Source organism: Cerasicoccus maritimus, assembly GCA_031296935.1.
In the GTDB taxonomy this organism is placed as follows: Bacteria; Verrucomicrobiota; Verrucomicrobiia; order Opitutales; family Cerasicoccaceae; genus Cerasicoccus; species Cerasicoccus maritimus.
In genome coordinates this window covers 1-57671 of the sequence record JAVDPD010000013.1, presented here as the reverse complement: position 1 = coordinate 57671, position 57671 = coordinate 1, and the positions used below count along the sequence as shown (strand labels likewise).

Annotated in this window: 54 protein-coding genes and 1 tRNA gene (1 of these 55 running past the window's edge); 29 read left to right on the top strand and 26 right to left on the bottom strand. The window is 52.2% G+C overall.

All coding sequences use genetic code 11. The features are described from left to right. The 4 genes from RBB62_RS09895 to RBB62_RS09880 form a co-directional block, all read right to left on the bottom strand. Positions 1-523: the 5' portion of an SAM-dependent methyltransferase gene (locus RBB62_RS09895; protein WP_309398625.1), read on the bottom strand. 74 nt of this gene lie to the left of the window's left edge; 523 of the gene's 597 nt are visible here — the first part of the coding sequence; its start codon is at positions 521-523; its stop codon lies off the left edge, out of view. Positions 524-596: 73 nt separating this feature from the next. Continuing rightward, complete coding sequence (gene argA / locus RBB62_RS09890) at positions 597-1916, bottom strand: amino-acid N-acetyltransferase (RefSeq protein WP_309398622.1); 1320 nt, start codon at positions 1914-1916, stop codon at positions 597-599. 100 nt (positions 1917-2016) lie between these two features. Beyond that, complete coding sequence (locus tag RBB62_RS09885) at positions 2017-2934, bottom strand: dihydrodipicolinate synthase family protein (protein WP_309398621.1); 918 nt, start codon at positions 2932-2934, stop codon at positions 2017-2019. Between the two features lie 92 nt (positions 2935-3026). Beyond that, entirely contained in the window at positions 3027-4688 is a 1662-nt protein-coding gene (locus tag RBB62_RS09880) for an FGGY-family carbohydrate kinase (protein ID WP_309398619.1), read from the bottom strand. Between the two features lie 53 nt (positions 4689-4741). Here RBB62_RS09880 and RBB62_RS09875 point away from each other — a divergent pair, with 53 nt between their 5' ends. Beyond that, positions 4742-5899, top strand: a complete 1158-nt coding sequence (locus RBB62_RS09875; protein ID WP_309398617.1) for a XylR family transcriptional regulator — start codon at positions 4742-4744, stop codon at positions 5897-5899. Between the two features lie 16 nt (positions 5900-5915). Here the strand turns inward: RBB62_RS09875 and RBB62_RS09870 are convergent, their stop codons facing one another. From RBB62_RS09870 to RBB62_RS09835, 8 genes are all read right to left on the bottom strand, one after another. After that, positions 5916-9212 carry a hypothetical protein gene (locus RBB62_RS09870; protein ID WP_309398615.1) on the bottom strand — a complete coding sequence of 1099 codons (3297 nt, stop codon included), beginning with the start codon at positions 9210-9212 and terminating at the stop codon, positions 5916-5918. 500 nt (positions 9213-9712) lie between these two features. Then, positions 9713-10255, bottom strand: a complete 543-nt coding sequence (locus RBB62_RS09865; protein ID WP_309398613.1) for a protoglobin domain-containing protein — start codon at positions 10253-10255, stop codon at positions 9713-9715. 31 nt (positions 10256-10286) lie between these two features. Continuing rightward, positions 10287-10652 carry a roadblock/LC7 domain-containing protein gene (locus RBB62_RS09860; protein ID WP_309398612.1) on the bottom strand — a complete coding sequence of 122 codons (366 nt, stop codon included), beginning with the start codon at positions 10650-10652 and terminating at the stop codon, positions 10287-10289. 534 nt (positions 10653-11186) lie between these two features. Further along, positions 11187-11678 carry a hypothetical protein gene (locus RBB62_RS09855; RefSeq protein ID WP_309398610.1) on the bottom strand — a complete coding sequence of 164 codons (492 nt, stop codon included), beginning with the start codon at positions 11676-11678 and terminating at the stop codon, positions 11187-11189. A gap of 5 nt (positions 11679-11683) precedes the next feature. After that, a complete protein-coding gene (locus RBB62_RS09850; RefSeq protein WP_309398608.1) occupies positions 11684-12289 on the bottom strand; it encodes a flavodoxin family protein in 606 nt (201 codons plus the stop codon). Between the two features lie 11 nt (positions 12290-12300). Continuing rightward, a complete protein-coding gene (locus RBB62_RS09845) occupies positions 12301-12843 on the bottom strand; it encodes an ArsA family ATPase (protein WP_309398607.1) in 543 nt (180 codons plus the stop codon). Between the two features lie 627 nt (positions 12844-13470). Next, on the bottom strand, positions 13471-15327 hold the full coding sequence (gene htpG / locus RBB62_RS09840) for a molecular chaperone HtpG (protein WP_309398604.1): 1857 nt from the start codon (positions 15325-15327) through the stop codon (positions 13471-13473). Positions 15328-15625: 298 nt separating this feature from the next. Then, on the bottom strand, positions 15626-16411 hold the full coding sequence (locus tag RBB62_RS09835; RefSeq protein WP_309398603.1) for a polysaccharide lyase: 786 nt from the start codon (positions 16409-16411) through the stop codon (positions 15626-15628). Between the two features lie 276 nt (positions 16412-16687). Between RBB62_RS09835 and RBB62_RS09830 the strand changes: the two genes are divergently transcribed. Next, the gene (locus RBB62_RS09830; protein WP_309398602.1) at positions 16688-17476 is read left to right on the top strand and encodes a ParB/RepB/Spo0J family partition protein; all 789 of its coding nucleotides are present in this window, start codon (positions 16688-16690) and stop codon (positions 17474-17476) included. Between the two features lie 12 nt (positions 17477-17488). Here RBB62_RS09830 and RBB62_RS09825 read toward each other — a convergent pair whose 3' ends face one another. Beyond that, the gene (locus tag RBB62_RS09825) at positions 17489-17944 is read right to left on the bottom strand and encodes a DUF4405 domain-containing protein (protein ID WP_309398601.1); all 456 of its coding nucleotides are present in this window, start codon (positions 17942-17944) and stop codon (positions 17489-17491) included. Positions 17945-18056: 112 nt separating this feature from the next. Further along, complete coding sequence (locus RBB62_RS09820) at positions 18057-18347, bottom strand: hypothetical protein (protein ID WP_309398600.1); 291 nt, start codon at positions 18345-18347, stop codon at positions 18057-18059. Positions 18348-18491: 144 nt separating this feature from the next. Between RBB62_RS09820 and RBB62_RS09815 the strand changes: the two genes are divergently transcribed. From RBB62_RS09815 to RBB62_RS09805, 3 genes are all read left to right on the top strand, one after another. Beyond that, positions 18492-20165, top strand: coding sequence for a tetratricopeptide repeat protein (locus RBB62_RS09815; RefSeq protein WP_309398599.1), 1674 nt, complete (start codon positions 18492-18494; stop codon positions 20163-20165). 770 nt (positions 20166-20935) lie between these two features. After that, a complete protein-coding gene (locus RBB62_RS09810; protein ID WP_309398598.1) occupies positions 20936-23092 on the top strand; it encodes a protein kinase domain-containing protein in 2157 nt (718 codons plus the stop codon). A gap of 12 nt (positions 23093-23104) precedes the next feature. Then, a complete protein-coding gene (locus RBB62_RS09805; protein ID WP_309398597.1) occupies positions 23105-23434 on the top strand; it encodes an FHA domain-containing protein in 330 nt (109 codons plus the stop codon). Here the strand turns inward: RBB62_RS09805 and RBB62_RS09800 are convergent, their stop codons facing one another. The 3 genes from RBB62_RS09800 to RBB62_RS09790 form a co-directional block, all read right to left on the bottom strand. Next, the gene (locus RBB62_RS09800; protein WP_309398596.1) at positions 23435-24529 is read right to left on the bottom strand and encodes a Gfo/Idh/MocA family protein; all 1095 of its coding nucleotides are present in this window, start codon (positions 24527-24529) and stop codon (positions 23435-23437) included. A 1-nt stretch (position 24530) separates the two neighbouring features. After that, entirely contained in the window at positions 24531-27035 is a 2505-nt protein-coding gene (locus tag RBB62_RS09795; RefSeq protein WP_309398595.1) for a beta-mannosidase, read from the bottom strand. A 272-nt stretch (positions 27036-27307) separates the two neighbouring features. Continuing rightward, the gene (locus RBB62_RS09790; protein WP_309398594.1) at positions 27308-28345 is read right to left on the bottom strand and encodes an aldo/keto reductase; all 1038 of its coding nucleotides are present in this window, start codon (positions 28343-28345) and stop codon (positions 27308-27310) included. A gap of 159 nt (positions 28346-28504) precedes the next feature. On the opposite strand from RBB62_RS09790, the gene RBB62_RS09785 reads away from it, so the two are divergent. From RBB62_RS09785 to RBB62_RS09690, 20 genes are all read left to right on the top strand, one after another. Continuing rightward, positions 28505-28744 (top strand): ABC transporter permease family protein, encoded by a 240-nt coding sequence (locus tag RBB62_RS09785; protein ID WP_309398593.1) that lies wholly within the window; start codon positions 28505-28507, stop codon positions 28742-28744. A gap of 5 nt (positions 28745-28749) precedes the next feature. Further along, positions 28750-29880 carry an ABC transporter ATP-binding protein gene (locus tag RBB62_RS09780; protein ID WP_309398592.1) on the top strand — a complete coding sequence of 377 codons (1131 nt, stop codon included), beginning with the start codon at positions 28750-28752 and terminating at the stop codon, positions 29878-29880. Positions 29881-30012: 132 nt separating this feature from the next. Beyond that, positions 30013-30088: transfer RNA gene (locus RBB62_RS09775), tRNA-Thr, on the top strand. A 192-nt stretch (positions 30089-30280) separates the two neighbouring features. After that, positions 30281-30766 (top strand): hypothetical protein, encoded by a 486-nt coding sequence (locus tag RBB62_RS09770; protein WP_309398591.1) that lies wholly within the window; start codon positions 30281-30283, stop codon positions 30764-30766. Positions 30767-31154: 388 nt separating this feature from the next. Continuing rightward, a complete protein-coding gene (locus RBB62_RS09765; protein ID WP_309398590.1) occupies positions 31155-31616 on the top strand; it encodes a hypothetical protein in 462 nt (153 codons plus the stop codon). Continuing rightward, positions 31613-32434 carry a RecB family exonuclease gene (locus RBB62_RS09760; protein ID WP_309398589.1) on the top strand — a complete coding sequence of 274 codons (822 nt, stop codon included), beginning with the start codon at positions 31613-31615 and terminating at the stop codon, positions 32432-32434. Before RBB62_RS09765 ends, RBB62_RS09760 begins: the two co-directional genes overlap by 4 nt. Before the next feature lie 216 nt (positions 32435-32650). After that, positions 32651-32878 (top strand): hypothetical protein, encoded by a 228-nt coding sequence (locus RBB62_RS09755; protein WP_309398587.1) that lies wholly within the window; start codon positions 32651-32653, stop codon positions 32876-32878. 282 nt (positions 32879-33160) lie between these two features. Then, the gene (locus RBB62_RS09750; RefSeq protein WP_309398585.1) at positions 33161-33874 is read left to right on the top strand and encodes a DUF932 domain-containing protein; all 714 of its coding nucleotides are present in this window, start codon (positions 33161-33163) and stop codon (positions 33872-33874) included. 455 nt (positions 33875-34329) lie between these two features. Next, positions 34330-35982: an ATP-binding cassette domain-containing protein gene (locus RBB62_RS09745; RefSeq protein ID WP_309398583.1), complete on the top strand. Its 1653-nt coding sequence runs from the start codon at positions 34330-34332 to the stop codon at positions 35980-35982. A 303-nt stretch (positions 35983-36285) separates the two neighbouring features. Continuing rightward, entirely contained in the window at positions 36286-36990 is a 705-nt protein-coding gene (locus tag RBB62_RS09740) for a DUF1573 domain-containing protein (protein WP_309398582.1), read from the top strand. A 9-nt stretch (positions 36991-36999) separates the two neighbouring features. Then, entirely contained in the window at positions 37000-37833 is an 834-nt protein-coding gene (locus RBB62_RS09735; protein ID WP_309398581.1) for a hypothetical protein, read from the top strand. A gap of 266 nt (positions 37834-38099) precedes the next feature. Further along, entirely contained in the window at positions 38100-39641 is a 1542-nt protein-coding gene (locus RBB62_RS09730) for a hypothetical protein (protein WP_309398580.1), read from the top strand. Continuing rightward, the gene (locus RBB62_RS09725) at positions 39622-40689 is read left to right on the top strand and encodes a hypothetical protein (RefSeq protein ID WP_309398579.1); all 1068 of its coding nucleotides are present in this window, start codon (positions 39622-39624) and stop codon (positions 40687-40689) included. Before RBB62_RS09730 ends, RBB62_RS09725 begins: the two co-directional genes overlap by 20 nt. Before the next feature lie 7 nt (positions 40690-40696). Then, positions 40697-41293: a hypothetical protein gene (locus tag RBB62_RS09720; protein ID WP_309398578.1), complete on the top strand. Its 597-nt coding sequence runs from the start codon at positions 40697-40699 to the stop codon at positions 41291-41293. Positions 41294-41799: 506 nt separating this feature from the next. Further along, the gene (locus RBB62_RS09715; RefSeq protein ID WP_309398577.1) at positions 41800-42591 is read left to right on the top strand and encodes an alpha/beta hydrolase family protein; all 792 of its coding nucleotides are present in this window, start codon (positions 41800-41802) and stop codon (positions 42589-42591) included. After that, positions 42588-44042, top strand: coding sequence for an O-antigen ligase family protein (locus RBB62_RS09710; RefSeq protein WP_309398576.1), 1455 nt, complete (start codon positions 42588-42590; stop codon positions 44040-44042). The genes RBB62_RS09715 and RBB62_RS09710 overlap by 4 nt, the downstream gene beginning before the upstream one ends. 1 nt (position 44043) lies before the next feature. Beyond that, a complete protein-coding gene (locus tag RBB62_RS09705; protein ID WP_309398575.1) occupies positions 44044-44466 on the top strand; it encodes a rhodanese-like domain-containing protein in 423 nt (140 codons plus the stop codon). Then, positions 44448-44933 carry a MauE/DoxX family redox-associated membrane protein gene (locus RBB62_RS09700; RefSeq protein ID WP_309398574.1) on the top strand — a complete coding sequence of 162 codons (486 nt, stop codon included), beginning with the start codon at positions 44448-44450 and terminating at the stop codon, positions 44931-44933. The genes RBB62_RS09705 and RBB62_RS09700 overlap by 19 nt, the downstream gene beginning before the upstream one ends. A 1-nt stretch (position 44934) precedes the next feature. After that, positions 44935-45327, top strand: a complete 393-nt coding sequence (locus tag RBB62_RS09695; protein ID WP_309398573.1) for a hypothetical protein — start codon at positions 44935-44937, stop codon at positions 45325-45327. Further along, entirely contained in the window at positions 45327-47264 is a 1938-nt protein-coding gene (locus tag RBB62_RS09690; RefSeq protein ID WP_309398572.1) for a hypothetical protein, read from the top strand. Before RBB62_RS09695 ends, RBB62_RS09690 begins: the two co-directional genes overlap by 1 nt. A 471-nt stretch (positions 47265-47735) precedes the next feature. On the opposite strand, the gene RBB62_RS20270 is transcribed toward RBB62_RS09690, so the two are convergent. After that, positions 47736-47867, bottom strand: a complete 132-nt coding sequence (locus RBB62_RS20270; RefSeq protein WP_425499888.1) for a transposase domain-containing protein — start codon at positions 47865-47867, stop codon at positions 47736-47738. A gap of 6 nt (positions 47868-47873) precedes the next feature. Continuing rightward, positions 47874-48146 carry a helix-turn-helix domain-containing protein gene (locus RBB62_RS09685; RefSeq protein ID WP_309398571.1) on the bottom strand — a complete coding sequence of 91 codons (273 nt, stop codon included), beginning with the start codon at positions 48144-48146 and terminating at the stop codon, positions 47874-47876. A gap of 68 nt (positions 48147-48214) precedes the next feature. Here RBB62_RS09685 and RBB62_RS09680 point away from each other — a divergent pair, with 68 nt between their 5' ends. After that, a complete protein-coding gene (locus tag RBB62_RS09680; RefSeq protein WP_309398570.1) occupies positions 48215-49474 on the top strand; it encodes a hypothetical protein in 1260 nt (419 codons plus the stop codon). 307 nt (positions 49475-49781) lie between these two features. On the opposite strand, the gene RBB62_RS09675 is transcribed toward RBB62_RS09680, so the two are convergent. Both RBB62_RS09675 and RBB62_RS09670 read right to left on the bottom strand, forming a co-directional pair. Next, on the bottom strand, positions 49782-50882 hold the full coding sequence (locus RBB62_RS09675) for a hypothetical protein (protein ID WP_309398568.1): 1101 nt from the start codon (positions 50880-50882) through the stop codon (positions 49782-49784). Between the two features lie 220 nt (positions 50883-51102). Continuing rightward, positions 51103-52176, bottom strand: coding sequence for a hypothetical protein (locus RBB62_RS09670; RefSeq protein ID WP_309398567.1), 1074 nt, complete (start codon positions 52174-52176; stop codon positions 51103-51105). A 442-nt stretch (positions 52177-52618) separates the two neighbouring features. Here RBB62_RS09670 and RBB62_RS09665 point away from each other — a divergent pair, with 442 nt between their 5' ends. Further along, complete coding sequence (locus RBB62_RS09665; RefSeq protein ID WP_309398566.1) at positions 52619-53248, top strand: hypothetical protein; 630 nt, start codon at positions 52619-52621, stop codon at positions 53246-53248. Between the two features lie 110 nt (positions 53249-53358). Here RBB62_RS09665 and RBB62_RS09660 read toward each other — a convergent pair whose 3' ends face one another. Continuing rightward, complete coding sequence (locus RBB62_RS09660; RefSeq protein ID WP_309398565.1) at positions 53359-54753, bottom strand: tyrosine-type recombinase/integrase; 1395 nt, start codon at positions 54751-54753, stop codon at positions 53359-53361. A gap of 301 nt (positions 54754-55054) precedes the next feature. Between RBB62_RS09660 and RBB62_RS09655 the strand changes: the two genes are divergently transcribed. After that, positions 55055-55453 (top strand): hypothetical protein, encoded by a 399-nt coding sequence (locus RBB62_RS09655; protein ID WP_309398564.1) that lies wholly within the window; start codon positions 55055-55057, stop codon positions 55451-55453. Between the two features lie 23 nt (positions 55454-55476). Further along, complete coding sequence (locus RBB62_RS09650; RefSeq protein WP_309398562.1) at positions 55477-56190, top strand: tyrosine-type recombinase/integrase; 714 nt, start codon at positions 55477-55479, stop codon at positions 56188-56190. On the opposite strand, the gene RBB62_RS09645 is transcribed toward RBB62_RS09650, so the two are convergent. The 4 genes from RBB62_RS09645 to RBB62_RS09630 all read right to left on the bottom strand — a co-directional run. Next, entirely contained in the window at positions 56156-56674 is a 519-nt protein-coding gene (locus RBB62_RS09645) for a hypothetical protein (RefSeq protein ID WP_309398561.1), read from the bottom strand. The genes RBB62_RS09650 and RBB62_RS09645 overlap by 35 nt on opposite strands. A gap of 42 nt (positions 56675-56716) precedes the next feature. Beyond that, complete coding sequence (locus tag RBB62_RS09640) at positions 56717-57001, bottom strand: hypothetical protein (protein ID WP_309398560.1); 285 nt, start codon at positions 56999-57001, stop codon at positions 56717-56719. 128 nt (positions 57002-57129) lie between these two features. Beyond that, positions 57130-57381, bottom strand: a complete 252-nt coding sequence (locus RBB62_RS09635) for a hypothetical protein (RefSeq protein WP_309398559.1) — start codon at positions 57379-57381, stop codon at positions 57130-57132. A gap of 96 nt (positions 57382-57477) precedes the next feature. Continuing rightward, positions 57478-57671: hypothetical protein (locus RBB62_RS09630; RefSeq protein WP_309398558.1), on the bottom strand; the 194-nt coding region annotated here is incomplete at its 5' end.

Genomic DNA, 57671 nt, shown 5'->3' with positions numbered 1-57671 from the left:
CGACTTCGCGGCCGATGGTGAAGTCCAACCCGGAGATTTCGCGCTCCAGGTCGCTCAGGCTGACGAGGAAATCTTTCAGCTCAGGTGGAGGGCCACCACGGCCCGGCATGCTGTGTTGCTTGGGTGTGTAGCACTCCAAAATGTAGGCGCCGCCGGGCATGAGCGCATCCGCGATCTGCGCATGCACACGTGCGCGAACAGCCGGCGGAGTGTGGCCGAAAATGCAGATGATGCCATCCCAGCCAGAGCCGAGATCGTGCTCGGATAAATCCGCCTGTAGCGTCTCGATCGTCACGCCGCGTTCGGTGGCCAGCTCGGCTGCGCGTTTCAAACCAACTGACGACTGATCGAGCGCGGTGACTTGATAGCCTTGCTGCGCGAGGAAGACGGCGTTGCGGCCCTGTCCCTCAGCAAGGCACAGCACGCGCCCACGGGCGGGAATGCGCTGGTATTCCGCCCGCAGAAAATCGTTGGGCTCTTTGCCGTAGGTAAACTCCGGTTCGCTAAAGCGTTCGTTCCACATACGAAAATCTTTGCTGGCGTGCAGAAGTTTGGCAAGCCGCACGGGACGATTTAAGCAAACGCCGCGCGTCGGATTAGTCGAAGTCTTTCACGAGCACTTTGCTCGCGCGCTTGGTGGCTTCGTATTTTTCGCGGCGGGCTTTGGGGAGGGTCTTGGGCGTGCTTTCGGCGAAGCCGGCAACCTCCTGGAAAAAGCGCGCGCTCTGGGTGCTCAGCGCGATGATGCGCTTGTAGCCCTGGCGCTCGGCTTCTTGCACGGCGTATTCCGTCAACTTTTTGCCGACGCCTTTGCCCTGATAGAAAGGCTGCACGAGCACGCCTGCCAGCTCCACGGCTTTGGGGCGAGAGCCTTTGAGCGGGAGCAGGCTGCAGCAGCCGATGATGCTCTCGTCGACGACGTAAACAAAGTAGTCTTCGATATGCTGCTCGACCTCTTGGCGCGTCCGGGTCACGACGGCTTCCGTGCGGTTGGCGGCGTTGCGCAGGATCTGGTAAATCGCCTGTGCGTCCTTCTTCCGGGCGGCGCGGATCTGCTGGTAGTCGTTGGCGTGGATCATCGTGCCGAGGCCCACCTTGTCGAATATCTCCGTGAGCAGGCCGCTGAACACTCGACCGTCTAGAATGTGTGCGCGGGGCACGCCAGCCTCAAGCGCCGCGCAGGCTTCGCGGGCCTTGCTGATGAGGCGCGAGTCGACGTCGTCCGGTGATTTCTTGAGCGTCTTTTTCAGCTCGTCGAGGGGAACGTTGACCTTGGTTTCGCCCTTGATCATCAGGCCTGCATGCGGCGTCAGGAAAATCAATTTCGAGGCCTGCAACCCGGTCGCCAGCTCCGTGGCCATGAGGTCGGAATTGACGCGCAGTGGGTCGCCTTCGCGGTCGAAGCAAATGGGGCTGAACACGGGCACGATGTCGCGGTCGAGCAGGTCGCGAATCAGGCTGAAATCTATCTTGTCGACCTTGCCGGTGTGCTGGTGATTCACGCCGCCTAGCACGCCAACTTCGGTGGCGCGGATCGCATTGGTCAGCGCGCACTTGAGGTTGTGGCGGGTCAGTTGACGGACGACGCTTTGGCCGACTTCGGCCGAGGCTTTTTGGGCGAGCTTGAGTGTGGCGTCGTCGGTCGGCGCGCTGCCGTAGGCATCGCTGATTGGGACGTTACGTTCGGTGGCGAGGTTCTTGAGTTGTCGGCCAATGCCATGGACGAGGACGATGCGGATGTGCAGGCTCTTCATCACGGCGAGGTCGGTGATGACGTTGCCGAAGTTGTCGTCGTCGACAACGGAGCCGTCGATGGCCACCACGAAGATTTGCCCACGGAACATCGGGACATACTCAAGGATGCCACGGAGGTCCGAGGGTTTCAGCGAAGTCGTTGGTGCCGGCAAGTCACTCATTGGCAACCATTACTAACGCCTCATCCCGCACCGTAAACGTTAAAAAAATCCGCACTGCCTTCGAGCAATGCGGATTTGAAAAATGTGGAATCGGTAACCCCTAAAGGTATTGGCTCAGCAGTGGGCGGCTTTCCAATGTCTGAATCGCATCCACGACGCGGGCGAGGTCGCCATCGACGAAGCCGGCGAATGGCGCTGCGAGGTGGCGCTGACAAATGCCGCGAACTTCGAGCGCGCCCTTGATGCCTTTGATGATGCTGGAGCCATGTTTGCCAATCGTGAAGAGGCGGCAAGAGATCTCCATGACTTCACGTTGCAGCGCTTCAGCTTCGTTGAGCTGGCCTGCTTGCATGAGTTCGTAAATCTTGACGTAGACCTTCGGGAAGACGTTGGCGCCGCCGTTGATGCCACCATTGCCGCCGGCGAGTACGGATTCGGCCAGCAGCTCTTCCGGGCCGATCAGCAAGGTGAGGTCGCGCTCGCCCATCAGGCGTTTTACTTTCTTGAAGTAAAAGAGATCGCCGGAGCTGTCCTTGAGGCCGAGGCAGTTCGGCAGGCCGAAGCCATACTCGACGACATCCAGAGGAATCGAAACCTTGGTCAGCGCCGGCATGTTGTAGAGGAAGAAGGGCAGCTCGATACTTTCGGCCATTTTCTGGACGAACATCTGTAGCTCCGGCGCGCCTGGAATAAAGTAATACGGAGGCGTGAAGGCCACGGCGTCGGCACCGGCCTTTTTCGCGTGAGCGGCGAGGGCAATGGATTCGGCAAAGGCGCTGTCGCTCACGCTGACAATGACCGGGATGCGGCCGTTGACCTTTGCGGTGACGAAGTCGATGTATTGGCGACGGAGCTCATAGCTGAGGTTGGGGCCTTCGCCCGTTGTTCCAAGAATGAAGAGTCCGTGGACACCGCCAGCAATCACGTGCTCAAGCAAGCGTTCGGTTGCTTCCAGATCGAGTGTTTCGTCGGCTTTAAGCGGGGTGACCAGGGGTGGAATGATGCCGTGTATTTTCATAGGAAAGTCGGGATTATTGAAGTATCTATAGTGTGGCGTGGAGCGTGTGGTCGGAAGCCGGTAGCTTTATCCCCGCCGGTAATTATACTGGATTATTTGGTAGAAGCCGCTGCTTGCATGATCGACTCGTAGGCGCATTGGTCGGCGTAGAGACGATGGAAAACTTGGTACTTGGCGTCGTGGTAAGCTTGGGCGCTTTCGACGGGCGTAATGATTTGGCCCGGGCGCGACATGGCGGCCATCGCCGTTTGCACACTCGGGTAAGCGCCGGCAGCAACTGCGCCGAGCATCGCCGAGCCAAGGATGACGGCTTCGGGCTCATCGGGCAGGATGAGCTTGCACTGCGTGATGTCGGCATGCTGCTGGAGAAAGACCGGATTCTTCGCGCCGCCGCCACAGCAAACCAAGGTGTCGATTTGATAACCGGCGTCGTTCATCGCGTCGATGATGTGGCGCGTGCCGTAGGCAATGGCTTGAACGGTTGCCAGGTAAAGCACGGCAAGGTCGTCAAGAGAGGCGCTCAAGTGAAGGCCCGAGAGCATGCCGACGAGTTTGGGATTCGCGCGCGGTGAGCGGTTGCCATGGAAATACGGGCACACGTGCAAATGCTTGGTGAGTGTGTGCAGTGGCTGATCGCCAGCGAGCTTCGCGAGGCGTTGGTTGAGCACCTCGTAAGGCGTGATGTCGGCTTCCTGTGATGCCTTGATCATGGCTTCCGTGGCGCCGTGGTTGAAGATGATGTGGTCAACGAGCGCACCGGTGGCGGATTGCCCACCTTCGTTTAGCCAGAGCCCGGGAATCATCGCCGAGAAGTAGGGGCCCCACACGCCGGGGATCGGGCGCTTGTCGTTTGAGGCAACCATGTGGCAACTTGACGTGCCACCGATGAGCGCCAAGCGGTTGTCGAGGCTTTCCGGAGTGGCGCCGCCGGCTTGGTCCGGCATGCCGATCATGCCAATGCCGCCCGCATGGGCATCGATAATGGAAACGCCGACTGCGACGCCGGGCAGCAGGCCCAAGTCGCTGGCTGCTTGCTCGGTGAGGCCTTGCCCGACAGCTTCACCCATCGGGCGCACATCAGTTCCGATGCGGGCGTAGCCTTCGTCGGCCAAGTCGCCGAGGCCAATTGCCGTGAAGAAACCATCGTGCCAGCCGCTCTTGCCTGCATCTGCCTCGTGCGCGAGGTAAGTCCACTTGCAGGTGGTGGAGCACAGGGAGCGGGTCAGCGAGCCAGTCGCGCGGAAAGTCAGGTAGTCCGGCAAGTCAAAGAAGTGGGCGGCGCGTTGCCAGCTTTCGGGCAGGTGCTTCTTAAGCCAGAGCAGCTTGGGCGTCTGCATCTCAGGGGATATTTTCCCGCCGACAAATTCATAAACCGGATAGTCGCCTGCCTGATTGATATCGGCGCATTCCTGGAGTGCGCGGTGATCCATCCAGACAATGATGTTTTGCGCGTCGTCGCCATCCGGGCTGACGGTAACCGGCTGGCCTTCGGCGTCGGTTAAAACCAGCGAGCAAGTGGCGTCGAAGCCGAGGCCTTTGATCGACTCAGAGGCAATGCCGCTTTCGCGCAAGACTGCCTGAGTGCAGGTGCAGATGGCTGACCAAATATCATCCGCGGATTGCTCCACAAACTTGGGGCGGGGGCGCCAGCTTTGGATGGCGCGGCTGTGGTTGGCCACGAGCTTACCATGTTGATCAAAAAGGCCGGCGCGGGCACTGCCGGTTCCTACGTCGATTCCGATAAAGTAGTCCATGGTTGCATTCTACTCGAAATGTCGGTTGGTTGATATACTATAATCCGACATTAATGAGTCGAAAAACGACAAAGAGGATCGCGCTTTTACTGGGGCAAGACATCGGCTACAGCCGCCGTGCGCTAGCCGGGGTGTTGAATTATTCGGAATCGCACGCTCTGCCGTGGGTGTTCCACAATGCGCCACCGGATGTGCGTATCCTGCCCGCCTTGGAGCGTTGGCGACCGGATGGCGTGATTGTCCATTTATCGGATCGCAGTTTGGGTCAGCAGTTGACCGCGTTGGGCGCGCCCTTGGTTTCGGTGACGAACACGGTTTCCGGGCTGCGGATCCCAACCGTCGATGTGGACAGCGTAGCGGTTGGCCGCTTGGCGGCAGAGTATTTCCTGGGGCTGGGGCTGCGGTCATTTGCTTACTATGGGAGCCGTAAAGCGCAGTTCTCGCGCGAGCGTGAGCAGGGCTTTCGCGCATGTTTGGAAGAGCGCGGTTATGCGGTGCAAAATTTACACGCTGACTTTCTCCCGCATTCGCCGTTTAGCCAAGACTGGAGTCGTGTGGACCGCCAGACCGAGCGATGGTTGAAGCTGCTGCCCAAGCCGGTGGGGATTCTTGTTTCGAACGATATTCCCGGGCGTGTGCTCTGCGACATTTGTCGCAATGCTGGAATTCGCGTGCCGGAGGAAATTGCGATTCTCGGGGTGGATAATGACGTTTCGGAATGCCGGATGAGCCTGCCTGCGCTCTCCAGTGTGGAGCTGCCTGCGGAGCAGATCGGGCGCGATGCGGCGCAACGGCTACAGGCATTGATCGGCGGTAGTGAGGAATTGCAGATGGCGGTGCGCCACCCGCCCGTGGGGGTCATTGCGCGGAGCTCGACGGATTGTCAGGCGACCGATGATCTACGCGTCAAGCAGGCGATCGATTTCATTGAGCAGCAGGCGGACAAGGGCGCGGGCGTCGAAGCGGTGTGTCAACACATTGGCGTATCACGCCGTTCGCTGGAGCGCGCGTTTCGAGCCGAGTTTCAGACGACGGTCTATGAGCAGATTCAACGGGTGCGGGTGGCGCGCGCTAAGCGTCTGCTCTGGGAAACCGAGTTGAGCATTGGCGCGATTGCCGAGCGTTCGGGGCTCGGCAACCTGCGTCAAATGGACCGCGTCTTTCGCAAATACGAAGGGGAAGCGCCGTCGATGTTTCGCGCGCGCCGTTAAAGCGCGGCTGGGAAACTCACTCGTTGATCGTCGCCTTGATCTTGTAGAAATTGCTGCCGCTGGGAATCGGTATGGTGAATTCCTTGCGCTCGTAATACTCGGGTAGCTCGACGCCGGATTGATCGGCGCTCACTGTTATGGCGGCCGACACATCATCAGTGAATCCCGTGAGTGTGGAAGAGCTTAGCGGCTGGTAGGTTGCGTCGCCTAACGCATCTTTGCGGCCGAGGAAAGACACAGTCAGCGTGTCAGTGGCGGTGTTTATATAGATGTAGCTGGAGTCGAATTCGGCGGGGTGGCCTTGAAAAGCAAATTCGGCGTAGTTGTTTTGCCCATCCTGATCGGGATCACTGGTCACGGTTTGGTCTTCAGGTTCGAAGGCCGGATACTGTGCCAACCAGTTGGCGTAAGCTGGCGGGAGAGATGAAGTCCAAGGAAGGAGAGTGATGACCAAACCGCTAGGTGATTGAGGCGGCCCAGGTGAGTAGGGCATCTGCACGTTGGTGGAAAGGCCGCCCTTATCCGCGTAGGGGAAGCCATAGCTGAGGCCATTGATGCTGACTTCATATTCGCTGAAGTAGGAGAGGTAGTAGTTGGACGCGGAGCCGGGACGATACCAAACGACGGTTGGCGCTGTGCCGGTGGTCACGCTGCCGTCGTCGACAAAAGAGGTCACCGGGTCGGTCTGATCGTTGGCGACAGAACCGATCTTGGCGGGGGTGCTCCAGACGCCGCTCGCATACGTGCTGCGGTAGATATTAAAGCCAGTTGCAGTCATGGAGCCGGTGGCGGCACCGGGCTTGTTGACGGCGGCCCAATTGATAGTGACTGTCTGGTTTGATGCTTCGGCGCTCAGGTCCACATTGAGCACGTTGCTTTGGGAGGTCTCGTTGCTGGAGGTGTCGCCGAGGATGCCGTAGGCTGTGATCCAATAGCGGTATTTTGCTGGCTTTACAGAGCCGCCGCTGGTATTGGAATGCGAGGTGAGCTGCGGTGCATTAGCCCAGTAGTTTGGCTCAATGGTGTTTGTCCACTTGCTTGCGGTCGTGTCGTATTTTGGCGTGAGACCGCGGTTGAAGGCGGAGACAATGTTGTTGTAAACATCCTTGGCGTCGCCGATAGCCAGTAGTTTATCGAGGTCAGCTTGAGTGGTCCCGACCACGCCGACAAAGTTGCCAAAAACGCCGTCGGCACCAAACACCATGGCCGAGGGAGATTCGATGATGGAGAGGCTTAAGCCGGCTGGACTGTTTAGGGCAACTGATGTGTAACTGCCCTGAGCCGTCTTGGAGCCACTGCCCGAATATTTCCAGTTTGTGCCGTCGTTGAGCGTGATAATCGTGTCGGTGGTAATCAGTGACTGCTGGTAGGTCGACAACGTGGTGAAGCTGCCCGATGCAATGATGGGGGGTAGGGGTTGGCTGGCGTCATTGGTGTTGGTGGAGAAGGTGGGCTCAAGCAGGTAGATGATTTTTCCCGAGAATTGCGAGCCCCACTGGCCGGAACCGCCGGTGAGCTTGAGCATGCGGTAGCTCACGCCGTTCATGGTGTAGTCGCCGGTTTGGCCAGTCCATTCCGTGGCGGTGGCTTGGTCGTCGAGCACGAATGTTGCATTACCGCCGGAGGGGGAGTAGTAGTCGAAGAAGTCTTTGATGGCTTGTTCGTAGTATTGATTGAGAGGATCGTAGTGGTAGTTGTTGCTGTAAAGAGTGGCTGCGGTGCCTGTGTGGCTGTTGGGGGAGCTGTCGGTATAGCTGGTTGTGGAGCCCCCGGAGACATCGGCTATCTTAACTGCGCCGCTCATATCGGAGTTGGTGCTGTAATAAACGTGATAACCGGTGGCGTAGGGATAGGAGTTCCAAGTGACCTTGATCGACTTGATGTCGCCTGAGTAATAATTGCCATGCAGCGTGTTGCTCACCGCAGATTCACCGTTCGAAGCGCTGACCGCAGAGATCGCGTAGTAAACGTCGGTCAGCGTGCCAGTGCCGTTGGCTTGAGAAGTAGGCAACGCGCTGAGTGCGACGGGGGGATCTCGCTGGAGCACGCCAATGATGTCTTGCGGCGCGGTGATGCGAATGCCGGTTGCAAAAGGCGCATTGGCATTGTTGGCGCTGCCTTCGAGAAAGTCAGAGATGTTGGCACCGGGATTCGCTTTGTCTAAATTTTTGATGAAGGAGTCGTAGCGGGCAAACAAGGTTGCGCGGTCCTGCTTCATTCCGACGCCGAGTGTGGGGTCTGCCGGTGAGGGAGGGGCACCGCCCGTGGTGGTGGATTGGAAGGGAAAGCCCACTTGGTCGACTTCGGATACGTCGAAGTCCAAGGTGTCGGAGACGAGGCCCCATTCAAAGATGCCAAAGATGTCATTGGGATTCGTGCCGGGGGTGGGGGAGCCAACACTGGCGTCGACGGGAAGCGCAATGGCGGAGCCAACACTCAGTATGGCAACGCCGCTAAGGATGCCTTCGGTAGCAGGATCGGGAATGTCGATTGTTACAGATACGTCGCTGCTGCCGCTAAGGCTGCCGGCATTGGGAAACAAGTTGATCAGGGGCAGGTTACTTCCAGAGCTGATAGGAACCCAACCCAGTGAGCTGTCGGTAGGGTCTATTTGCTGATAAACCGGCCCACCGCTGGTCAACGTATCCGTAAAAGAACCACCGTCAGGAAACGGCGATACGCCCGTAAATGAGGTGGCGGTCGTTCCGGTGTATTGCACCATGATGTTTTGCGTGGGCGTAACGCCACTGGGCGTTTGCAGCATCAGAATGCCGGTACTGGGAAACCCGGTTGTGGAAACGACATCCAACGTTGAGGCCAGCACATTGGTAAGGCTCACAATGTAGCCATTGGCGACTCCGGGGCCATTGGGGTCGGCGAAAGTTACCCCCTTGAATTTCTGCGGGGTGGTGCTGCTGTCAACGCTGGTATAAGTGACTTCTACTTGGACGGCGCCGCTCGAAAGAATTAAGTCGCCACTGGTAGGGAAGCCAGATACCGAAACGACCGGTATTTCAGTCGCTGTTGGGGCAATGCCGGTCGAGCTGTCGATCGTGGTGCTGATCGTGTTGGTTTGAGCGAAATTCGCCGTACCGCTTGATTCCTTCGTGTAGTAAACCCAAGGGCCTTGGCCGCTCGTAGCCGTGCCGACGTTTTGCCCGAATAAACCGAGGTAGACGCCTTTATTGGCCACCTCTACGGGCACCTTGAAGGTGAAAGGGAAAGTGGAGGCGAGGAGTTGCACAGGCAGGCTGAGCGCCACGCAGAAAAGTAGTGGTGAGGCAAATTTCCGGGAGCAGATGAAGGAATTCATGTCGAGTATGGGAAGCTTGAGTGGGGTAATTATTCCAGACTGATCCATTGAACGGGCGCTGTGTGCTACCAGTAATCAGTCAAACGCATTTAAACATAGTGCTCGAAATACGACTCTGGGTCAACGCCATGACCAAAGTGCTCGGCTAAATACGCTAGGTTATTCGATTGGCTGATCTAGCTATGTTGTGGGATTAGTAGGGCATGGCAGGGCAAGCAATAAGCTGGGTATTTCGGACCTAATGCGCGGCGCGCGAGTGGAGCCGCTTGGTGCGTGTGGTTAAGGCAACGTTACTCCGAAACGACCAGTGAAAATCCTGTCCATAGTCATCACTGGCAGGAAATTGAGGAGGGCGTAGGTAAAGGCGCCATGCCCAAGCGTTCGAACTCCGTGGCGCTTTGGCCTTAAAGCCATAGCACTGGAGATAACATGAAATAGCCCGGGCCGATTCGCAAACCAGCTCGGGCTTTTTCAAACTATACCTTGGCAAAGCTGACAGCTTAACCGCCAGTCAGGAGGCGACGCGCCAAGCGGGTGCCACCGACCATTTCAGCCAGGTTCTTTAGCTGCTCGTTTTCGTAGGCCTGGTTAAAGACCGAGATGTCGAGGCTGAGGATTTTGCGGAAGGCGCGGTTGGCCACGACTGGATCGGCTGAGGCGTCCAGCAGCTTTTGCGAGTGTTCCTGGACGATGTCCAGCATGGCGAGTGGGTAGCGGACCGGCAGGCCGATCTTGAAGTGCACTTCGCCAATCTTGATGCGCTTCTTGGCGTAGGTTTCGTCGTAGACGCCGGTGAAGAGGTCGATAAACCAGTCAGCCAGGGCCCGGTCGATGACCTTCACATCGATGCCTTCAAAGTATTCCTTGGTGTTGTCGAATTTGAGCAGACGGGCGTGGAAGTCTTCCGACATCGACAGGGCAATTTTCTCGGCTTCCGGCTTGAGGGCCGCAAGGCTCTGGCACTCTTCGTCCGAGAGTTCCAGGATTTCAATGAGCTCGGCGCACGTTTCGTCCGAGGTGATTTTCCAGGCTGCGCGATCCATGATATTTAGCTCCTTGGTTGGTGGTGAGAGATCAGAGGAGCTCAGCGACTTTTTTAGCAGCGTCGCGGGCTTCGATGTTGATGAGGCCGACGTTGGCACCCTTACGGGAGTTGACGGCGAGCACGGCTTTGTCTCCGGCGGCATACAGGTAAACGCTGCCGCTGGTGCCAGCGACGACGGTTTCGCTGAAGTTGCCGCAGTCGAACGTCATGGCGATGCGACGTCCCAAACCAATGCCGGTCGCGACCATAGCAGCGAGTTTCTCGGCATCCTTTTCGGACGGGAGTGCGTGAGCGATTGGCAAACCATCGGTTGATGCAATGATGCTGCCCTCGGTTTCGGGCAATGCACTGCGTAGGTCTGTGAGGATAGTGCGTAATGTATCGGCTAAGGCCATGGTCTTCGTGTTTTGAGTTTTGATTACTGGTTGTGTGCGGGGCGGATTTTTTTGCTGAACTTGGGACGCTTTTAGTGGCGGGTTTTCCGATGTAGTGGTTGCTTTGTAACTGCGTGAAACTGCTTTGGGCTCGGGTTGTTTGGGGGGCGGCTCAGTGGGAGGCTTTTGCTTGTAGCTACGCGGCTCAGTTGGCGTTGGCTTGGGGGTGGGCGCAGTATGATCGCTTGGATTTAGCGATTCAGTACTCGGTTTATAAATGCGTTTTTGCGGCTCTTGTTTGCGAGTTACTTTACGCGGTTGAGCGGGTGGGGGAGTCGCTATGGATGAGACTTCGTCACCAAGAACGTTTTGCGCGAGTTGAGAAGACTTGGCGCTTTCCTCGACTGGAGATTGTGGTGGGGGAGGGGGAATTGGTTTAGTCACGGATTTCTCATGTACCAGATTTTTTGCTGGTGTCGCGGAGTCCTCCGGCGGAGCTTTGCTGGGTTTTCTTTTGAGTCGTCCAAACATGGTTTCAAAAAAGTTGATTTAGAATTACCAGACTGAGCGTTTACGTGGTTTTGGCAGTGTGCGCGGGCGGGGATATTTAATGGCTTGTTTTACTGGGCTCGGTCGAGTGCTTGGGGCGCCTTTCAATTTCAGGAATCGTACGTTTTTTTTTTCGAAGTCTGCTTCGTTGAGCTGGAACTCGCCGAGCTGGCTGATGAGGCGGTCTACGAAGCCTAAGACGTCGGATTTGCTCAATAGGTGGCCTTTGAAAATGAAGAACACGAGGTATTGCTCCGAGATGTGGCAGACGGCTTCGTCGGTCTGTGAATTGAGGAAAAACGTGATCTGCTCGCCGACATCGAGCAGGCGGTTTTCGAGGAATGCCATGAGCTCGCGAATGAGCTGGTGCACCGCCTTGTCATCGACCGGGTTGTGGGCCAGGTAGGCTGCGGTCCAAGTCGTCTTATCGTAGAGTAGCACTTGTGATGACTGGGCGGAGTCATACACATCTTGCATCAATTGTTCGAGTGGGGTCATGGGTGTCAGTAGGTCAAAATGGGTTCGCGGATATGCTCGACGATATTTCGCGCCAGTACTTGAAGCTCGCTGAGGCCGACTAAATCCTGTCGTAGGGATTCGCCCTCGGACGCCCAAAGGCCAATGCCGGGCAAGCCGCCGTAGTTGAGGTTGGGCAATACCGCCATGCCTTGACATTGCAGGGCAGTGGAGACGCATTGTATTGCCAGTTCCTGACCGCCATGACGATGTGAGCCAACTGCAAGCACGGCGTAATGTACCTTAGTGAACTCTTCGCGGTGAAGCTTTAGTAGCAGACCGCGGTCAAGGAATGCCTTGCATTGTGCGCTCATCGAGCCGAAAAAGACAGGCGTCGAGACAATGACTACTTTGAGCTCGGGGTCTCGGAAATGATCGAGCGCCTCGAGGTAATCATCCTTCTGGCGGCAGATGGGATGACTGAGGCAGGTGCCACAGGCGTCGCAAGGGCCAACATTTTTATTCGAAAGCTTAAATTCTGAAGAGGTCAGGCCATCGTCGATTTCACTGATGTAGTCAAAGAGAATGGAGAGTGCTTGTTCGCTTGATTCTCCTTTCCGGGGGCTCCCGGCTATGCCCAAAATATCCGCCATGAATGTGAGTGTTAAACTGCGTTAAAATTGACTAATACGCCCGGTATGGCTATGCCTGCGGCGCGCAAATCGTCTTTAAGTTGTTCGACTTCGGCGATGAAGGTCTCATATTGCCAGGCTCGGTCAGACAAAACCTGCTCTGCTTTTTCGACGTGGTTTTTGCGCTCCTCGATGATTTGAAGCGCCTGTCGTACTGGCTGACCAAGCACTTCGATAGTCCGTTCCATTAGCTCAAGGCGTTTCTTAAAATTGTCCTGCTGACTTTCCAGTTCCAAGAGTCGGTTTTCAATTTTCTCCCAGTCCTTCTTCGATAACCCACTCGACTCTGCTGCTAGAGCAGTTGTGAGTGGATCGAGGGTTTTCCAGGGTTCTTCAGGCAGATTGCACTCTGACACATGGAGCACGGATACCTGTTTGCCGGCCGTTTTGGCTAATATCGATTCGAGCTCTTTGAGCGTAATGACTGAGTCGTGCAGGTTTACATCCACACATACCCACCAGGCATCTTCGGCCTGGCTGCTCTTGAGCCACTGTCTGAGACTTGTAAGGTGCATTTGGGTCTACATTTAAGCCGTTTATCGGTCCTGTAGGCTTGACATCTGATGTCGTTAAATGAATCGCCAGAACCTTGAGCTACTTAAGGGCCAATGTTCCTATCTTGTGGGTTTTAAAATGTATGTAAAAGAGGGGTATTAATGCTTGATGGCATGCCAATTTAACGGTGTTGTATATAAAATTAATGAGAGCTTTTCAGGGAATGTGTAAGTCTATGGTTGATAGGATTTTCTGTGCTTTTTATTGGTATTAATTCTGCTAATTTCTCTACTGTTGGCCTATTGGCCCCATTGGCTAGTAGTGAAATCCAGTAGATCAAAAATATGCTATAACCATTTTTAGATAGCTGAAAATCGCACCCGTCTTCGTGGGTCCTATACCTCATTTATTCGTTTGCTGATCAATTCGCTCATTATCGTCTAAAATGATCCATTGGGAAACAGTTCTCAGGGCGACACAATGACAGCCCTATACCACACACTCCCCATACCCTATTACCAGATTGATGGAGTCGTTGGTGTCAGATGCTCTTGAAGCTCCGTATCCGATTGGCGGACTTCTAAACAAAACAGGGGCGGCCCAACTGGACCGCCCCTGCTGAAAGGAGTTGCTAAACTCTGCGCCGCTTACTTGGCCACCTTTTCGAGGATGGCGTTGAGGCGGTTGATCATGCTGCGCGGGTCGTCGAGCAGGCCGGCGCTGATCAGCGCGTTGTCCAAGAGCTGCTCGGCAATGAGCTTTGCGGTGTCTTCGTTGGACTGGCTGAGCGCGGACAGGTGCTTGATGAGGCCGTGGCGCGGGTTGATTTCCAGATTAACGGAAACCTGATCATCGGGCATCTCGTCATTACGGCCCATAGCGCGCATCATCTGGCGCATTTGGGCGGACATCATGGCGTCGGCATTGGTGGCGACGATTGGGCTGTCGACCAAACGCTTGCCGGCGGCAACCTTCTTGACGCGCTCTTCGCCGAGGGAAGTCTTGAGCCACTCGCAGAGGGCGTTGACATGTTCTTCCGGCAGCGGCTCGCCTTCGACTTCGGCGTCTTCCAGCTCGAGATCGTCGGCGTCGGCGGACTTGAGTTGCTTCTCCTTGTATTCGCGGAGATTGGTCATCAAGTATTCGTCGATGGGCTCGTAGAGGAAGAGCACTTCCAGGCCGCGGGCCTTGAACGCTTCCAGATACGGACCGCTTTCGAGCGCAGCGCGGCTCGGCCCGATCAGGTAGTAAATTTCCTTTTGGCCGTCCTTGGCGCGGTCGAGGTATTCTGCGAGGGAAGTCAGCTTGCCCTCTTCGAGCATGGACGACTCAAAGCGCAGCAGCTCGGAAGTTTGCTCGCGGTAAGTGAAATCACTGATCGCTCCTTCCTTCATGAAGAAGCCAAACTGCTGCCAGAACTTCTCATACTTTTCGGCGTCCTTCTTGGCCATCTTCTCGAGGTGCTTGAGGAGGCGCTTGGTGATGACCGTGCCGATCTTGTTGAGCAGCGCGCTGTCCTGCATGGACTCGCGGGAAATGTTGAGCGGGAGGTCGGCGGAGTCGACAACGCCCTTTATGAAGCGCAGCCACTCGGGCAGGAGCTTCTTCGGCTGCGGATCGATCAGCACCTTGCGGCAATGCAGGGCGACGCCGGGCTCGATGCGGCCAAAGCCGGGCATTTCCGGATTGGAGCCGGGGATGTAGAGCAGGGTGTGGATGTCGAGCGGCGCGTCGGCCTGGAAGTGCATCCAGTCGAGAGGCTCGTCGAAAGCCTTGGCCTGATACTTGTAGAACTCCTTGTAGTCCTCTTCGGTGATCTCGGACTTGTCCTTGAGCCAGATGGCCTGCTGGGTGTTGACCTTCTCGCTGTTCAAATTGATCGGGAAATCAACGTAGGCGGAGTAGCGCTCGACGATGCCCTTGATGCGATGGTCGGTGGCGAACTCCTTGGCGTCTTCCTTGAGCTTGATGACGATCTTGGTGCCGCGGTTGAGGCCTTCAGCTTCTTCAATGGTGTAGCTGCCTGCACCTTCGCTCGTCCAACACCAGCCGGTGCCGTCGCTCTGCCAATTGCGGGTGTAGACTTTCACCTCGTCGGCGGCCATGAAGACAGAGTAGAAGCCAACGCCAAACTGGCCGATCAGCGCTTCGTTGGCGCCGCCGGATTCCTTAACGGCGTTGAGGAACGCCTTGGTGCCGGAGTGGGCGATGGTGCCGAGGTTTTCGACGAGGTCATCGCGGGTCATGCCGATGCCGTGATCCTGGATCGTGACCGTGCCGGCTTCTTCGTCGGAGGTGATGTTAATCTCCAACGCGAGGCTGTCGTCGTGAATGGTCTTTTCGGTCAGTTGGGTGTGACGCAGTTTCTCCAGCGCGTCAGAGGCGTTGGACACCAACTCGCGGATGAAGATTTCCTTGTCGGTGTAGAGGGAGTGGATGACGATATCCAGCACCTGCTTGACTTCGGCCTGGAATTCGTGGGTTTCGGGCGCGGTTGTGCTCATGGTTATGTGATTACTGTGGAGTTAATTTGAAATTGGCTAAACCCGCTAACTGAAAGCATACACGGGCAGGTTTCAAGTCGTTTTCTGCCCGGAACTCGCCATGAGCGAGGTTGAACCTCGGATAACACAGAGGGCGCGGAGATTGCATGGGGTGGGGAGGGCGCAGTCTCCTTTGGAAAAGCACGCCCATCATTTAAAAAACAACCGCCATGTTTTTCCAAAACACTCGCTTATGTGTTTTGGAAAACGATGATCGTCGCTTTTTGAAGAGACCCCATTTAATTTGCTTATTTCAGCCTTATTCAGCTGTTTCAGGAGCACCGGTGACCACGATATTATCGAACAGCGCGGTGACATCGATGAAGTTGCCGTCGGCGTCTTTGGGTGCCCAACTGGGATTGTTGCCTCCGTGGAAGGTGCTGAACAGGAACTTGCTGATTAGCGTTTCATCGCCGCCTTGTCCGCGGAATTCCATGTCCTGCGAATCTGCGACCAGCTCACCGTCGACGAATAGCTGGGTGAACCCGTTGGCTTGGCCGACGTCATTGAGCCGGGTGACGATTTTAACGTGCTGCCATTCGCCGATTTTGAAAACCGGCTTGGTCGTGCGCTTGCCGACGCCATATTTATGGCCTTCGCCTTGATCATACAGATAGGTGCGGGCATAGCCGTCTTTGCTCCACATGATGCGCGAGCTCCAGCTTTCGGGGCGGCGGGGCATGCCGCCACTCACGACATTATCCGGGCCTACGCCGTGTAATTTGCCGCCGCGCACGAACTGCCAGCCGTCCTCAAATTTCACATCGAAGTCGAGCGCCGCGTAGTCGGTTTTGCGCGGAAAAAATACATGCGTCACGACTCGCTCGCTGCCCATCTCGCTGCCAATGTAAGTCACACGGAGCGCATTGGAGCCATCGGCTGCCTGGCCTTCGGCAAGGGTAATTTTGGGGTGCCTCAGCAGTTGTTCGGCAGTCGGATTGGGGCCGTTGTCCAAAACGATGTTGATCAGCGTGTCTTCGTTGGCAACGAGCAGAGAGAGTGGCGTGAGATAGGCGATCGCGAGGATTCTTAAACGAGAGATCATATTGTCTTTGGAAGGGGGAAAGGACTAGTCATTTAGGGTTGGTTGTAATTTGCAAGACATTGGCGAAAACTGTCAATACACGGCGCCATATTTCTGCTGGCAAGACATCCAGGAGCACTACCATCGACTCCAGAGTGCTACAGCTAAAGTTGTGTTTTGAAATTGTCTTAATAATGAGCAGTAGCGATGTTTGTGATCGCTCGGGCAAGAAATCTGCTGTTTCCTAGGTGGCGAATCTGCGCTACTTTACTGGCCGATTCGCTATCGCTACGAACCATGATTACTACGAAACGCTTCGATTATCTGGGCATTAGCAAGATCCAGATGCACCCGACGGTGGTTAACCACCGTAACCTCACGCAGTCCAAGGTAGAACACTATGCCAAGGACATTCTCGCCAACGGTTTGCTCGAGCCGCTGGTGGTCTGGGAAAAATCTCCCGGTGAGTTCTACTTGATTGGCGGTTTTCACCGTATCAATGCGATCTACAAGATCCGTGAGCAGAATCCTGGCTATTTTGATCGTGTCGATGTGCGCGTGGTGGCAGGCTCAGCCGACGAAATGCGCGCGCTGAACCTAAAGCTTAATTCAGACCGTGTAGACACCAAGATTACCGACTATTTCGAGACGGTTGTTTACCTCAACAACGTAAATTGGTCGACCGAGCGCATCGGTGAGTTCCTCGACCGCAGCACGGCTTGGGTGGAAGAGATCCTGCGCTATGCGCCGGTTATGCCGCCGAAGATTTACAAGATGCTTTCCGACGGAGATACGAGCTGGAATCGCGCTAAGGCTGCCTGTCAAAAGCTGATCAAGGCCCCAGCTGGGGAAGAAGACGCGGCCGCCGCGAAGGCCGAGCAGGAGCTCAAGGAGAAGAAGCCCAAGAAACCGCTCAATTTCCGTTCGGCGAAGACCCGTATTACGGATATGGCAAAAGCCTCGCCTAAGGCCCGCTATGATCTGGACAATGCCGATCTGAAGTCGTTGATTCTCGTGCTCGAGGGCAAGGAATTTAGCCAAGCAGACATCAAGCGTGTAAAGGCGAAGTTCCCGGGCTTGGTTTAGCATCCTGGCAGCTTATTCTGATTGATCTTCCCTGAGCATTGGGCCGGCGCCATTTCCGCCTCCGCCACCTTGTCCACGGCCTTCGCCGCCTGGGCCTCGGCCGCTGAATCCGGCATGTTCGGGGCTTTGGCTGTTGGCTGTTTTCTGTATCGGGGCGAAGGTAATGCCTAGCGCCAGAACGAGGCCAGCAGCCAGCCCACCGATGACTGGCCAGAGTTTCTTTTTGGCGGCGGCGTTTTTTAGCCACGGCCAAGCAAGCCAGAGGTGGGCTATGACTAGGCCTGCAAAAACGAAACCTCCGATGGTGTGGATTTCGACGATGTCGTGCTTGGAAAAGCCAAAGACGCTAAGGCCGCGGCCTGCGGGGCCGTGGGGCATGCGCCAGTAGAGAAGAGCGCCGGTTCCGCCCAGCAGGCAGACATTCAGCCAGAGGGCGAGGTTGAGGATGCGTCGAATGATGAGTTTCATGACAGGAGATTAATGCCTTGAAACGCGGTGGAGACGCTAAAGTCGCACGGGTGGTAGTGTTATCAAATCGTGCACTGGCGGGGATAAGTGAAAGTAATCGGTAAGCGCCTTTTTATATGGCGAATATGAAAATGGACGCAAATGCCAGGATGAGCAGCACAGCGACAATGCCCACGATGATGTCGCGTGGGCTCTTTGGCTTGGGGCGGCCAAACTCGCGAGCGGCGAATTCATCGTAGTCGAATGTGTCGTCTTCTGGAAGGTCGAGGCCATCGTAAATGGACTCGCTGGCAGCATCGCTGCGATAGAGCCCAGTGCGTTCATCGGCTCCACATTCCGGGCATGCTAAGGCATTGTTTTTAACCGTTGCGCCGCAAATTGGGCATTCGAATGTGTCACTCATGTTATCTCTAGCAGCTATTGTTGATTGTTTCATAAGACAGTTGCCATGCTTGGGCTAGTTTTTATTGATCATTCTTCCGTTACGTGAGCCGATTGCATCTTATACACCTAATCAATGTCTTCTGAGTCCGCAAAGTCTCGTTTTATGCGCATCCTGCCAACTGGCTTGGCGCTTTTTGTCGCGGTATCAATCTTGGGTGGGGGGTATTGGGCTTGGCAGGCTTATGAGTTTCACCGTGCTGAGCGTCTCATGGTTGAGCGGCAATACGCGGAGGTCATTCAACGCGCAAATCGACTGATTGCGTTTGGTCCAGATGCTGATCGTGCGCTGAAAATTAAGCTGCAAGCCCAGATCCATTTGAGCCCTGAAAATGCGCACCGTGAAGTCATGGCTCTTTTGGCGGAAAAGGATGTCGCAGATTATCCGGAAATTAGTTTGGGCATGCTGCAGTATTTAGTCAAATCGGAGCAGTTTGAGTTGGCCCACGGTTTGGCGCTCCGCATGGAGCAGATGAAGACCTCGGACCCTGATTTCCAGCTACTGATGGCCCAGATTGCCATTAATCGCGGTGATGTGGCCACTGCTTTAAACCGTTTGAGTATGGCAGTGACCATAGACCCGAATCATGCAAAAGCTCACCTGCTTCGTGCGCGCATTTTGCTCAGTGCAGATAATCAGGCAGCGCACATTCAGGCCAAGGCCAGCTTGCGTGTAGTGGCGGAGCTGAGAGACCCACTGAGGGAGGATGCGTTGATCATGCTGGCAACGCAGCCTGGCTTACCGTTATTTGAGAGCGATCGAGAGTGGTTGATTAAGCAACTGAGCAACCCTGAGCGAAGCACGCCCACCATGCGGTTCTTGGCGGATACTCAGCGTATCATACTACAGCCACTAGCGCGCTATGGCATAGCGCAGGAGGCGGTGAAGCGTGAAGGCAAGGGCGATGCAGTGTTACTGGTTAGGTGGTTAATCGAAGTCGGCGCCTATGAAAATTTGTGGCAATATCTGGCTAGCGACAGTGGCAAGAGCATTGTCAATGGAGGGCGTTGGCGCGTCGATATCTTAACCATGTTGGGCCGCGATCCAAGTTGTGCGCAATACATCCTGGAGAGCGGAGATTTTCAGGTGGATGACTTGAGTCGTGCAATCCTGGAGACCTATGTGACGCTGCCTGATGCAGTGAGATCGGGCGATGAGTCATCAGAATGGCGTAGAGCGTATGAATTGGCCTTGCAATCGCAGTTGCCGGATGAATTGCAGGCATTAGGAGAGTTAGCGCGGCAGGCCCAGTGGAGGGCGTCTGCTGAAGAGGCGCTGCTGGCTGCATTTGAAACATCAACTAAGGACGATGACAAAATCCGACTGGCACCTGCTGTCTTTACGCAGCTCAGCGAAAATGGCAGCACGCGTGCGATGATTAGTTTGAGTGAACGTCTTCTCGAAATTGAGCCTGGAAGTCCAATCTATCTCAACAATCAGGTTTACCTTGAGGCGTTGTTGGGAGAAGTGAGTGATGTAGAAATCGAGGAGCTACAGGAAGTCGTTGCTAAGGGTGGCCCCAATGGAATTCACTCTGCCTTGGCATTGTGTTTACTACAGCGAGGCCGACTTGCTGAAGCGGAGGCACACTATGCTCAGCTTGATCCGAAATACTTTGGGCACCCCAGTTGCCGTCTCGTGGGTCTTCTACTTGCCGTAGAATCAGGTGATGAGGTTGCGGCAAAAAAAATGGTGCTTGATCTAAAGGGCAGTGATTTGTTGCCGGAAGAGCAAGAGCTTTACGATAGCGCTCGCAGCAAAGTCATGAAGGCACAATAAGCCCTTTGGCATTCGCGAAAACTGGGCACAAGAAAGTAATGGTGAAGCCGAACGGACCCCATCGGATCCTTGATGATCAAGACGTTGGCAGGGTTCCCTATCAGCCTGTCGGCTTTTACGTTTTCCTTTAAGCGTTATGTTTGTCGAGGAGTTGGCGGCTGCGTGGTCTATTGGTGATTTTAGATATGAGCCGGTGATCTTTTCGGGGGGTGCCCGTGCGGCAAATCCACAACATCGCTTCCGTCATCAAGCGGTCATCTTTAAGCGGACGACCACGATTCAGACTCTTTGTACCACGTGCCTTCAGCCGATGGGCGTTAATTTTTTAAGGCGACCCAGAGCGAGTCATTCTAAACCTATCTATCTTGTTGCATGACAATGCGATAGAATACAAACAATTCACTGGAAATAACTAATTTATATCAACTCTGTTCATTTTGAAGAAACGGCCTATTCTTCGACCAAGAAACTGGTATTGAGCAAGTCGTTATCGCGGCTACACTTCTGTAGTATGTCAATCTGGTGACTCCAGCATGCTGCTTGCGTGGCATCTCCGGTTGTACCCTTCAACCTTTGAATCTGCCCAATTGGCGTTTCTTTGTTTCCTGAGCCGTGTGTGAGCATTTCTCAGGATGAATCTTTCGTAATCTTGGGAATATTGCCTCATCTACTAAGGTCTTATGATCAATGAACTCAACCCCACGTGCATTTTCAGGTTTTACTTGCGAAGCGAAGCCCATTGACTGATCAACTGGACTGCATCGATTAAAATGAGTGCTACAGCCAAGTTAACCAACGGTTTGTTGGTCTTCGAGCGATACCGACTTAAGCGCCTGCTGGGTCGGGGCGGGATGGGCGTCGTTTGGCTTGCACACGATATTGAGCTTGAGAAAGACATCGCCCTCAAGTTCCTGACTGAAAACCTGCTCTTCGACAGCACAGCGGTCCGCGATTTGAAGAAAGAAACCCGGCGTGGCATGGAGCTCGCGCATCCGAATATCATCCGCGTCTATGGTTTCTTTTCGGGGGACGAGCGCGCCGCCGTCGCCATGGAATATGTGGAGGGCAACAACCTTTCCAGCCTGCGGGACACCCGCGAGGGCAGCTACTTCGAGGTCAATGAAATAGCGGAGTGGACGTTGGAGCTCTGCTCGGCGCTGCACTACGCGCATTCAAACGCGGAGATTGTCCACCGTGATCTGAAGCCGGCCAACCTGATGGTCGACCAGAAGAGCCGCCTAAAGATTGCCGACTTTGGGATTTCTGCCAGCCTGACGGATGCTCAGACGCGGCTGACCGGCACTATGGGCCTGCGCGGCACGATGCTCTACATGGGCCCGCAGCAACTACTCGGCCAGCGTCCTTGCATCTCGCATGATATTTACGGCCTCGGCGCCACGCTTTTCGATCTGCTGACGGGGAAGCCGGTTTTTTACACTGGCGACATCAGCCTGCAAATTCGCGAAGCGTTGCCGCCCACGCTCAGCGAACGTCGGACGGAGTTGGGCATCGTTGGTGCTGGCATTCCTCCGGAGTGGGAGGACACCATTGCGGCCTGTCTGGCCAAGGATGCGGCTGACCGTCCTTCGAGCGCTGCCGAGGTGATCAATGGCCTTCGTTTAAGCAGCGATTTGCTGGCGCAAGGCGGCGCGACGCTGCCTGTGCCGTTGGGTGATTCGGGCGCGTCCCGCCCTTCGGAGCCAACAATCCGGGAGTCCGGCCCGCCAATACAACTTATTCCGCGTGGGCAACCAAATCAACCACCGACGGCGGAGACGACCGTGCAGGACCCGCCCATCACCGCCAACACTCAGACGCCCACCGCGCATTCGGTTCGCGCTCCGATGTCGGGCGTGGCGATAGCTTTACTCGTTTTATGCAGCGTGGTGGCTGGTGGCGGCGTGGCGTATTTTGCGTTTTTGCACGGGAGCATGGATGCGACGATCAAGGCCAACTCAGCGCCGATGGCCAACCCAACGAATTTCAACAACCAGCCGCAAAGTCAGACTAATCGGCCCGGCCCCGGAGGATTGCGTTCGGGGCCGCCGGGATTTGATACATCCAGCGGGGAACCGCAGATGCCATCATCTTTTGCCCCGGGGCAGAGTTTAAATATGCGGAACGACGCGGTTCCTGATGGCATTATTTCTACGGGGATCTCCAACCGCGCCGCACCTGAGATCCTTAATCGACCGGAAAACGGGCATGATTTTCAATTGCCGCAGTCGGGCATGATTTTTCGTTGGGCTCCGCCGTTTCGGTTCCAGATTGGCTCGCCGCGTCATCGGGTATCAGATGTCATGAACAAGTCGACCCTGGCGATCTTCACACAAGGCTTTTGGATCTGCCAGCATGAGACGACTCAGGAGGAATTTTTAAAGTTGATGGGGTATGATCCCAGTGAGAACAAGCACCCGAAGAATCCGGTGGAGAACGTTTCTTGGGATGAGGCCATGACTTTTTGCGCCAAACTGAATGACAAATACCGTGGTCTGTTGCCAGAGGGCTATGTGTTCTCCCTACCGACGCAGGCGCAGTTTGAGTATGCCTCGCTGGGCGCGGTCAACGGCTACTATGGCCAGCAGGGGAATTTCGATAATTTCTCTTGGAACTATGGCAACTCCGGTGGGCGAACTCAGCAGGTGGGGCAACTGATGCCCAATGAGTTTGAGATGTATGACACCGTGGGTAATGTGGCTGAATGGACCTTGGACTGGTATGCCGCTTTGCCCGGTGGTGAAGTCGAGGATTATTACGGCCCAGAGACTGGTGAAGCGCGCGTGGTTCGCGGTGGCAATTACACGCATGGCGGCCCCGATCTGCGCGTGAGTAATCGAAATTTTTTTGAGCCTGATACCAAGGATCCGCGAATTGGCTTTCGCGTTGCATTGATTCCGATCAATCCTCAAAATCGGGTTGATCCTTAATGCTATTCGTACATGACAGACATTTCCCACGATTCCACCACGATTGAACCCGGCCTCAAAGTAACCGTTGAAGGCAAGACTTACCTGGCGCACAGTGGCGACATCCTCGGCCGCGAAGGCACCGTGGCCAAGAACGTTTTCTACTTTATTAAGACGGTTTCCCGCGTGCACGTGAAGATCCTCAAGCAGGAAGGCTTCTGGTTCATCGTCGTACCGGCCGCGGTCAGCAACTCGACCAAACTGGATGGCGTGGAAGTCCCCCGCGACGAACCACAAAAGATCAACGGCACGCGCATCCTGAAGATGTCTGACGGTTGCGTGGTGACGCTTGAGGCGGAGTAATCAATACCGAGACGTGAGTTCTGCCTCGTAGGCTTCTGCATCCAGCGGCAGCGTGACTGCTTCGTTTTTAAAGGCAGAGTAAAGCATCGCGTTTGCCAGCTCCACCGGACGTTTGCCAAAGACGGCGGGCGCGATGAGGGGAGCGCCTGTAAGGATTGCATCGGCAAAGTTCTGGAGAATTTCCACGTGGCCGTAAGTGAATTCGTCGGTGATAACGTCGATTTCTTTTGATTCCGGCTTTTGGAAACCATCCTCTGCAGTGCGGCAGTGCTCGGGGGTGGGCTTATCGTTTTGCGTAAATTTAAGGTGGCCCTTTTCGATGACGACGAGTCCATTCTCCGCCGCGACTTCCAGGCGGTTCATACCGGGCGATTCGCCCGTGCTCGTGATGAATACGCCGGTAGCGCCATTAGAGAATTCGAGTAGCGCGGTGACGGCGTCTTCCACCTCGATGTCGTGGTGACGGCCAAACTGACATATCGCGGTTACCTTTTCCGGCATGCCGAAGAGCCACTGGAGGATGTCGAGGTTGTGCGAGCATTGGTTGAGCAGCACGCCGCCGCCTTCGCCCTTCCAGGTAGCGCGCCAGCTACCAGCTTGGTAATACGCATCGGTGCGGTACCAGTCGGTGATGGTCCAGCTGATGCGCTCGATCTTGCCGAGCTGCCGGCTTTGGATGAGCTCGCGCAGCTTGCGGTAGTAGGGGATGCAGCGTTGGTTGAGACCGGCGGCAAAGACGAGGTTAGGATTCTTATAGGCGCTGATGAGCTTGATGCAATCGGCCTTGTGGACGGAGATTGGTTTCTCGACGAACACGTGCAAGTTCCGCTCCAGCGCTGCGATGCCCAGCGTGGTGTGGCTGTAGTGCGGGGTGGCGATAATGACGGCTTCAACGTCGCCGGATTCCATCATCTCGATGGGGTCCGTGAACTTCCGGATCGATTCGCCAAAGGCGTCGAGTTGCTCCTGCTTGGGGTCGGAAACCGCGACGAGTTCGACGCCCTTGGTTTTCCCCTCAAGGATGTTCTTGGCGTGGGTGTTGCCCCGGATGCCCAGACCAATGATGCCTAAGCGGACTGACTCTTCGCTACTCATGCTACGTTAAGTAGCTGTCGCGATACGTATAAATGGTCAAGGCTTTGCGGGCTTCGGCGACATTCATTAGCTGAAGTGGTCGCAGGCGCACGGTTTTTGATTCACCGGGAAACAGGTCGAAAAAGTTATCGCTCAGGCGGTGTGGGATGGCGTCCACGAGGTTCAGGTAAACCTGATACGCGATCTGATCGCTGCTCAGCGTAATGTCGAATTCGCCGCCAGCGACCTTCGTAACCTTGGCTTTGATCTTCGGCGCATTGAACTCCAGGCGCTTGGGCCCGGTGAGGCACGTTGTGTTGACGTTGTCTTCGTAACCCTCGGCGGTGAGGCGCGTGCGGAGGATCAAGTCTTCGCGCCCGTGTGCTTCGACAAGCGGAGTCAAGTCGAGCTTTTTGCGGCGGATGGATTTACCGTAGGTTAGCTTCACCGCCTTGGTTTCTTCGAGCAGTAGCTTGTTTTGGCTGATGGACCACACTTGCCAACTGAGCTCGCCGGAGGTGTTTTGCGGCCCATCGAACACCGTGTAAATTTCCACCGCGTCAACACCGTTGAGAACCACGTTGGTGCTGCCGTGGATTTTCTCTTCGCCAATCAATTTGACGGAAACCAAGGCTGGCGAAAAGAAACGCTTGGCCGCGTATTGCAAGGCTTTCCAGCGGCCGCCGAAGTCGATGCTCGACCACGAGGCGACAGGCCAGCAGTCGTTGAGCTGCCAGTAGAGGGCGCCCATCGTGCGTGGCATGTTGCGCCGCATGTGCTCGATGCCGTAGCGGAGGGTGAAGGCCTGCATGATTTGGGAGAGGTAAATCGTCGCCTGGAAATCCTTCGGAAAGCGATACAGTTCGGAGATGTAGTGAAAGATGATCGAGTTGCCACCGCCGTTTTTCTGGTGGTTGTTGAACTCCGGGCTGAAGACGTTTTGGCTTTCGGTAAATGTGGCCGCCGTTTCGACGTGCGGATAGGCCTGCATGCCGAACTCCGAGAAGAAGCGATGGAACTGCTGCTCGTATGCGGAGAAGTGTTGGCGTGCATGCCATACGCCCCAGAAATGCACGTCGCCGGAGTCCACATTGGCGGTGTCGCCGAAGACTTCGTGCGGATTGTATTCGGAGGTATGAATATAGTCCGCGCCCGGAAGATGTTTCTCCAGTGCTTTGGGGAGAACTTCGCAGAAGACTTTCAGGTAGGCTTTGCCGGCTTTCTTATCGGCCTTTAACTTGTCGCGATTGAGTTGGATGATCTCGTTGTTACCGCACCACAGCGCGATGTGCGCGTAGTTGCGCAGGCGGCGGACCTGATACTCGGCTTCGGCGCGCACTTGCTTGCAGAATGCGGGATCGCCGGGGTAAGGCGCGCAGGCAAACATGAAGTCCTGCCAAACCATGAGTCCACGTTCGAGGCAGGCTTCGTAGAAGGAATCCAGCTCATACACGCCGCCGCCCCAAACTCGGATCATGTTCATGTTGGCGTCGACTGCGGAGTCGAGGAGGTCGTCGAAGTGCGCCTCTCCTTCGTTGACGAAGCTGTGCGCAGGGATCCAGTTCGCACCCTTGGCGAAGACAGGCTTACCATTGACAGTAAATTTAAAACTCTGGCCCCACTCGTCGGGCTCTTGCACGAGCTTGATTTCGCACAAGGCGATGCGTTGGCTGCGTTGGTCGATCAACTCGCCGTCAGACCACAGCTCGACGATCAGCTCATAGAGTGGCTGTTCGCCGTGACCATTGGGCTGCCACAGTTCGGGCTTGGTCACGACGAGTTGCAGCGTCTCGTTGAGTCTTTCGGCGCAATGGGCGATTTCTTCGCCATTTAAGCTAAGCTTGGCGACGACTTGGAAGCGCTTACCGCGATGGGCGGTGTTGACCGCGACGTTGACAATGCTTTGCCCCGCAGAGTGTTGTTGGGTGACAAAGTAATCTTCAATCCGATTCGTCGACCACGACTCAATGCGAATGGGACGCCAGATGCCGCAGGTTCCGAGGCGGGGACCCCAGTCCCAGCCAAATGAACACTGCTGTTTACGGATTTCGGTGCGGCCACCCAAACGGTCACCGATACAGCGCTCGGGATTGGGGTTGCGCGCAAGGATGGCTGAGCGCGGATGGAGGAAATCGATTTCAAGAAGATTTTCGCCTGAGACGAGCTTGTCCTTCACGTCAAATCGCCAGCCGACAAACATGTTGTCCGTTTGAGCGATGTCCTGTCCGTTGAGTTTGATCGTGGCAAAGGTGTCGAGCCCTTCAGCAACGAGTTCGACAAAGTCTTCTGCCCGCTGTGCATCGCTCAAACAAAATGTCGCACGGTATTGCCAGTCCGTTTCTTCAACCCATAGCAGATCATCTTCGTTGCGGCCGTAGAAAGGGTCAGAGATCACACCTTGATTGCGTAGGTCGGTGTGGACGCAGCCAGGAACTTTGGCGTCCAGCCATTCTTGGTTGTGAGCCGCACGAAATTGCCAGCCGTCGTTGAGCTCATTCGCTTGATTTAAGAGGAGATGCTTGGGCATGTCTCCAAACCTGCATATGAATGATGGTCAACGGCGAGATCAAAAATACAAATTTAATCAGTGATTGGCACAAACATCCTCTTGGCTTATGCGATGATTGAAAGCTCTGATGGATGGGAAGTCCTTGGAGCATCATTGAATTTGGATGGAGAATGGGCAGGTTCGGCCAGCTTGAAAATGGTCAGTCTCGAATAGCACGTCGGCTGTAGTGCGCATGGCAGTAGCCAGGACGTGGCCTAGCAGTGTGGCGAGCTGTGCCAAATGAAACAGTCCTACTCTAGAATATGGTCGATTTGTGCAATTTCCGCTTTGCTTAAGCTACCTGCATCCAACGCTTTGGCACAATCAACAACTTGTTGGGGGCGGCTGGCACCAATCAGCACACTGGTCGTTTCGGGGTGTCTGAGCACCCAGGCCAGTGAAAGTTGAGCGAGGGTTTGGCCGCGACTGGAGGCGACTTCATTGAGCGCGATGAGTTTGGCCTGGAGTTCTGGCGTGATGCGGTCGGCATTCAAGAAGACACTTTCGCTGCCGGCGCGGGAGTCGGCAGGAATCTCCTGCAAATACTTGCCAGTGAGGAGTCCGCCAGCCAATGGACTAAAGATGATTGTGCCGAGGCCATCTTCACCATTTGTCTTGAGCAATTCGTCGCGGCTGTCGCGGTTGAGCATACTATAGCTGAACTGATGGATGATCGGTGTGGTCCATTTGTTGCGTCGGCAGAGCTCGACTACCTGACGGGCGTGGGCCGGGCTGTAGTAGTTGGAAATGCCAGTGTAGAGCGCTCGACCGCTTTTTACGAGATAGTCCAGTGCCTCAAGCGTTTCTTCCAGCGGGGTCTCGGGGTCTGGGCGATGGTGGTAAAAAATATCAACATAGTCGAGTTGTAGGCGCTTGAGGGATTGATCGCATGAACTGACGATGTATTTGCGTGAGCCCCCGTCGCCATAGGGGCCGGGCTGCATGCGGTACCCTGCCTTGGAGGAGATGATTAACTCGTCGCGGTAACCCGCAAAGTCTTCCTTGATGATTTTGCCACAGCGCTCCTCGGCGGAGCCAGGTGGCGGGCCGTAGTTGTTAGCCAAGTCGAAATGTGTGATACCGAGGTCAAAGGCGGTGAACAGCATTTGCTGGCAATTCGCGTGAATGCTGGCCTCGTCGGCGCACTTGAGTGAGTCGGTGCCCGGGGCACCAAAATTATGCCAAGCGCCCAAGCTGACGGCGGGGAGTTGCAGGCCAGATTGACCGCAGCGGCGGAACCACATTGGGGTGCTGGTTTCGTAGCGATTTTGAGCAGGGGAATAAGACATGGTTAAGACTAAGCAGAAAATTCTCGTTTTGGCCAAGAAAGATCGAGATGGAGGCCCCGGTCATTCTTATCAGTCGGGTTACTACTATTTGGGCCGCTAAAAACTGTTATCTCTACTCGCTATATCATCACTTATTTCATTGCTGTTTTCTGTTTGCTGGTGGGAGGTTGTGAAGGTGGTGGTTCATGGAACAACGTGACCTTGCCGCTGCTCCTTCTGCGCGATAACGAACTGCTGACAATTCCAGTTGGTCTTTATCGACTCGACGGCGAATATGTGAAGCAATACGGTCAATTGATGGCGGGCTTCGCTATCTCCTCGGTGCCGCCTTTAATTCTCTTCTTGTTTTCAATGAAACTGTTTGTGAAAGGACTCTCCGCTGGCGCGGTCAAAGGATAATTACCATGGCAGAAGTTACCCTCAAAGATTTGGTCAAAGAATATCGCGACGACAAGCACACGACCTTCCGCGCCGTGAAGGGGATCAACTTGGAAATCCGCGACCGCGAGTTTATGGTGTTCGTTGGGCCGTCCGGCTGTGGTAAGTCCACGAGTCTGCGCATGATCGCCGGCCTCGAAGACATCACCGATGGTACCATTGCGATCGGCGACCGCATCGTCAACGACGTGCAGCCGAAGGACCGCGATATTGCGATGGTATTTCAGAACTACGCGCTTTACCCGCACATGACGGTGTTCGACAACATGGCCTTCGGCCTGAAGCTGCTCAAATACCCGCGTGACGAAATCAAAAAACGTGTCGACGACGCAGCGGAAATCCTTGGCCTTGAGTCGATGCTCGACCGTAAGCCCAAGCAGCTATCCGGCGGCCAGCGTCAACGTGTGGCTGTGGGCCGCGCCATCGTCCGCAAGCCGAAGGTTTTCCTGTTTGACGAACCGCTCTCGAACCTCGACGCGAAAATGCGCGTGTCGATGCGCACGGAGATTTCCAAGCTCCACGCCCGCCTCAATGCCACGATGATTTACGTGACGCACGACCAGACCGAGGCCATGACGATGGGTGACCGCATTTGCGTGATGAAGGACGGCAACATCATGCAGGTCGACGAGCCGCTGAATATATACAACAACCCGGACAATATGTTTACGGCCGGCTTCATCGGCAGCCCGCCCATGAACTTTTTCCATGGCCAGATTGTTCCCGAAAACGGCAAGCTCGTCTTCGTCGAAAAGAACGAGGTCAACGCGCCAATCCGTATTTCTCTGGACGACCGCCTTACGCGACTCGCACAAAGCTACCAGGGCAAGCCCATCGTGCTGGGTGTCCGGCCGGAAAGCATCGCCGACGCAGTCACGGTGCACAATCTCGACGAGTCCCGCTGCCTCACGGCGAAGGTAGAGGTCTCCGAACCAATGGGCGCGGAAACCTATCTCTACTTCGATACCGGTGCCCACAGCTTCATCGCGAAGGTGCATTCCGAGCACAAATTTGACTTCGGCCAGGACGTCAAAGTCTCCCTCGATCTCGACCGCGCCCACTTGTTCGACCCTGAAACCGACAACGTGCTCAAGTAGCTGTCGCTCTGGACGGGCAGCAACTGCCATTTCCGACGTTTATCTATTCGGAATCTTATTACGAAAAAGCGCTTGCCCAATGGGAAACCTGTGTTAGACCAGTAGCCTTCTTACGGGATATTAGTCTCGTTCGCCACCTTAGCTCAGCTGGTAGAGCAGTTGATTTGTAATCATCAGGTCGTCGGTTCGATCCCGACAGGTGGCTCCACCTGAAATAAAGGCAGCTGGCTGATTATTAGGCATTTATAGGATTCTGGGGCCGTAGGTCTAGTCTCATCCAGTCTCAATAAATTTCGTGTAGTCTCGAAAAACACCCCGATTTTGGGCAACATTTTGGACAACATTTTTAAGGCTTGGATGGCCGAATCGCCAGCATAGTCTATGCGTGAATATCGGTAACATGAGCGCATCCCTGAAATATGACCCGAATAACGAGCTTTTCGTTAGAAGAGAAGATTTCGACCGGGTATTTTCCAAGTCCGTGCCGAAAGCTACCTTTCATCGATGGGTTAAGGATGGAAAAATTAAAAAGGCGCGGGACTTGGATGGATGGTATTTACTGAATAAGACGCTGGTCCATCAAGGCATGGCTCCAGTGGACGTTGAGGAATTTAAGAAGGAACGGGAGTCTACTCCTGCTGGCTTAAAAAACAGCCAGTTGCTATACATTGCCGTAATGCAGTCCGATGCTCATTTCGGGATGTTAGCTCCCCCTCGCTTCAAGGTCCCGAATATTCTTACGCCTGAGGAAGTGGCAGCCATCCGGAAACTGATGGAGGAGCACGAGAAGGTTATTTCGTGCTACACGGAACGTTCGCAGCGCATTATTTACCGACACGGCTTTCTGGATGCTCTGGATGCAGCAAGCTTTGTAGATGGGGATTAAGCGGTAATTTTCCGTCCAAAGTGCTCACTAGGACCAATTTTAGCCTAAATTAGTGGCCAGAGGCGTCAAATAGCCGCTGCGTATCTGGAGTAAGGGGCAGTTTTACGGCAAAGAAAAATAGTTAACTTCACTATTGGTTGCGTGTGAAAAAGTTTTGAAATTCGACCTGTAGGCCTCATGAATAAAGGACTTGTGGTTGTTTCTGGTGGCCGTTTTTTGGGGCCAATCGTTCTCCCTTGTTTTGCTGATTTCGTGTGTCTCGCTGCAAAAAACTGAGTGAGCGGGTTATAAATCCATGGGAGCGAAAATCGTTGCTGCCAGACGTCCAGATTGCTGACCGCAACTGGGCGTTTTTGTTATTCGGTCATCAAGAGAAAGGAGGCTTACGATGGCGATAGTCCTCGAAGCAAATTACTCGAAGAAGCTGGGGCTGCCCCAGTATTCATCGCACCAGTACTCGATTACTGTGCGCACGGAACTCAGTGACCTCTCGCAGGTGGAGCGTGCATCCTCGGCGTTGTATCGTCAGTTGCAGGAAGCAGTTGACCGTGACATCCAGGTGACTGGGTTCTTGCCTGGGGTTACGGAAACACAGCCGTTGTCTGAGCGGCGTCAGGAGCCTGCTGAGCGTCCTGCACGCGTTGACTTGGGATGGGCCTGCTCTCCCAAGCAAAAGGCCCTTATCGAGCGCCTGATGCGTGAGCATGGCATTGAGCAGGCCAAGGTAGATGACTTGGCCCGTTCGCGCTTCCGCACATCGCTGGAGAACTTAAACAAGATGCAGGCGTCCGGGCTGATCGAGGAATTGATCAGCACGTATGGCTCTGCGAAAGGAAAGGCGCGGTCATGATCCAGGCCATTGATGCTTCAGGGAATGGGCATGCCCCAACCAGTGATGGTCTGCTGGATCATATTTCAGCTAGCACGATTAAACTCTACCTGACGTGCCCGCTGAAGTTTTGGTTCAAGAAGGTGTTGCTGCTGAAGGAACCGGTGTCTCCGAGCTTGCACTTGGGGAAGTCAGTCCATGCAGCGCTGCAATACTTCCACCGTGCTCGTTGGCGTGGTGAGAGCCATGATCGTGGGACCGTGCAGGAAGCCTATTCCTTGGCCTTCAATGCGCCTGAGGAGGCTGCGGCATACCCTGATGAGGGTTCACGTCAGGAGAACCAGGATAAGGGCGCACGCGTGGTCGATGCGTATATCGACTCGGACCATGCGCGGATGCCTGAGATCCCGTTAGGGGTTGAGGTGCAGCTTGAGGAAGACCTGCCGGTGTTGCCGAGCCCTGTGCTGGGTTACATCGACTTGGTGCGCGCTGGCCATGTGCCGGTCGACTACAAGACCTGTGCGAGCACGCCGGACGTTGAGCTCGAAGCATTCCAGCATGAGCTTCAGATGACGCTCTACCAGATGCTGATCGAGTCGGCGACGAACCAAGAGGTGCAAGGTCGTGAGCTGGTGTTCCTGGTGAAGACCAAGAAGCCTAAGGTGATCGTGCATCGCATGAAGCCTGCGACGGAGCGAGAGAAGGAACGCGTGCTGGATATCGCTCTTGCAGCGATGGATGGCATCTACCACGAACGGTTTCATCCCCAAGCGGGGATGCACTGTGGGTGGTGTAGCTTTCGTTCAGAATGCTCGAAGTGGAAAGGAGGCGCACAATGATTCAGGCAGTCATCATCACACTGATTGGTTTGGGCGCAGGGTGGGCCTTGATGGATAACGACCAACCGCCTACACCACCACCCGCACCGATTGAGTCACCATCATTCCAGCCCTTGGCCAATGCGTTGTATTGGATCGGGGGCTGTTCAGTAACCTGTTCCGCGATCTGGGCTGCAAGCCTGGTTCACACCGCTAACATTAAACGGAGAACTATCCATGAGTCTAATCGTTAAGCTTATTCTGGTTGGGCTGTCTTGCTACACAGTCGGCACCTTTATGGGGCCGATTGCAGTTGGGGCAGTCCAAGAGAGCAAGGAAACGCTCTCACCCTTCCTGTTCGTCTCGGCAGCCATGCTGATTGCCAGTATCGGCTATGCTGTCGGTGCAATCCGCCGATCTCCGTTTGGAGGTGATCGTGATGCACGGGGCGAGTATTATCGCTGAGCGTCCGTGAATCGTCAGCGGTGCGTTAAAAGGCTATGGGGTATCCCATACGCGGTTACGGCACCGCTGGCGTGAAAGCGTTTGTTCATCAGCCTTGAGGGGCGATTGCTCGCATGCTCAAACCTACGAAAACACGCCGATTTTCGTAGGTTTTACATCATCCAAGCGTCCTTTCATTTCGGGGCGCTTTTTTCGTATCCATTCAACGTCAACCAACTTGCCAAAATGATAACGGAAATTCTTGAACCGGTCGCACCACCACAGCCAAAACGGTGCAACTTCTTGCTTCACTGTGGGGCCAGTGCAGTTACTCGTGGACACTTGGCTCTGTCGCCAACACCGCAGGCAACCTCAACTTGGAAACCCATCCCGCACATGTTGCTTCTCCAGGTAGTGGAACGCGCCCTGTTGGAGCGTGGCTTCGTCGTCGTGAATCAAGCCCACGGCCTGACGCATGATGCTGCGCGTTACTTTGGCCTGCTGGAGATTGCTTCGAATAACGCAGGTGCTGAATGCCGCTACGTAGTCGGTGTTCGTAATTCCCATGACATGCGTTTCTCGGCAGGTATCGTTGCAGGGAGTCAGGTACTAGTTTGCGACAACCTTTGTTTTTCGGGCGAGATCCAACTCGCTCGTAAACATACGCCGCGCATCCTACAGGACTTGCCTCGTCTTGCTGGTGATGCCGTAGGCGGTCTCAAGCGTTACTGGGATCAGCATGACTTGCGTGTCGAGCGCTATCAGTATGCTGAGATCAGTGATACGCAAGCCCATGACCTGATCGTGCGCTCGGTGGACCAAGGGGTAATGGCCAACAGCTATATCCCCAAGGTCTTGAGCGAGTGGCGGCACCCATCACATCGGGAGTTCGAGGTGAAGAACGTCTGGAGCCTTCAGAACGCCTTTACGGAGGTGTTTAAAGGGCGTCTGGACTTGCTGCCAGACCGGACACGACGACTACATCAGTTGCTGGACCGTGAGGTTGGGCTGAACTGATCTGTCGCCCATGGGTGTCAACTAGTGGTTTACAGTTATTGCGGAGAAGCGCTGCCTCAAGGGGCGCTTTTCTTTAGCTGGGAGTTCTGTGAAGCTTAGTATTGATCGCAGTGGTGTTTGGGCTAGGAGTCATTTTTCGCTTGGCTACTCCACTTTGATGTCTGAGCTATGGCGCATCATTAATTCATGCGCAAAGGTAGTAATCTGACATGGCAGATTTGATAGCAATAAGCCGAAAATCGAAGGTTGCTGAGCTTCACTCTAATGATATTATCCAGAAAACTAGCACACTTACATCGCAAAGATGACAAAAGGCTACGATTGTGTTCGGCCTCAATTAGCGGGTGCTTCAGGAAAGTAGTAATCCATTGAGAGTCCTCGTCGTTTTTCTCAAATTTTGAAATTGCAATAAATAGACTTGTCTTAACCAAGGCACTTATTCCGTATGTGGCGATATGTTCGCCTTCTCCGAGTTTCGTGTCGCCGCAGGCGAGACAAATATCCTGCAACCCATGTCTGGGCAGTTTATGTCGGGACAACTAAATGCTGTTGTCGGACCTTCAGGATGCGGCAAGACTACATTGGTTAACTCGTTGCTTGGATTGACTGATTGTGAAGGTGAGGTTCGCTATAATGGCGCACCGGTTGATCTTCAATCAACCACCTTGGCTGGACGGGTAGGCATGGTTCCGCAGTTCAGTGTTGCTCATGAAGATTTAACAGTAAGAGAGGTGCTGTGCTTCGCCTTCGACTTGACTGTGTCAGGTTCGGTGAAGCGTGATGAGCGTGTTGGTGACGTCCTCGAATTAGTGGGTTTGAGCGAGCATGCGGACAAATTGGTAAAAAGCCTTTCGGGTGGGCAAATGCGACGTCTAGGACTTGCCTTGGAATTAGTTTCCGATCCTGAATGCCTTATTTGCGATGAAGTAACCTCAGGACTCGATCCCCTATCTGAGGATCAGATTTTATCGCTTCTGCGTCTATTGGCTGATCAAAGAAATAAAACCTTCCTTTGCATCATCCATAACCTTTCTAAGCTGCCCGAATTTGATTCGATTACGGTGCTCTACGAGGGGTATTTGGTATTTCAAGGCAACTACTCGGCCTTACGAGAGTGGTTCAATCTCAGTGATCCGTTAAAGCTGTATTTCGTCCTTTCGCAAGATTCACCAGAAGCGTGGGCCGAACGATGGGAGCCCCATGCTCAGGATAGGGTTGTTGAAAAAACAACCACTCAAACGGCGCATCAACCTCTGCCAAAGCCATCAGCGTTCCGGCAACTCCTCACCTTGATCCAGCGGCGTATTCGCCTGTTAGCTCGCGACACGGGTTATGTTTGGCTGCTTTTGGCGCTGACCTTCGGCTTTCCGTGCATCGTCGTTATCTTTGCTCTGAAAGGGTTGCCGCAGATCGAAGGTCTTGCGTTGGAAAGAACCGGAAGTTTTATCCAGCAAATACAACAAAATTTGCGGTTTCAGATGGACTCCGCCGAAACGGCGTCGCTGGTGACAGGCTTGATTATGTTCCAGGTGGTTCTACTCACCCTGATGGGTGCGAATAACGGCGCACGGGAAATCGCATCAGAACGGCATATCTTAGAAAAAGAAAAGATCAGTGGACTACGTCCATGGTGCTATTCTTTGTCCAAGCTAATTTTTGTAGGTGGAATAGCGATTTTTCAAGGGGTTTGGATGACGCTCTTTGTGAAGATTATCTGCCAGTTTCCAGGTTCATTTATCATGCAAGCGACGATTCTTTCGCTGTGTTGTCTCTCTATGACATGGGTTTGCTTGGGTATGTCGGCAGTATTCGCATCAACGGAAAAGGCGTCACTATTATCTATCTACCTCGTCGGCTTTCAGCTTCCCCTGTCAGGCGTGGTTCTTGCCTTACCGGATATGGTCGTCTGGGTGCTTCGACCGTTTATTAACGCATTTTGGAGCTGGTCTGGATATTTGGTAACCATGAAGGACTATCAGGTTTACGATGCTTATCGAATTAGGGACACCAGTTGGCTACCAAGCGAGAATTTGGCTGGTTTGGTGCTCATTGTCCAAGCTATCTGTGGGGGTGTCGCTGTTTTTTGGGGAGTAAAAAAGCGTCACTAAAAGGCGCTCTATTTCCTGGGGGTAATCGCTCATCTCATGCCAGCAACATCCTTTGATCGAAGAATAGTAATGCTAGAAATATGCCTTAATGATGTTGATCAACAGTGGCTTATGGGTTCATAGCCTGTTTCTGAATGGTCTACACTAGATGTATCAATCTGAAAAGCTATGTAACATGAATTTTTAATAAAAATAGCATTTAGTTATTGACTAAGGTGATTGTGAGTAAAAACAATGGGAATGCTTAAACAAGTATCTCGTGTTATTCTCTATCTTTCGTAGGCTCTCTCCCCTCAAGCCTACATGTCATTCCAAATTACGAAAAATCTTCTAGAGCCGCCAAGCGTTCCTGTTGCATTTTGGCGTGCAATGTTTTTCCTACTGATTACATTGCATGTTGCGCCTGATTTATCAGCCAAGCTCGTATTCGCGAATACATCCATCTCCGACAAGGCTGAATTGGGTGCCGAAAAGTTTCCTTTCTCATTTGAATTTGAGAATAAAGGAGATCAAACTGTTGAGATTCAGCAGGTGAAAACAAGCTGTGGCTGCACTACAGCTGAGCTTAATCAAAAAGTATACCAACCTGGTGATTCAGGGGAGATCACGGGCACCTTTAGCATTGGCAATCGCCTAGGCAAGCAGAAGAAGACCGTCACTTTGTTCACCGACAACCTCGGACAGCCAGAGATCAAGTTAAGCATTGAGGTCGAAATCCCGAAATTCCTGAGCATCAAGCCGGGCTTGGTATACTGGCACCAAAGTAGTACCCCTGAACCTAAGGCGATTTACCTGCAAGCGTATGACGAATCTGTGACTATTCAAAACGTCGAATGCAACTCTGATTTTTTTTCCGCAAAACTATCAGGGCCAAACGAAATTGGTATCTATAAGCTGATCATCACGCCGCTGGTGCTGAATGAGGCGAAACGAGCAGTCATTCGCATCCATGCAAAATACGGGGAGGGCACCTCAAAGACTTTCTTTGCCCATGCGATGGTAAAGTAAAAGCCCCTTATGAAACCAATCACATCTCACGTGAATCAGCTACTTACAATCACCTCCTTCCTCATTGGCACACTTGCCCTGCGAGCGGGAGATGTCTTTAAATATAAGACCATGGAGATCACAGGCAATGAGCAGGCGGTCTTGGTTCTTTGCCCGGGATTGAATCAAAATGGCGATTTTTTCCTAAAGGAAAAACCTTGGGTGGATTTCGCACACGAGCATGAACTTGGTTTAATAGCTCTGTCTTTTCAGTCGGATGTGGATAAGCTCTACAATTCTGAGAGGAAGGGATATTATTGGCCTGAGCAAGGGTCAGGTGCAGCATTGCTGTCTGCAATCAAGAAGTCTTACGGGAAAGAACTACCAATTTTGATTTACGGATTTTCAGGCGGCGCGCACTTTGCCAGTCGTTTCGTGGAGTGGAAGCCGGAGCAAGTTGTTGCATGGACGGCGTACTCTGCACAGTTTTGGGATTCTCCTCAGGAGGCATCCGTCACGCCCCCCGGCATTGTTGCATGCGGAGAGCACGATAGCATCCGCTGGCAGCCAACTTTTGCTTACTTTTACGAAGGCCGCCAACTGAAGAGGCCTTGGACATGGATTAGCCTCGCAGGCACTGGCCATGCCCGTCACCGCGCCTTTGAGCAATTCATTCGCGACTACTTTGCTGCGGCGCTAGACTCCTCCAATCTGAACGATTCGGGTAAGCAGACCATCATATTCATCGATGTCGATACTGAGGAATTATTTGTCAATGAACAAGATACAATTCAACCCGCCATGTTGGCAGTTCTTCCCGATGGTCGCCTTGCTGAGAAGTGGAAGGCGGTGCACGCTCAATAAATATGCATTCTTAACCAGAGAAATCCATGAATACAAAATCAATCATACGGACTATTGCGCTTTCCGCCATTTTCATAGCTGGCTGCGTAACGTTATGTAACCAGAATCAGTCGCTCGCTGTAGCTGAGTGCGATCCGCCTGAAAACCCGCCAGAGGATCAGCCGCCAGAGAATGGGGATTCCATGCCAAGTGAGTTTGCCGCTTAGCTATTTCCAATATGAGAGTCTACAGTGAATAAATCTATGTTTCGATCTCGTTCAACATGGATGCAAAAGATGCTGGTGGGTCTGGTGGCGCTTATTGCCGCCAGTTCCACTTTCGCTGCTCCGAAGCTCAATGAAAGGGGCAACGTCTTGGCGAATGCGGATACGTTTGGCTATCTGAGGATCAAGCGAAAACTGGGGACTCTTCAGTTGGGTGAACGCGTGAGCTACGATCTGAATCTGTTTTTTTCGAGTAATCCAGCCACGAAACCGGGAGCATTCGGGCCAGGCTGGTCTCTACCTCTACTCGATTCAACTTTCTACGAGTATGATCAGGGGCAATTCATCTGGGACGCCCCAGACGGAAATCGCCGTTTTTTCACTTACGACAGCGAGCGTCAAGATAGTCGAGGGCGCAAGGTGTTGGTCCACCAAGGAGGGAACTTAGAGGCCTATTACAATGCCCGGCATCATGAGTGCCTGGTGACGGCGGAGAACGATCCCCACTGGGCGTTTGAATACCGAGATGGACGATTGATTCGCTTTCGCCTGGGTGAGGCGGCGGAGGTTTGCCGGGTACACTACAATGGGCGGGGCCATCCGCAGCAGCTGGTGCTTGAGAACGGAAACAAGGTGATCTTCGAAATCGATTACTTGGGTCTGACCACTCCCGATCAAATTTGGGTCGGAGATCAGGAGATTCAAGTTGAAATGGGCAATGGAGACATGGTGTCGCCCGATGGCAAGACACCCTACAAAAATTTTCGATTTAAATTTTTAAGGCGGCTCGGCGATGAGCAGTTTACCTACACACAGAGCGAGGATCATCGACGGGCGCTCCAGCAGCCCAAGGGTGGCAAAAAAGGCAAGTTTGTTTTGGTGCCAGTGAATCGCATTACGATCACAAGTTCTTCGGGGGCTGACAGCTGGGCCGAATGGGAAGCAAGGAGCGGCTTCGTGACAGCAGATAATGGTGCAGTCTACCAGGTCCGCAATGATGCCTACGACCCCTATCGTAGCGATGATACAATTGCCCCTGAGGAGAAGATACAGTTGGCGCCTGTCCAGGTGTCAGTGAAGCGTATCACTGATGGAGCGAAGAAACCCGAGCAATGGTCCTACAACTGGAAAACGGGAGTGCGCATTTACACAAATGAGTCAGGTGATTTGATGAGAAAAACCTTCATTATGGCACCTGGATCAGCGTATAAAAAGTTGCGCAAAGTTGAGCAGAAGAACAATGATGGGATATGGGAGCGAACAGAGAATTACTCTTATGCGCCGAATGGAGATCTTCTAAGGAAGAATATAAATGGAGTTGGAATGTACAACTTTGAATATTACCCAGAGGGGATGATCAAGAACGTTTATTTGAATGGAAATTTATTATCGAGTCACGCCTATAAAGGTGAGGAGTGGCAAAGCGTAAAACACTATTCCGGGGGTTCAATCAAGGAAATGATTATCATTAATGGAGTTGTTATGAAAGTCGTAGTAGATGGGGTCGTCGTTTCTGATTATTTTCAGAAAGGAATCGATGACATGCCACCCGGAGAGTTTAAAAATAAAATGGAGAAAATTATTAATGATTATGGTAAATTATAACAGAAATGCTGCAATTCTTGCAATAAGTGCGCTTACTCCTTTCTGCCTGCATGGAGCTGGTGGTGCTGATGCCATTTTATCAACATCACCACAGGCCGCTTCGGAGTTCGCAAAGGATGATCCTTTCGGTGGCAGTAGTAATGTAACTATAGAGCTTTTTCCCGGCAATGATAATCCAGCACCTACGACTGAGTGTTGTGATTCGCAAGGCAATGCGGGATCTTGGACCGCTCGGAGCAATTATTCATATAGTTGGTCAGGAGGCGCTAGCGGCACTAATAAATCCGCTACTCTTGACACATCAACTGCCGGTAATGTTACAGCGACATGTATCAGAACGATCACTTGGGATTGCTCCGTAGATGATTCGACAGAGACTACAACTAAAACCACTAGCAAAACATTCAAGGTTGTTGAGATCACGGGTATAACTATGAGCAATGATACCCCATGCCCAGGAGAAGTTGTGACTCTAAGTATTGAATCGACACCAGCAAATAGAAGTGCTAATTACCAGATTGTTGGAAATTCTAATGGTGCGAGTATTAGCGGAAATCTGCTAACCATGCCAACCGGACCTTTCTCATATACTGTAAATGTAAAAGCTACGGATAGCAATCTGTCATCAGTTACCTATGAGGAAGCTGTTTCAGCTAACAATATTATCTCAGGAACTATAACCAACACAATAACATGGTTCGGCCCAACACAGAACAATGCATTCAAGATCGACATTCTCGTAAATCGGAACCTTAGCGTTTGTAGTAGTTATACAGGGCAAGTCGAAGTGGGAGGGCAGGCTGCTGCAAATGCGACCACTACGACAAATGTCGTCAACATCCCCTTGGCCAGCTTGACGACTAACGCGAGCATCAACTACAATGATAATGTGAGCTATGCTTTCTTTCCTGGGTATGCTAGCCCACCGGCTAATGGCACTCAAGTGCATGGATCGTCAACAGCAGAATGGTGGTTAATATCGCCGCAAGCATCTGATTCGGGCACGTCTGATATTGCATTAGCAACATATACATATAACAATAATTAAAACCCTCATGAAATCACTTATAACAATAAGCCTTCTATTGTTAGGGCTTTTTCCTAGCCACACATGCTTGGGGCAGATCGGTACAAAAATATACTTTATTCCAGCAGATCAAGCAAAACAATCTGCAGTCAGCGTAGATGCATTTTCTCTAGATCCTGAATTAGTGATCGAGCGAATGATAACCCTATGCGATGCCCAAGTAATTCAGAAAACGAGTTTTGGAATTGAGAAAATCAATGACTTGTCAAAGCCCTATGCTATGAGTTTCCCTCTGAATGACTTTGGCGATCACGATCTAGAGCTGCCAGATTGGTTGGAGGCTATACTTACACTAGAAATAACAATTTCAAACTTTAAGATTATCGATGATGAGACTATCTCGTTTGATTATTATGTCATGTGGAATAAGCTTAATGATTTGAGCAAACGAAACATTGATCTTAGTGAATTTACTGGGAGAAAAGAAACATTGATTCGCAAATACGGAATGCCAGGACAAGTATTCCTTACGCCTGGCAGTTTCGGAGGCAGTATGCTCAAGGATGGCGATGGAAATATATTTGCAGCAATTTATCATTTTAACAAACAGGGCATGAAAAAATAGGAAATTGAAAAGCGCAGAACGGTAGTAATACATCTAAAGTATGTAGTGCCTTCTTTTTTCGATATTTTGCTAAATTAGAGAAAAGATATATTCTAAAGTATATTTCCTTGGCAGGTAGTGAATGCTGAATACATTATGAATCCTTTCCCGATCAATAGTTAGGGGAGTGTGTGCCTTTCAAGGGATTGAAATCCGATGAGAGAAATATCGCTACCCTATCTCGGTTTTTGTAGATAATCAGGGAAAGATCGCAAATCAGAGAATGCTGAGCTGATTTTTTAAGGCAGTTTCAACTATTGAAAGAAAAATTATTTATCAGTGTTGTGGGGCTTTTAAGCATCGCTATGGGGACAATATGCGCGAATCCGACCATATTGGAAATTAGCGAACCCACCAAAATTCCGAACTTTGAGGACATCCATTTCTGCCTTCGGATGCCGAATAGCTGGGACCCAGATGCGGATAGGAAGGACATGTTTAACAAGCCGGTTCATTTAGTGCGAGGGTTGATTGCAATATGCACCTGGGAAACCACGGCCAAGAACATTAGGGACAATCTGGAGCTCAAAGGGAAGTTTGGCCACATCATCAAGTTTGCGGAGGAGAACAATCTGGCGGTGGTGTGCTGGACCAACTTTAAAGGCTACAAGACCGACACCAGCGGAGATGAGTATGAAGAGGAAATGCTCAAGGACTATGAGCGCAATTACGACCGCCGGGCGCGGGAATGGGAGATGGGTTACAAGCGGCTCTGTAAGAAATACTCCCTGCCGATGTATGACACGCTGGTTTATGGCATTAGTGGGGGTGGGCAGATGTCGCATCGGCTCGCGTTGCGCAAACCCGAATATTTCTTTGGCGTGCACATGCATGTGAATAGTAGTTATGATGTGCTGTCCGATGACGCCAATGAAGTGCTCTGGCTCGTGACGACTGGGACTCGGGAGTACGGCTACCCCGCAGGGCAACGCTTTTATCGCGATGGCTTGGAGAAGGGCTACCACATGATCTTCCGGGCCGAGGAAAATCTGGGTCATTCCAGCAGTGAGGAGACGAATCGATTGACGATTAAGTTTTTTGAGTACTGCCTCAAGTTCCTACCTGATCCGACGGATGAGAATTGGCAAGCGGCGCCGGTGGATCAGTTTTACTTTATGAAACACCCGACCTACGTTGGTGATTATATCAACCAAGAAGCTTTTCCAGTCGATGAGGCCGAGAAGTATGTGGAACCGCAATGCATGGTGGCGCTACCGACCAAGGATATTGCCGAAGCTTGGGGGACTATCATTGAGTGATCGAAGGTCTTTCCAGTTTTTTTATTCCCGAGTACCGGTTGGATTGGTTTGACTATGGGCCTGGCTCGCCGAATCGCACGGCAGCCTTCATCGCGGTATACGCAGTGGTGGTCTGGTGGTTTGCGCTGAAATTCAAGTGCTGGGGTTTCTGGTTCAGCTTGGCCCTGTTCAGTGTTTGCTTGTTGTTTCTCTTGCAAACGGAGTCCCGGGGCGGATTCATTGCAGTGCTGTTAGGGCTGGTGATCACCTTCATTGCTGTGCGTGTGAGTAGCGCGCAGAGCTGGCGTGAATTCGCTTTGGCAAGATCGACTTGGCTGCGTTCGTCGGCATTGCTAGCCGTCACCATTGCTGGAGTCTGGTACGCCGGTGAGCTGGGGATGCGCGATCGACTGGTATCGATGGCGAGTGGGCGGGATGAATCCACCAGCGTGCGCGTGCAGCTCTACACTGCGGGCTTGGCGATGTTGCGTGACGCGTCGCACGGGGTGGGCGCGGATCAGGCAGGCGATTTCTATGCGCAATGGTATCAGCCGGTCGGCGATACGCGTAGCTACCTGTCTTTGGTCAATTCACACCTGACCTGGTTGGTCGAATACGATCTGCTTTTCAAGGTGGGTTATCTATTGGCGTGGGCATCGGTGCTTGCCTTGCTCTGGCCATCGAAGGGCTGTGGTAATTTACGCATTGTGACTTTCGCTGCCTGGGCCACAATATTTGCGACAGGTCTCTTTAGCCGAACATTGAATTTGCCTGCGGCTTGGATAGTGCCCGGGCTATTGTTGACCGGCGTCCTGATTGAGCGAATAGTAAAGCGCCAAGCTTTGCGGAAGCACGAATTGCTGCTGGGTGTGTCCAGCGCCTTGGGCACGATCATTATCTTGCTCTTGGGAACCTACTTGGTTCCTAGGTCTATAAGCGTGCAGGCGACGGAAGAGCTAGCAATCGTTGGGAGACCAACCGAGGATCCCTTTTGGATCATTGCGCCGCATCAGCGGGTCCTTGGAGATAAGTATGGGCATTCCATACGGGAATACCTGAATGAGCTTGAGCAGGTGAGGATTGATTTTGGGGAAACTTGGCAGCACTCCAATCCAAAGCGAATGCTGTTTGCGGGAGATGCGCCGTTGGTCGACGAATTGCCAGAATCGGCAGAGTTAATCATTTTGATGAACCCCAGCTCTGATTCGATTGAGCAATGGCAACGTGTGGCGGGAGATCGCCCTTTAAAAATTTATCTTGGTGGGATGGGGGATTGGCGCCGCGCTCGGGCGTGGCGTAATGCTGCGGAAGATTACGACCTATGGCGAGTCACGACTTTACCTGGCGTCGTGGATTACATTCCTGATTGGCCGCGCTATTTGCTCGATCAATCTGACGATGTTTCAGATCAAAACATCGAGAGTGATTCAAATTCAACACTAGCTTCGGGGTTCGATCCTTTTGCAATGTAGTATGAAGCGAATTTTTCTTCGGTTGAGTGTGCTCTTAGTGGCCCCTATTTTATTTGGCGGACTGAATGCTTGGCTAAATCCGGATGGGCCGCCTTGGAGTGTTGAAGCTTTGGCCGAGGGTGAAGTGAATTTTGCGGTTTTGAATTCGTGGGAACGATCCGTATTGTGGGTTGATGCGCGTGAGCCTGATCAGTTCGAGCAAGATCACATTCCCCAAGCTCTAAATTTATCGCTGTCTCACTTTGATGAGCAAATTGGGCTCTTCCTTGAGCAATGGGTGCCCGGAGTGCCCGTGGTGGTATATTGTGGCAGTCGTCATTGTGGAATGAGTAAGGAATTGGCCAATCGCCTCCGCAACGATTTCGCGATGGATGAAATTTATGTGCTGAAAGGAGGGTGGGACGCATGGCTCGAACACAAGTAATTCTGTTCCTTCTGGCCCAGATGATTTTGGGGGCCTTGTTTCTTTATTCGGGGATCGTAAAGATGTTGGAACCCAAGGAGTTCCTTCAGTCCATTGAGGCTTATCGTCTCGTCCTGTATGAGGTTGCCTGGCTGACCGCTTATTATTTGCCACCTCTGGAAATATTGGTTGGCCTTGGAGTCTTTATCCGTCAATGGCGACGCGCTTGCGCTTCTTTGATTGCAGTCATGATGCTCATATTCACGACTGCACTGATTCTTGCTTGGGCCCGAGGATTGGATATTAATTGCGGATGCTTTGGGGCTAGCTCTGAGGCTAGCAATTATTGGATCGTACTCGGTCGGGATTTAATTTTATTGTTTTTAGCGATCACGGTCGCAATCTATGCTGATACTAAGGCATCTCGACTGTTCACCAAAAAGTTTGTGGCAGGTGCCTCAGCCAAGCCAACTCTTGAAACGAATTAGTATGAAAACTTACTATCATTCTGGCAAATCCGTACTCTTTCCAGTTCTCGTAGTAGCAGGTCTGGCTATTCTTGTTTTGGTCGGACTGATGGCCTATCGAAATTTTGCAGGGGGTGTTTCCCAGCCCTTGCCAGTGGCTCAGTTTGCGGATAATCCAAAGGCATTTTCTGGCAATCAATATGAGTTGGAAGGACGTATCGATACCCAGCTTGGCTACGAAGCCGGTGTCGGGCGATTGCTGCTTACCCAAGATGTCGCCACGAATGAGGCGGTGCCTTTATTTGTGCCCTCAACCATTGAAGATTTCAGCCCCAATCCCGGCCAAATCTACCGGTTTGCTCTACGCGTTGATGGACGCGGTGTCCTGACAGTGGAATCTTATACTAAGCTATAATGATGAAAGCTTTTACTCTTTTCTTATTTCTGTGTGTTAGTGGATTATGCGCCCAAACCGAGGAAATGCCTTCATCGAATGAAGGTGCAGCGGTGCCCACAGAACCGGGCAGACAACCTCGATCAGCGAGCAACTTGCCGGGACCGAGTCAGACTACTAGGCCCTCAACTGGTGGGCCGAATGATTCATCTGCGGGTATTCGCAGTCTCTTGGAGGGTTTCGATTTGCGTAGCAGCTCTTTTAACTGGCGCGGAAAAAGCTTCGCCCTTGGTGATTCCGAGATGGCCCGAGCGCGTTTTGAGAAGTATCTTAACGCTCCACCGGCAACTGGTAAGGAGGATGTGGAATACAATCAAATCCTTGAGGACATCAATCGGCGGCTAGTGGGATATCAAGGAGGAACTGACTCCAAGCGAGTCGCTGAAGCCTGGCGCATGCTTTATCAAGCGTCTGAGTTTCCTATGGACAGTGGATTAAGCGAAACATTGGCGGACAGAGTCGTCAGCTTTTGGCAGACAAATCGAAAGATTCAGATGCTGCTGATGGAAAATGAACGCTTGGAAGATAGCCGGAGCCGCATCGAAGCCAATATGCGAATTATCAATAATCGTGATCGCAGGGAATTCATTGACATGACGCGTGGGGTGGCCGGTAAAGATAATCCCCCTCCCCCGGCATTGGACTACCTCTTAGAGCCCGAACAAAAGCGTTTGGATGAAGCTGAACAGAAGTTGGAGGAGAACAAGGCTTATGAAGCCACGTCACGAGTGAATCAGAAACTGGAATTTCAAAGTATGATTATGCAGTTCTTTATCCAGCGCCGGTTCCAGCACACCCTGATCGCCAATGATTTTTACCGATATATGTTCAGCGCGGAGGATAATACGTTAGAGGGCGCTGATTCTTTGAAGGGCCAAGTCTTTGGCGATTTAGACGTTAAGATCACGACATCGACCGTTGACGCACTATCCAAAGAAGCGATGGCCGATGTCGGTCAATCAATTGAGACGGTCAATTTTCTGTTAGAGCAGGGAGAAGTTCATATGGCAGCGCAGCGCCTCATGGAAGCGTTCTATCTCGGGGAATATCTACCTTCAGTTAAAACATTCCCCTTGGAGAAAAAACGCAAAATTTTAAACTACATTCGTGATCTCAATACCTTGGCGAATGCTTTGGAAGTGAAGAATTTTGATCGAGCGACTGAAACATTGGAGAAGATTACGAAATATGCTGAAGACTTTGATACTGGTAAACCGGATGCCTTTATCGCAACGTCAAAGCAGATGAGTAATTTGGCTATGCAGCGTGCGCTAAGTGCCGCCTACGAGCAAGATCGTGCTGGTATTGAAATGGCAATGCGTGAAGCCGTTGAGTTTTGGCCAACCAATCCAGAAATCCAGAAGTTTTCTGAGAAGCTGCTTGAGAAAACGGACATCCAAGATCTGGCGTCCGGGGACTTTGACCGCCTCATCGGGCAAAAGGATTTCCGAGCGATCTTTAACGACCGCTTTCGATTTGCCGCCGCGCTGGCAATGGATGTAGGCCGTAATAAGCAATTTCTGGACATTATGAAGCGCATGGAGAAAATTGAAACATCCATGGCTCAGGCCAAGGAACTGGCTCGTATTAATAATAAATTTGGCGCTTGGGAGGTGCTGGAACGCGTTTATCAGCAGTACCCCGATGACCAGGAGCTGAATCGTATGCGTGGTGATTTTGCAGTAAAAGCTTCTCGGTTTGCGGCCGCCTTGGCCGATGCAGAAGAAGCGCTGGAGAATGAGGATGTTAGCAAGGCTTTGTTTGCATTTCTTGAGGCGAAGAGACTCTATCCTGCCAGCTATTTCGCCGAAGAGGGCATTGTTCAGTGCACATCAATCATTTTGATTGATAGCGAGCCGGTTGCATCGGGCGATGAGCTTGCATCCAATGTTCCCTAAATTTTTTTAGCCTGAGAGCTTCACAGCCTGGGAAAAAATTACCGTTTGGCGTCTGGCTTTTAGTGTAATGGGACTATTGCCTAAATTATTTACGCAAGCCAAATTTTGCTCCGTTGGAGCTTTTGGATTGGCCTACCTATACAGTAAACGTCCGGCGCTTGGCCCTATTGGCGCGGAGTGTAGTCTGGCAGATATGACCCTATTGTAAGCGTCCGAGCTCCATCCCACTTGACTACCAATGGTAAGCATTGTCGTTTCTCATTGGTAAGGGTTTGTAGTTAGCGCTTCGTTGGTAAGCGTCACCCCAAGCACCGTCAGATAAGACTCCCGTGCAAGCTTAAGTGTAAACGTCCGGCGCTCGGCCCTATTGACGCGGAGTGCTGTTGGGCAGGTATGACCCGATTTGGCAATGACGTGACTTCACATGGACCAATGACGTGACGTCATTTACCAAAGATTGATGCCGTGAGGTCACGTGGTTGGTAACGACCATTGGGATGGAGCCAGTGCGCTGATGTCGTCCTGGTTGGTCATCTTGGGTAGGCGAGTCAGGACATCCCGGAGGTAATCGAAGGGATTGACGCCGTGACGCTTACGCTGTATTTGCTCTTATCTCCGATGCACCCGACTACTCGCTACCTTCCTCGCCACCTCAGAACCCTCAGGCATATCTGGCCCCAGTAATTGCCATGCCCGTAGCCCATAGGCTGCGGCGAGGCGTTCTACGGTGGACACCCAGATCTCCTTTTTACGCCCGCCCTCGATATCTTGGTAGAACTTGTAGCCGATACCAGCGACCTGGGCAAATTCCTCCTGTGTCAGGCCGTGTCGTGCCCTTAACTGCCTGAGTTTGTCGCCAAGTTCGGAGATCGTGTTATTCACGCGAACACCATACGCTCTTATGGTTTGACGGGACACCCTATGAGCGTAAGGTATTTGTTGGTCCGATAATGAATACGATATCCCTATTTTTTAACCGCTACGTTAACCTTCTGATGCTGTTGATGTTCGCATCAGTTCACGCGCCTTGCCTTCGGGCAGAGCCATACTCGATTCCCAAGCTGCTCAAGGATAAAGGCTATGAGCGTGATGACATTTTCGTGATCCTTAAACGTGACCCAAGCTTTGCCGCAATCTGTAAGGAGTATGGCCTTGATAGGCCATCATCATGGCCCGGTTTGCTTAACAAGCTGCGTCTGCGTCAGGAACTCCTGAAGGAACGCCTTGAGGAGGCTAGCTCGATGCGTAACACATCTGACATGCGCAGTAGTATCGATGGCAGACGTTTAAGCAAGGCTGATGTGCGTCAGGATGGGCAGGAGCGTTATGCGAAGTATTCTGAGGAGATGGCCGAGGTGCAGCTGGTTGAGCAATTCGTGTTGGGGCTGCAAGATGAAATGGAGCGTGTTCGGCGTCGTGACTCCCTTACGGGTGAGGTCGAGATCAAGAATGTCGAGGGCAAGGGATTCGTGGGGAGTGTGGTTCTGATGGACGCGGGGGATGCGATCATCCACAAGGAGGGCGCTGGTTACTTTCGGGTTGTGCTCGCAGGACTATCTCCCGAGACCCAGATGAAGATATTTGAGTGCCTCGTTGCGTCTTGGCATGAAATACCGGGTTGGCAGGAAAATGAACCCATGGGCAATCTTGATGACGTGATTGCCTATGACGATAGCTACCTCTACCAGAAACGAGGCGATTCGTTGGTTCGTTTGCCGTTTGCTGAGAATGTGATGACCTACGAAAGGCGGCAGTTTATTTTTGAAGTTCTGCTGAGTAATCCCTCGAACAGCATTGGTGAATCCAAGCGCTTTTACTTGGATCAAGACGCCCTGGATTATGAGATTAAGGGAGATGGCTACCGAGGCTATTTGGTAGAGATGGATGGCCGTGCTGTGTTTATCAAGCTGTATGAGCGTGAGTTCCTCTCACCGGGATGGGCTGAAATGAACCTGATCAGTGAGGGCAAGAGCAAACCAATTAACTTGCCTGATGGTAGTTCACCCCGCTTTCCGATATACGGGGAGGTCAGTTCCAAGACGCTGAAGTGGCATACAAAGACACTGGGTCTTTTGGAGACCAGTAAGCAGAGGGCTGAGATGAATCGACGTCGCTGTGACTTGATAAAGTTTTTTGAGAGTCTGGATGGAATTGAGCTGCCGGTGGTGGAGGGTGTGGCTGGTGTTGCGGTGACAGAGGAGGCTGAGTGATGTGGTTGGGGCTGTCTCTTTCACTGGAAGTTGCTGTGACAACCATGGTTGGCACGTCGAATGCAGACTTACGCTTTGGTTGGCAGGACTAACTGTCTGAAGGATGAATGCGTAAGTTCTTACAGTTCCTCTCCCACGAGAAAATTAAGGAAGAAAAACTGCGCCCGGAACGGGCGGAGTTTTATTTCTAAATTCTTAATAGTATCGTATTAGGGAGAGGATCAGTAAGACTATCAGTCTTTGTATCAGTATTGTTGTGGACAAGCTAGTGGACAAAATCTCCTAGCTTGTGGACATTATTCTCAGGTTAGTGGTCAGAATTGGCTTTGCTAAAGGGCAAAACCATTTCCTGAAGGTCCCGTCTAGGGTAGAGTCGCTGAAAGTATATTTCGCTTCGTTGCACATCATACCTACCGTCCTCAACGAAAGCTTGGTAATCTTCTGGATCTGGATTCTTACCGCAATTCGACTTAAAGCGTTCAAAGGCTGGTATTACTTTACCCATGCAGGCCAAATAATATCCTAATTTCTCTCCATTAAGCCATTTGTGGGCAGTTGGCTCTGCCTCTAGAAACCAGTAGCCAGCCAATCCTTGGCATAATGCTCTGCCATTGGGGTAAAAGTCGTTTAACCAATTAGGCCAATAACCGTAATTTCTTTCCTTACTCTCAGGCATGCCAGCGAAGGCTCCGTTTACCCACGCATCATGAAGAGTATAGATTGCATCTATGCTTAGCAGATTGGCATCAACTAGTTGTACGAGCCGGTCTCGCGTCTCTCTTGTTCGTTTTCTTCGACTATTATTTAAGTTGCCGAGTCTGAAGAGCAAGTCTCCAGCTAGGATGATGCGATTAACTTCACTGTCCAATTGATCTTTTGTGCGTGGGGAATCGGTGGTGATGTTCGACGTAGATTCTTTGGCTGCTTGTATTTTCTTTTCGATGTTCGGGTCGATTTGAACCTCATCTAGTTCGCCTACTTTTTTATACAAGTGAGTGAAGAGAGATCCGAGCAGATCGAATTCCAGTTTCTTAGCGTTGATGGTGCGGTGTAGTGTGTTTTTCCCTGCAAACATATGCCGTTCATTGCGACACCACCCTTTGTCGACCAGATCAGTATAATATCGCTGTATGGTTTTTGCGCTAATGATCTTGCTTAATGGTTTGCTGATTCTTTCTGCGATGGTTTTGTAGCTGTCCACGGTCCAAAGCGTTCCGTTTCGCTTAACTCTAGCGCGAGATGGTGAGCTTTTGGTCGGGGCGAAATGGTAGATCAGGTCCGTCAGGATCAGCCTATAAATTTCCTTGTTTTGTCTGGGTAGTTCGTTGCAGAGCTGTCGAACTGCCGTGTTGTAATCGTTTTTTTTGTTGATTAGGTCTACGAATGTGGATGATAGAAATGTGTTCATTGTAATTTAATTTAATGTCCTGCGGGAGGAGTCTATTTGACTGGTTGGTTGCCCAACCAGTTGCGTCTGTCTCGTTTATAATGCGCAGTAGTCGATTTTTCCAGTAATGGATCGGTCGGAATCCATTCCCCCTGTTGTTGGGAACTGAAAAATACTCCTGTGCATAGACACAGATTTAGCACGAACTGCTTGTTCGATCCATGAATGGATTGGGTGCGATTTATTCCCGCTCTTTTGCTATGCGCCGAAAGCTCTGTTTTAGGACCTTACGAATTCCCATCATTCGACTGCGGTCTTCAGCGTCTATCGAGCGTTTATTGAGGGTCGTGGAGCGGTCTTCTTTGACTTGATATTCACCGAGGTGCTCCAAGGCGGCATAGCGTTCGGGGTGCTGTTCGGTGAAGAACATTAAGATGTTCCATGCTGAATTGAACCAATCATCGGCATTAGCTGAAGAGAGAGGTGCAAGGGCATGTATTTCAGCGTAGAGTTCTAGGGGGATTGGGATCACTCTGGCGGGTGGCATGAACGATCCGGGGCTTGCCGTTAATTTAATTCTCCTGAGACGATCAAGATACTCAATCAGATGGTGGGCATACGCGTTTGCCTCCAGACTCCGATCGACGCCTTGCTTGGTTGGGTTCTCGATGTAATCTTTCGCTAGTTCAAGCGAACGAACCCACTCGCTAGCCTTCTCTTTTTGATTGCCGCGTGGGCCCATTAATACAGGCCAAAGCAATTGCCTTCGCGCAATGCCCTTTGTCTCCTCCTCGTGTTTGTCGGCGGAGTTTTCCAAGTGGCGAGTCAGTGTGGCTGCTAGGCCGTGCAAAACGCTTACGTATTCCTTCGAGCTAGCTAGGTCGCTCCCTATGGATTCAGCGGCAACCTGCATTTGGTCCAGCGCTCGTGCACGGATATCGGGAGAATTGTCGAGGCTCAGGTCGGCTAGGGTATGAATGACGATTCGAATCAACTCGGGGGCCGTCTCACAGAACATTCTTTTCCGTAACTTGGCTTCTTGGTCAGTGAGGGGAGCGATGCTTTTGCCTAGTGGGTCGAAGCGCTTGTCATGAAAAAACTGATCTGGGATTTCGCAACTGTCGCTATAAGCTTCAATATCTGGATGCAGTGTTAACTTGGGCTCATCCACATTGAATGCGGGAAATGTGTTGTAGTGAGGAACTCCGTCCAGGTGGTAACTGGGATTGCCAGGCGTGGGAAATTCGAGGGCATCAAGTTCTCGTGGCCCTAAATCTTCGGGCTCAGGTCTATGTGGCTCAAGCTCCTTGCTCATGGAGGCATTCTGAATCGGCGTTTTGATCTAGCAAGCGTGAGTTTTGGAACCAGTGGCTTTCAATTTTCGAATTCGAATCACATTTCCTAGCCTTTGCCAGTTGTGTACGTTGTGGGGGCTGCTCATGGGCTATTGAGTGCGATGCTTGTCGAGCACTGTAGATCCTTTGGCGGGTATCAGCTTGTCGTAACCGCTTTGCTTAGTTGAATTAGTTTATCTAATTTATCTGCTGCGACGCAGATTTTCCTTCTCATTTTGGGGTGATTGCTTTCTCCTGAACTTTGGGTTCTTCCCGATTCAGTTCTTTGACAGTTCGAAACGATAAATCAGTTACAGTTAAGCCCCCTTTTAAAATACGGCAGGAGTGAGATGGCTTGTCGGGCGAATTAGGCGATGCCTACGAAGGGAGAATCCAGCTCAATTAACATTCATTAAATATTAAATGATGTTGAAAATTATAAAAAAAGTGAATCTTGATGATTCAAAATTAAATAAGATGCCCATTTTGGCATGTGTAAAGGAGCGAGTTTTTGATGCTCCAGTAGACCTTGAAGGTCACGCTGACTTTCAACTGATGAACCTCGATGGCTCTTTATGTGCAGGCGAAGATATCGCTATACTTATTGAGCAAAGAGATTTTCAAATCAATGCATCCGATAAGGCTGACATCGAGGAATACACGAAAGATTTAATTCTAAAATATCAAATGCTTAAAATTGATCCAGATCGGCTTAAGGTTGGAGTCTGGAGATTTAATGATTACTCAGAAGTTACAATTGTCATGGCAGTTGCCATCCCAAGGGAGCACATAAAGCAAATATTTCGCTTTAGTGGTTGGGCAGGTCATGAGTTTATTTATGACATCGAAGCGGATCTGCTTGCGCCTTCTGGCACCAACCTTTGGGGGCCGAAAAAGTTATCAACGCAAGATATCGCTAAGTCAGTAAGCGCACTGTTAGTCGGTAAGTTGCCGGACTTTATACCTGAGCAGACTGATGAAGAATGGGAATTGCAGCGATCAGCGTGTCAGCTGCGTTACCGTTATATTTACGGAACCGCCATGAATGGCTAGATGCCGTAAAATGCAACACTAAGTAACTGAAGTTTCGGATTGTTTAGCTTAATCGGGGAGACCCAACTTTTTTAAGGTTGATCGTGGTGGTGCCTGCGACGCGGTTCTTTTTAGCTGGCTCGCACGCGTTGCCAATGTCCGTTCTTGGGCAGTTCGATACCTCGCTTGAGGCAGCGCTTGCGGATTGCGTTGTCAGATGATCCTAAATCTTTTGCAAGGTGTGAGAGGGGTTTTTCCCAAACTAACTTTTTAAGCGCGGCGTCATCCGGCCACAGCACGGTATGCTTCTCGGGTAGCTTGCCTTTCAGTTTAACGTCCTCTACTGCCTCAGGAGACATGCTCCAGAACTCTATTACGTCTTGGGGGTCTTCAATGACGTCACGATAATGCAGTGTAACCATATTACTGCTAGTGCCATTCCGTGTTGCGACTTTGCCGATGTCCTCATCGCGTTCGACTTGATAGCTGATGCTGGTGTGGCGTAGGATATCGCTCACCCAGTTGGTGGGTTGGATTGCATTTTTCAGGCTTTGCATTTTTTTAACCCAATTTATGGGTCTACCTTGGAACGGATATTTTTTGAGCCAAGTTTCAAGTATGCCAGCGATTGGAACGCGCCGTTTGATTTTTCCCTCCATTTTCCCACCTGATATTATCAAGTATTCCGAGCGGACATCTTCAGGTTTAAGGGCTTCAAGTTCGCTGGGTCGTAGTCCGGCGAAGAGCATTAGCGCAATACTTGAGGCCATGGATCCATCTTTGTAGTCACATGAGGCTTTCAGTAGCTGTTTTACTTCTGAAAGTGGAAGGATTACTACCTTTCGCCTTTGTTGAGGTAATGCTTCCATGTGATCACAGGGGTTTTCTAGGCAGTATTTGGCACGGACTGCCCAGTTGAAGAACGCGTTTAAACCACGCCTATAACTTCTCTGCGTGCCTATGTGCTTATAAGGTGAAAGAACCTCCTCTATGCTGCGGGTTGTGAATTCGTGCACGGCAGTGTTGGGGTCGTCTTTAGACAATAATTTTAAGCACTTACTATAATATGCTTTGGTTTTTTCAGAGCGTCCAGTTCGAGAGGCTATGAATTTCTCGGATGCGAGGTACACGCCGATTTTTGAGATCTCGGGCTTGTAATGACTCTCAAAGAAGGCAATGGCATTCTCTAGGCCTACATCGCTTACTTTTGCAACGCGCTGACGTAGGGACTGTAGTTCGAGGATCTGCTCGGTTAAAGTAGATTCCGCCGTGTGGGAAAGGGCTGTTTCAGCGTCCGCAATTTGTTCAGCGCTCAGCTTCGTGCGTACTAGCAGCCGGTCGTGTTTACCTTCCAGGCACTCTTTCTCTAAGTTCGCTCGATACTCAATGGCATCTGCGCGATAGCGGAAGTTCTTACGTATTCTCTCGCCGTCAGGCTTGTATCCGGTTACTCGATACGAGGTGTTTCCAGACGGGTTCTTAAACTTTTCAATTTTGAAACGCTCGGTTTTTGGGCTTGCGGGCATACGATTTAATTAGACAAATTATTGGGCAAATGTCAACTTATCTCTAATTGAGAATTTCATAAATATATGATAATTAAATATTAATGGCTTATTGAAAGTTGATTTGTAATCATCAGGTCGTCGGTTCGATCCCGACAGGTGGCTCCAAAATTTAGTCAGGGTTATCGTCCAATTTTAACCCGAATCCCGCATAGTTAGTAGCTGTGCGGGATTTCTTTTGCTCGGAGCTCCGAGCGTTCACGTTCCATGCCACTGTGAAAAAAGTTGCGAAAATAAAAAATAGTGGGCTACTCTGGGCTACATGGGACGAAAGAAAACGGGCGCGGTGGTGTATCCGGTGCGCAATCATCCGACTATGAATTTCATGGTGTCGCTGAGGTATCCGAACGGGAAGCGACTCCGAGAATATTTCAAGGATGAGGCAGACGCCGAGACGCGGGCCGGGGCGCTGAATAAAGACCTGCTCTATGAAGGACTTGAGGGCGTGCGCTTTGGGGCGGAAGCTCGCGCCGAGTATGCGGCATGTAAGCGAAAGCTAGACGGGCGCGGCGTGTCCCTGATGGCCGTTGTTGACGATTGGCTTGCCCGGCTCCCGATACAGCGGAAAAAGACTTTCTCGAAGCGATACACGATTATTGCGACTCGAAGCGGAAAGGGAACCGGCGTCCGACAACGATTGCCGGTTGCGAGCGCCGGTTAAAAGAGTTCTGGCGCTTCTCGCTGGTGGATTCCGTCAACCGCATCACGCCGGAAATGTGCCGAGATTATTTGATGCGTCCGGGGCTGGCGGTTGGGTCGGTGGCCAGCTACCGAATCCACTTGAACGGATTTTTCGGGTATTGCCGCAAACGGGGATGGATGGCCGGTGATCCATTGGAAGCGATAGACCGGCCAACGCAGGACGCGAAAGACCCGGCAATCTTGACGCCTGATGAGGTGGCGCGGTTTATGGCTGAGGTTGCCCGGCTGAAAGACGGCCGCATCGTCAAGGCTGTTGCGCTCCGGTTGTTCGCCGGGCTGCGTCCAGGTGAACAAGAGGCATTGCGCGAGCGTGATATTTTGGCCGATGGGATACGCGTTGGCGTCGGCAAAATCCGAGGGCGGCGGGCCGTGCGCGTGGTTCCCATGTCGCCGGTACTGCGGGCGTGGTTCGCGGTGTTTCCTGATGCGAAGCTACAGCCCGCGAATTTCCGCAAAATTCAAGATGAGGCGATTAGGCGGGCCGGGCTGGTGGACGTGTGGGAGAAAGACATTTTGCGCCATACGTGGATTTCCTACCGGCTGGCGGAAACGAATGACGAGCGCCTGACGGCCCGCGAGGCCGGAAACTCACCAGACATAATTTACCGCCACTATTACCAGCTAGTGACGGCGGCAGAGGTTAAGCAGTTCGGAATGTTTACTAAGCCGCAGCTAATGGAGCGCCGGGGAACTTGATCGTTTTCATCCCGCCTGCAAATACAGTCTTATCATCGACTGGAGGCTGCTTTTTCTTGCTGAGACGGCTGGCAAGTGCTTCGCCAGTTACGCGGCAGAATTGCCAATAGCGAATGCGGCAAAACGCAGAGAAATACGCTGCCATGAAGTTGTTCAGGGCTTGGCGCACTTCTGGGCGCTTGCGTGATAGATCATCCTCAATCGACTTGTTATACTGCTCGAATTCGGGCGAGTTGAAGTCGATGCGGCGAATCTCGTCAACGCTGGGGAACTTGTCGCCGTAGGAAATAGAGGAGGCGGCAGACATTACCAAATGGAGGTATTCGGTGCCGGGAACCTCGCCACTGAGAAGGATTTGGTCAATCTCGTGCGCGGCGTCGAGGAGTTTAACGCGTGCTTCTGTTTTGCGTAGTTCCCTGTTCAGGCGCATGACGCGGATGAAAGGGAGTAGGCAAATGAGAAATACTATGATGAGTGCTTCCATCTGAATTAGGACAAAGAGAATATCGTCCAAGTTTACAAAATATCAATCCTTTTTGATGATGTTGGGGAGCTGTGCTTGGTTGGGCAGTAGTTTGTGAAACTCGTTTAGTCGCTTGTCGCGTTCATCTATGGCATTCAATAGGCGTTCTTTTTCCTTGTAGCTCATGTCGAGCATCTTGTCGTAGGAGCTTTTCCAGAGCCTAATGAAAAAGTATAGTAGTAAGCCGGTGAAGATCGCTCCTGCTGCGAAGTGAAAGCCTTCTGGGAGTAAATCAAGTAGGCGAATAGCGGTGTTCGATGCGGCTTCTGAGAATTCAGCGAGAATCATAGATGACTGTCGTATAGTAGCTTGCGGTATTGAATGGAAGGCGAAATGGCCCCTCATATTTGAGGGGTCTTATTGCTTCTAGGGAATAGGGCCTATGGGGTTAAGCCGGAATGGGGAAAGGTATAATGTCAGCTAGCCTTGCTCTTCTCTTCACTGCCTAAGAGGTGTTCGACCCTTCGACGCGGGAGCGTGGCCAGTGGTAAGAGCAGTTCGCCGTGTTCATCGTAGTAGTCGGCAATGGAGTCGAGTGCTGACTCGATCATGCCTGTTATCGATAAGCGCGTCTCTGCGGAAATGTGGTCAATGCGGGCTCTCAATTCGGGGTCGATCCTTACGTTGAGAGATTCTTTTGGCTTACTGCCTGTCGGTTTTCGTCCCATGTCTGCATTTATCGAAAAAAACTTTGCGAAATGCAAATTCTATAAGGCATTGCTATTAAATAGCTTGGATAAGTACATGTGTTCATGGAATTTAAATTAGTAAAACAGCGCTTTACATGTGCGTTCAAAATAGCGTTTCGTATGCGTCATGGGACGAAACCAAACCTTCACGCCGACTGTTCCGGCAGCAAAGATTGAAGAGAGCCTAGCAGCCTGTCGGATTTGATGGCCTAGCTTTACTGAAGTTGATTTGTTGCTCGGATGGATTTTGTGACAGTAGATCGTGACAC

What these genes read in the sequence shown, in the direction of transcription:
- argA (WP_309398622.1), bottom strand. Translation starts at nt 1,916, where the DNA reads ATGAGTGACTTGCCGGCACCAACGACTTCGCTGAAACCCTCGGACCTC.
- RBB62_RS09885 (WP_309398621.1), bottom strand. Translation starts at nt 2,934, where the DNA reads ATGAAAATACACGGCATCATTCCACCCCTGGTCACCCCGCTTAAAGCC.
- RBB62_RS09880 (WP_309398619.1), bottom strand. Translation starts at nt 4,688, where the DNA reads ATGGACTACTTTATCGGAATCGACGTAGGAACCGGCAGTGCCCGCGCC.
- RBB62_RS09875 (WP_309398617.1), top strand. Translation starts at nt 4,742, where the DNA reads ATGAGTCGAAAAACGACAAAGAGGATCGCGCTTTTACTGGGGCAAGAC.
- RBB62_RS09870 (WP_309398615.1), bottom strand. Translation starts at nt 9,212, where the DNA reads ATGAATTCCTTCATCTGCTCCCGGAAATTTGCCTCACCACTACTTTTC.
- RBB62_RS09865 (WP_309398613.1), bottom strand. Translation starts at nt 10,255, where the DNA reads ATGGATCGCGCAGCCTGGAAAATCACCTCGGACGAAACGTGCGCCGAG.
- RBB62_RS09860 (WP_309398612.1), bottom strand. Translation starts at nt 10,652, where the DNA reads ATGGCCTTAGCCGATACATTACGCACTATCCTCACAGACCTACGCAGT.
- RBB62_RS09855 (WP_309398610.1), bottom strand. Translation starts at nt 11,678, where the DNA reads ATGACCCCACTCGAACAATTGATGCAAGATGTGTATGACTCCGCCCAG.
- RBB62_RS09850 (WP_309398608.1), bottom strand. Translation starts at nt 12,289, where the DNA reads ATGGCGGATATTTTGGGCATAGCCGGGAGCCCCCGGAAAGGAGAATCA.
- RBB62_RS09845 (WP_309398607.1), bottom strand. Translation starts at nt 12,843, where the DNA reads ATGCACCTTACAAGTCTCAGACAGTGGCTCAAGAGCAGCCAGGCCGAA.
- htpG (WP_309398604.1), bottom strand. Translation starts at nt 15,327, where the DNA reads ATGAGCACAACCGCGCCCGAAACCCACGAATTCCAGGCCGAAGTCAAG.
- RBB62_RS09835 (WP_309398603.1), bottom strand. Translation starts at nt 16,411, where the DNA reads ATGATCTCTCGTTTAAGAATCCTCGCGATCGCCTATCTCACGCCACTC.
- RBB62_RS09830 (WP_309398602.1), top strand. Translation starts at nt 16,688, where the DNA reads ATGATTACTACGAAACGCTTCGATTATCTGGGCATTAGCAAGATCCAG.
- RBB62_RS09825 (WP_309398601.1), bottom strand. Translation starts at nt 17,944, where the DNA reads ATGAAACTCATCATTCGACGCATCCTCAACCTCGCCCTCTGGCTGAAT.
- RBB62_RS09820 (WP_309398600.1), bottom strand. Translation starts at nt 18,347, where the DNA reads ATGAGTGACACATTCGAATGCCCAATTTGCGGCGCAACGGTTAAAAAC.
- RBB62_RS09815 (WP_309398599.1), top strand. Translation starts at nt 18,492, where the DNA reads ATGCGCATCCTGCCAACTGGCTTGGCGCTTTTTGTCGCGGTATCAATC.
- RBB62_RS09810 (WP_309398598.1), top strand. Translation starts at nt 20,936, where the DNA reads ATGAGTGCTACAGCCAAGTTAACCAACGGTTTGTTGGTCTTCGAGCGA.
- RBB62_RS09805 (WP_309398597.1), top strand. Translation starts at nt 23,105, where the DNA reads ATGACAGACATTTCCCACGATTCCACCACGATTGAACCCGGCCTCAAA.
- RBB62_RS09800 (WP_309398596.1), bottom strand. Translation starts at nt 24,529, where the DNA reads ATGAGTAGCGAAGAGTCAGTCCGCTTAGGCATCATTGGTCTGGGCATC.
- RBB62_RS09795 (WP_309398595.1), bottom strand. Translation starts at nt 27,035, where the DNA reads ATGCCCAAGCATCTCCTCTTAAATCAAGCGAATGAGCTCAACGACGGC.
- RBB62_RS09790 (WP_309398594.1), bottom strand. Translation starts at nt 28,345, where the DNA reads ATGTCTTATTCCCCTGCTCAAAATCGCTACGAAACCAGCACCCCAATG.
- RBB62_RS09780 (WP_309398592.1), top strand. Translation starts at nt 28,750, where the DNA reads ATGGCAGAAGTTACCCTCAAAGATTTGGTCAAAGAATATCGCGACGAC.
- RBB62_RS09770 (WP_309398591.1), top strand. Translation starts at nt 30,281, where the DNA reads ATGAGCGCATCCCTGAAATATGACCCGAATAACGAGCTTTTCGTTAGA.
- RBB62_RS09765 (WP_309398590.1), top strand. Translation starts at nt 31,155, where the DNA reads ATGGCGATAGTCCTCGAAGCAAATTACTCGAAGAAGCTGGGGCTGCCC.
- RBB62_RS09760 (WP_309398589.1), top strand. Translation starts at nt 31,613, where the DNA reads ATGATCCAGGCCATTGATGCTTCAGGGAATGGGCATGCCCCAACCAGT.
- RBB62_RS09755 (WP_309398587.1), top strand. Translation starts at nt 32,651, where the DNA reads ATGAGTCTAATCGTTAAGCTTATTCTGGTTGGGCTGTCTTGCTACACA.
- RBB62_RS09745 (WP_309398583.1), top strand. Translation starts at nt 34,330, where the DNA reads ATGTTCGCCTTCTCCGAGTTTCGTGTCGCCGCAGGCGAGACAAATATC.
- RBB62_RS09740 (WP_309398582.1), top strand. Translation starts at nt 36,286, where the DNA reads ATGTCATTCCAAATTACGAAAAATCTTCTAGAGCCGCCAAGCGTTCCT.
- RBB62_RS09735 (WP_309398581.1), top strand. Translation starts at nt 37,000, where the DNA reads ATGAAACCAATCACATCTCACGTGAATCAGCTACTTACAATCACCTCC.
- RBB62_RS09730 (WP_309398580.1), top strand. Translation starts at nt 38,100, where the DNA reads ATGCAAAAGATGCTGGTGGGTCTGGTGGCGCTTATTGCCGCCAGTTCC.
- RBB62_RS09725 (WP_309398579.1), top strand. Translation starts at nt 39,622, where the DNA reads ATGATTATGGTAAATTATAACAGAAATGCTGCAATTCTTGCAATAAGT.
- RBB62_RS09720 (WP_309398578.1), top strand. Translation starts at nt 40,697, where the DNA reads ATGAAATCACTTATAACAATAAGCCTTCTATTGTTAGGGCTTTTTCCT.
- RBB62_RS09705 (WP_309398575.1), top strand. Translation starts at nt 44,044, where the DNA reads ATGAAGCGAATTTTTCTTCGGTTGAGTGTGCTCTTAGTGGCCCCTATT.
- RBB62_RS09700 (WP_309398574.1), top strand. Translation starts at nt 44,448, where the DNA reads ATGGCTCGAACACAAGTAATTCTGTTCCTTCTGGCCCAGATGATTTTG.
- RBB62_RS09695 (WP_309398573.1), top strand. Translation starts at nt 44,935, where the DNA reads ATGAAAACTTACTATCATTCTGGCAAATCCGTACTCTTTCCAGTTCTC.
- RBB62_RS09690 (WP_309398572.1), top strand. Translation starts at nt 45,327, where the DNA reads ATGATGAAAGCTTTTACTCTTTTCTTATTTCTGTGTGTTAGTGGATTA.
- RBB62_RS09680 (WP_309398570.1), top strand. Translation starts at nt 48,215, where the DNA reads ATGAATACGATATCCCTATTTTTTAACCGCTACGTTAACCTTCTGATG.
- RBB62_RS09675 (WP_309398568.1), bottom strand. Translation starts at nt 50,882, where the DNA reads ATGAACACATTTCTATCATCCACATTCGTAGACCTAATCAACAAAAAA.
- RBB62_RS09670 (WP_309398567.1), bottom strand. Translation starts at nt 52,176, where the DNA reads ATGAGCAAGGAGCTTGAGCCACATAGACCTGAGCCCGAAGATTTAGGG.
- RBB62_RS09665 (WP_309398566.1), top strand. Translation starts at nt 52,619, where the DNA reads ATGATGTTGAAAATTATAAAAAAAGTGAATCTTGATGATTCAAAATTA.
- RBB62_RS09660 (WP_309398565.1), bottom strand. Translation starts at nt 54,753, where the DNA reads ATGCCCGCAAGCCCAAAAACCGAGCGTTTCAAAATTGAAAAGTTTAAG.
- RBB62_RS09655 (WP_309398564.1), top strand. Translation starts at nt 55,055, where the DNA reads ATGGGACGAAAGAAAACGGGCGCGGTGGTGTATCCGGTGCGCAATCAT.
- RBB62_RS09645 (WP_309398561.1), bottom strand. Translation starts at nt 56,674, where the DNA reads ATGGAAGCACTCATCATAGTATTTCTCATTTGCCTACTCCCTTTCATC.
- RBB62_RS09640 (WP_309398560.1), bottom strand. Translation starts at nt 57,001, where the DNA reads ATGATTCTCGCTGAATTCTCAGAAGCCGCATCGAACACCGCTATTCGC.
- RBB62_RS09635 (WP_309398559.1), bottom strand. Translation starts at nt 57,381, where the DNA reads ATGGGACGAAAACCGACAGGCAGTAAGCCAAAAGAATCTCTCAACGTA.